General features: G+C 60.2%; 56 protein-coding genes and 1 pseudogene (2 of these 57 cut by a window edge). 29 read left to right on the plus strand and 28 right to left on the minus strand.

The window, feature by feature from the left end; genetic code table 11:
• The 3 genes in view from GOW56_RS17780 to GOW56_RS17790 are tightly spaced (at most 30 nt apart) and all read left to right on the plus strand, a layout consistent with a single transcriptional unit that may run on beyond the window.
• Positions 1-60 carry the 3' end of a GNAT family N-acetyltransferase gene (locus GOW56_RS17780; RefSeq protein WP_171206708.1) on the plus strand. It extends 651 nt beyond the left edge of the window, so only the last 60 of its 711 coding nucleotides appear in the window; the start codon falls outside the window, past its left edge; the stop codon is at positions 58-60.
• A gap of 30 nt (positions 61-90) precedes the next feature.
• On the plus strand, positions 91-648 hold the full coding sequence (locus GOW56_RS17785) for a peroxidase-related enzyme (protein ID WP_152459932.1): 558 nt from the start codon (positions 91-93) through the stop codon (positions 646-648).
• Positions 645-1,547, plus strand: a complete 903-nt coding sequence (locus tag GOW56_RS17790; protein ID WP_171206709.1) for an OmpA family protein — start codon at positions 645-647, stop codon at positions 1,545-1,547. The genes GOW56_RS17785 and GOW56_RS17790 overlap by 4 nt, the downstream gene beginning before the upstream one ends.
• On the opposite strand, the gene GOW56_RS17795 is transcribed toward GOW56_RS17790, so the two are convergent.
• Positions 1,540-2,502: a sodium-dependent bicarbonate transport family permease gene (locus GOW56_RS17795; protein WP_171117141.1), complete on the minus strand. Its 963-nt coding sequence runs from the start codon at positions 2,500-2,502 to the stop codon at positions 1,540-1,542. The genes GOW56_RS17790 and GOW56_RS17795 overlap by 8 nt on opposite strands.
• Positions 2,503-2,600: 98 nt before the next feature.
• Here GOW56_RS17795 and GOW56_RS17800 point away from each other — a divergent pair, with 98 nt between their 5' ends.
• Positions 2,601-3,518, plus strand: a complete 918-nt coding sequence (locus tag GOW56_RS17800) for a hydrogen peroxide-inducible genes activator (RefSeq protein ID WP_152459402.1) — start codon at positions 2,601-2,603, stop codon at positions 3,516-3,518.
• A gap of 52 nt (positions 3,519-3,570) precedes the next feature.
• Here GOW56_RS17800 and GOW56_RS17805 read toward each other — a convergent pair whose 3' ends face one another.
• Complete coding sequence (locus GOW56_RS17805) at positions 3,571-4,476, minus strand: LysR family transcriptional regulator (protein WP_152459401.1); 906 nt, start codon at positions 4,474-4,476, stop codon at positions 3,571-3,573.
• A 227-nt stretch (positions 4,477-4,703) separates the two neighbouring features.
• On the opposite strand from GOW56_RS17805, the gene GOW56_RS17810 reads away from it, so the two are divergent.
• Together GOW56_RS17810 and GOW56_RS17815 are read left to right on the plus strand one after the other, a co-directional pair.
• A complete protein-coding gene (locus GOW56_RS17810) occupies positions 4,704-5,144 on the plus strand; it encodes a DUF4399 domain-containing protein (RefSeq protein ID WP_152459400.1) in 441 nt (146 codons plus the stop codon).
• Positions 5,145-5,244: 100 nt separating this feature from the next.
• Positions 5,245-5,853 carry a LysE family translocator gene (locus GOW56_RS17815; RefSeq protein WP_171117145.1) on the plus strand — a complete coding sequence of 203 codons (609 nt, stop codon included), beginning with the start codon at positions 5,245-5,247 and terminating at the stop codon, positions 5,851-5,853.
• A 21-nt stretch (positions 5,854-5,874) separates the two neighbouring features.
• Here GOW56_RS17815 and GOW56_RS17820 read toward each other — a convergent pair whose 3' ends face one another.
• Positions 5,875-7,902 carry an NADPH-dependent 2,4-dienoyl-CoA reductase gene (locus tag GOW56_RS17820; RefSeq protein ID WP_171206710.1) on the minus strand — a complete coding sequence of 676 codons (2,028 nt, stop codon included), beginning with the start codon at positions 7,900-7,902 and terminating at the stop codon, positions 5,875-5,877.
• Between the two features lie 137 nt (positions 7,903-8,039).
• Here GOW56_RS17820 and GOW56_RS17825 point away from each other — a divergent pair, with 137 nt between their 5' ends.
• A complete protein-coding gene (locus GOW56_RS17825) occupies positions 8,040-8,525 on the plus strand; it encodes an RNA pyrophosphohydrolase (protein WP_171206711.1) in 486 nt (161 codons plus the stop codon).
• A 33-nt stretch (positions 8,526-8,558) separates the two neighbouring features.
• Here GOW56_RS17825 and GOW56_RS17830 read toward each other — a convergent pair whose 3' ends face one another.
• From GOW56_RS17830 to nth, 3 genes are all read right to left on the minus strand, one after another.
• Positions 8,559-9,257, minus strand: a complete 699-nt coding sequence (locus GOW56_RS17830) for a glutathione S-transferase family protein (protein WP_171206712.1) — start codon at positions 9,255-9,257, stop codon at positions 8,559-8,561.
• A gap of 148 nt (positions 9,258-9,405) precedes the next feature.
• On the minus strand, positions 9,406-10,395 hold the full coding sequence (locus GOW56_RS17835) for an adenosine kinase (RefSeq protein ID WP_171206713.1): 990 nt from the start codon (positions 10,393-10,395) through the stop codon (positions 9,406-9,408).
• Positions 10,392-11,036, minus strand: a complete 645-nt coding sequence (gene nth, locus GOW56_RS17840) for an endonuclease III (RefSeq protein WP_171206714.1) — start codon at positions 11,034-11,036, stop codon at positions 10,392-10,394. The genes GOW56_RS17835 and nth overlap by 4 nt, the downstream gene beginning before the upstream one ends.
• A gap of 116 nt (positions 11,037-11,152) precedes the next feature.
• Here nth and GOW56_RS17845 point away from each other — a divergent pair, with 116 nt between their 5' ends.
• Both GOW56_RS17845 and GOW56_RS17850 read left to right on the plus strand, forming a co-directional pair.
• A complete protein-coding gene (locus GOW56_RS17845; RefSeq protein WP_171206715.1) occupies positions 11,153-12,004 on the plus strand; it encodes a bifunctional helix-turn-helix domain-containing protein/methylated-DNA--[protein]-cysteine S-methyltransferase in 852 nt (283 codons plus the stop codon).
• Positions 12,005-12,181: 177 nt separating this feature from the next.
• On the plus strand, positions 12,182-12,616 hold the full coding sequence (locus tag GOW56_RS17850; RefSeq protein WP_171206716.1) for a glyoxalase superfamily protein: 435 nt from the start codon (positions 12,182-12,184) through the stop codon (positions 12,614-12,616).
• 60 nt (positions 12,617-12,676) lie between these two features.
• Here GOW56_RS17850 and GOW56_RS17855 read toward each other — a convergent pair whose 3' ends face one another.
• Entirely contained in the window at positions 12,677-14,116 is a 1,440-nt protein-coding gene (locus GOW56_RS17855; protein ID WP_171206717.1) for an aldehyde dehydrogenase family protein, read from the minus strand.
• 213 nt (positions 14,117-14,329) lie between these two features.
• Here GOW56_RS17855 and GOW56_RS17860 point away from each other — a divergent pair, with 213 nt between their 5' ends.
• The gene (locus GOW56_RS17860; RefSeq protein ID WP_171117162.1) at positions 14,330-14,980 is read left to right on the plus strand and encodes a peroxiredoxin; all 651 of its coding nucleotides are present in this window, start codon (positions 14,330-14,332) and stop codon (positions 14,978-14,980) included.
• A gap of 227 nt (positions 14,981-15,207) precedes the next feature.
• Here the strand turns inward: GOW56_RS17860 and GOW56_RS17865 are convergent, their stop codons facing one another.
• From GOW56_RS17865 to GOW56_RS17875, 3 genes are all read right to left on the minus strand, one after another.
• Positions 15,208-15,897 (minus strand): outer membrane protein, encoded by a 690-nt coding sequence (locus GOW56_RS17865; protein WP_171117164.1) that lies wholly within the window; start codon positions 15,895-15,897, stop codon positions 15,208-15,210.
• A 139-nt stretch (positions 15,898-16,036) separates the two neighbouring features.
• Positions 16,037-16,537, minus strand: a complete 501-nt coding sequence (locus GOW56_RS17870) for a helix-turn-helix transcriptional regulator (protein ID WP_171206718.1) — start codon at positions 16,535-16,537, stop codon at positions 16,037-16,039.
• A 23-nt stretch (positions 16,538-16,560) separates the two neighbouring features.
• Positions 16,561-16,833, minus strand: a complete 273-nt coding sequence (locus tag GOW56_RS17875) for a PepSY domain-containing protein (protein ID WP_171172001.1) — start codon at positions 16,831-16,833, stop codon at positions 16,561-16,563.
• Between the two features lie 235 nt (positions 16,834-17,068).
• Here GOW56_RS17875 and GOW56_RS17880 point away from each other — a divergent pair, with 235 nt between their 5' ends.
• Positions 17,069-17,704: a DUF1326 domain-containing protein gene (locus tag GOW56_RS17880; protein WP_171206719.1), complete on the plus strand. Its 636-nt coding sequence runs from the start codon at positions 17,069-17,071 to the stop codon at positions 17,702-17,704.
• Between the two features lie 214 nt (positions 17,705-17,918).
• On the opposite strand, the pseudogene GOW56_RS22125 reads toward GOW56_RS17880, so the two are convergent.
• Positions 17,919-18,719 (minus strand): annotated as a pseudogene (locus tag GOW56_RS22125) (Hint domain-containing protein); the annotation flags it as partial.
• A gap of 175 nt (positions 18,720-18,894) precedes the next feature.
• Complete coding sequence (gene pnp / locus GOW56_RS17890; RefSeq protein ID WP_171206721.1) at positions 18,895-21,045, minus strand: polyribonucleotide nucleotidyltransferase; 2,151 nt, start codon at positions 21,043-21,045, stop codon at positions 18,895-18,897.
• Positions 21,046-21,527: 482 nt separating this feature from the next.
• Here pnp and GOW56_RS17895 point away from each other — a divergent pair, with 482 nt between their 5' ends.
• Positions 21,528-23,129: a BCCT family transporter gene (locus GOW56_RS17895; RefSeq protein ID WP_152459384.1), complete on the plus strand. Its 1,602-nt coding sequence runs from the start codon at positions 21,528-21,530 to the stop codon at positions 23,127-23,129.
• Between the two features lie 344 nt (positions 23,130-23,473).
• Complete coding sequence (locus GOW56_RS17900) at positions 23,474-24,226, plus strand: class I SAM-dependent methyltransferase (RefSeq protein WP_171117175.1); 753 nt, start codon at positions 23,474-23,476, stop codon at positions 24,224-24,226.
• A gap of 163 nt (positions 24,227-24,389) precedes the next feature.
• Here GOW56_RS17900 and rpsO read toward each other — a convergent pair whose 3' ends face one another.
• From rpsO to rbfA, 6 genes are all read right to left on the minus strand, one after another.
• Entirely contained in the window at positions 24,390-24,659 is a 270-nt protein-coding gene (rpsO, locus tag GOW56_RS17905) for a 30S ribosomal protein S15 (protein WP_152459381.1), read from the minus strand.
• Between the two features lie 143 nt (positions 24,660-24,802).
• Complete coding sequence (locus GOW56_RS17910; protein WP_171206722.1) at positions 24,803-25,816, minus strand: calcium-binding protein; 1,014 nt, start codon at positions 25,814-25,816, stop codon at positions 24,803-24,805.
• A gap of 94 nt (positions 25,817-25,910) precedes the next feature.
• A complete protein-coding gene (locus tag GOW56_RS17915; protein WP_171206723.1) occupies positions 25,911-26,414 on the minus strand; it encodes a DUF1643 domain-containing protein in 504 nt (167 codons plus the stop codon).
• Between the two features lie 21 nt (positions 26,415-26,435).
• Positions 26,436-27,341, minus strand: a complete 906-nt coding sequence (gene truB / locus GOW56_RS17920) for a tRNA pseudouridine(55) synthase TruB (RefSeq protein ID WP_171206724.1) — start codon at positions 27,339-27,341, stop codon at positions 26,436-26,438.
• A 60-nt stretch (positions 27,342-27,401) separates the two neighbouring features.
• Entirely contained in the window at positions 27,402-28,139 is a 738-nt protein-coding gene (locus GOW56_RS17925; protein ID WP_171117181.1) for a phosphodiester glycosidase family protein, read from the minus strand.
• Complete coding sequence (rbfA, locus tag GOW56_RS17930; RefSeq protein ID WP_152459376.1) at positions 28,136-28,531, minus strand: 30S ribosome-binding factor RbfA; 396 nt, start codon at positions 28,529-28,531, stop codon at positions 28,136-28,138. The genes GOW56_RS17925 and rbfA overlap by 4 nt, the downstream gene beginning before the upstream one ends.
• 91 nt (positions 28,532-28,622) lie before the next feature.
• Between rbfA and dapB the strand changes: the two genes are divergently transcribed.
• Positions 28,623-29,432 (plus strand): 4-hydroxy-tetrahydrodipicolinate reductase, encoded by an 810-nt coding sequence (dapB, locus tag GOW56_RS17935; RefSeq protein ID WP_171206725.1) that lies wholly within the window; start codon positions 28,623-28,625, stop codon positions 29,430-29,432.
• A gap of 9 nt (positions 29,433-29,441) precedes the next feature.
• Here dapB and GOW56_RS17940 read toward each other — a convergent pair whose 3' ends face one another.
• A complete protein-coding gene (locus GOW56_RS17940) occupies positions 29,442-29,819 on the minus strand; it encodes a hypothetical protein (protein ID WP_171206726.1) in 378 nt (125 codons plus the stop codon).
• A gap of 207 nt (positions 29,820-30,026) precedes the next feature.
• Between GOW56_RS17940 and GOW56_RS17945 the strand changes: the two genes are divergently transcribed.
• Positions 30,027-30,710: a DUF2306 domain-containing protein gene (locus tag GOW56_RS17945; protein WP_171206727.1), complete on the plus strand. Its 684-nt coding sequence runs from the start codon at positions 30,027-30,029 to the stop codon at positions 30,708-30,710.
• Here the strand turns inward: GOW56_RS17945 and GOW56_RS17950 are convergent.
• The 3 genes from GOW56_RS17950 to GOW56_RS17960 are packed head-to-tail and all read right to left on the minus strand — an operon-like array spanning position 30,697 to position 33,085.
• Positions 30,697-31,365: an ureidoglycolate lyase gene (locus GOW56_RS17950; protein ID WP_171206728.1), complete on the minus strand. Its 669-nt coding sequence runs from the start codon at positions 31,363-31,365 to the stop codon at positions 30,697-30,699. The two genes, GOW56_RS17945 and GOW56_RS17950, sit on opposite strands and share 14 nt — an antisense overlap.
• Complete coding sequence (locus tag GOW56_RS17955) at positions 31,362-31,952, minus strand: HD domain-containing protein (protein ID WP_171117191.1); 591 nt, start codon at positions 31,950-31,952, stop codon at positions 31,362-31,364. Before GOW56_RS17955 ends, GOW56_RS17950 begins: the two co-directional genes overlap by 4 nt.
• Complete coding sequence (locus GOW56_RS17960) at positions 31,949-33,085, minus strand: TauD/TfdA family dioxygenase (protein WP_171206729.1); 1,137 nt, start codon at positions 33,083-33,085, stop codon at positions 31,949-31,951. Before GOW56_RS17960 ends, GOW56_RS17955 begins: the two co-directional genes overlap by 4 nt.
• Positions 33,086-33,184: 99 nt before the next feature.
• Here GOW56_RS17960 and GOW56_RS17965 point away from each other — a divergent pair, with 99 nt between their 5' ends.
• Entirely contained in the window at positions 33,185-34,039 is an 855-nt protein-coding gene (locus GOW56_RS17965) for a LysR family transcriptional regulator (RefSeq protein ID WP_171206730.1), read from the plus strand.
• Between the two features lie 4 nt (positions 34,040-34,043).
• On the opposite strand, the gene GOW56_RS17970 is transcribed toward GOW56_RS17965, so the two are convergent.
• Positions 34,044-34,226 (minus strand): DUF1674 domain-containing protein, encoded by a 183-nt coding sequence (locus tag GOW56_RS17970; protein ID WP_171117198.1) that lies wholly within the window; start codon positions 34,224-34,226, stop codon positions 34,044-34,046.
• An 88-nt stretch (positions 34,227-34,314) separates the two neighbouring features.
• On the opposite strand from GOW56_RS17970, the gene GOW56_RS17975 reads away from it, so the two are divergent.
• The 7 genes from GOW56_RS17975 (at position 34,315) to GOW56_RS18005 (ending at position 42,787) form a co-directional block, all read left to right on the plus strand.
• Positions 34,315-35,574, plus strand: a complete 1,260-nt coding sequence (locus GOW56_RS17975) for an RsmB/NOP family class I SAM-dependent RNA methyltransferase (RefSeq protein ID WP_171206731.1) — start codon at positions 34,315-34,317, stop codon at positions 35,572-35,574.
• Positions 35,575-35,664: 90 nt separating this feature from the next.
• Entirely contained in the window at positions 35,665-37,404 is a 1,740-nt protein-coding gene (locus GOW56_RS17980) for a heparinase II/III family protein (protein ID WP_171206732.1), read from the plus strand.
• A gap of 22 nt (positions 37,405-37,426) precedes the next feature.
• A complete protein-coding gene (gene purH, locus GOW56_RS17985) occupies positions 37,427-39,016 on the plus strand; it encodes a bifunctional phosphoribosylaminoimidazolecarboxamide formyltransferase/IMP cyclohydrolase (RefSeq protein WP_171206733.1) in 1,590 nt (529 codons plus the stop codon).
• Positions 39,016-39,492: a signal peptidase II gene (gene lspA / locus GOW56_RS17990; RefSeq protein ID WP_171171967.1), complete on the plus strand. Its 477-nt coding sequence runs from the start codon at positions 39,016-39,018 to the stop codon at positions 39,490-39,492. The genes purH and lspA overlap by 1 nt, the downstream gene beginning before the upstream one ends.
• 50 nt (positions 39,493-39,542) lie before the next feature.
• Positions 39,543-40,058: a DUF3035 domain-containing protein gene (locus tag GOW56_RS17995; protein WP_152459364.1), complete on the plus strand. Its 516-nt coding sequence runs from the start codon at positions 39,543-39,545 to the stop codon at positions 40,056-40,058.
• 81 nt (positions 40,059-40,139) lie between these two features.
• Complete coding sequence (locus tag GOW56_RS18000; protein ID WP_171171965.1) at positions 40,140-41,480, plus strand: pitrilysin family protein; 1,341 nt, start codon at positions 40,140-40,142, stop codon at positions 41,478-41,480.
• Complete coding sequence (locus tag GOW56_RS18005; RefSeq protein WP_171206734.1) at positions 41,477-42,787, plus strand: pitrilysin family protein; 1,311 nt, start codon at positions 41,477-41,479, stop codon at positions 42,785-42,787. Before GOW56_RS18000 ends, GOW56_RS18005 begins: the two co-directional genes overlap by 4 nt.
• A gap of 22 nt (positions 42,788-42,809) precedes the next feature.
• On the opposite strand, the gene GOW56_RS18010 is transcribed toward GOW56_RS18005, so the two are convergent.
• From GOW56_RS18010 to deoC, 3 genes are read right to left on the minus strand one after another with little or no spacing between them, the layout of a single operon-like run.
• On the minus strand, positions 42,810-43,619 hold the full coding sequence (locus GOW56_RS18010; protein WP_171206735.1) for an SDR family oxidoreductase: 810 nt from the start codon (positions 43,617-43,619) through the stop codon (positions 42,810-42,812).
• 24 nt (positions 43,620-43,643) lie between these two features.
• The gene (locus tag GOW56_RS18015) at positions 43,644-45,977 is read right to left on the minus strand and encodes an aldehyde dehydrogenase family protein (RefSeq protein ID WP_171206736.1); all 2,334 of its coding nucleotides are present in this window, start codon (positions 45,975-45,977) and stop codon (positions 43,644-43,646) included.
• A gap of 11 nt (positions 45,978-45,988) precedes the next feature.
• Positions 45,989-46,987 (minus strand): deoxyribose-phosphate aldolase, encoded by a 999-nt coding sequence (gene deoC, locus GOW56_RS18020; protein WP_171206737.1) that lies wholly within the window; start codon positions 46,985-46,987, stop codon positions 45,989-45,991.
• 201 nt (positions 46,988-47,188) lie between these two features.
• Here deoC and GOW56_RS18025 point away from each other — a divergent pair, with 201 nt between their 5' ends.
• The 6 genes from GOW56_RS18025 (at position 47,189) to GOW56_RS18050 (ending at position 54,501) form a co-directional block, all read left to right on the plus strand.
• The gene (locus tag GOW56_RS18025; protein WP_171206738.1) at positions 47,189-48,142 is read left to right on the plus strand and encodes a metal ABC transporter solute-binding protein, Zn/Mn family; all 954 of its coding nucleotides are present in this window, start codon (positions 47,189-47,191) and stop codon (positions 48,140-48,142) included.
• 3 nt (positions 48,143-48,145) lie between these two features.
• On the plus strand, positions 48,146-48,949 hold the full coding sequence (locus tag GOW56_RS18030; RefSeq protein WP_171206739.1) for a metal ABC transporter ATP-binding protein: 804 nt from the start codon (positions 48,146-48,148) through the stop codon (positions 48,947-48,949).
• Positions 48,950-48,952: 3 nt separating this feature from the next.
• Positions 48,953-50,158: a metal ABC transporter permease gene (locus GOW56_RS18035; RefSeq protein WP_171206740.1), complete on the plus strand. Its 1,206-nt coding sequence runs from the start codon at positions 48,953-48,955 to the stop codon at positions 50,156-50,158.
• Positions 50,155-51,084 (plus strand): metal ABC transporter permease, encoded by a 930-nt coding sequence (locus tag GOW56_RS18040; RefSeq protein WP_171206741.1) that lies wholly within the window; start codon positions 50,155-50,157, stop codon positions 51,082-51,084. The genes GOW56_RS18035 and GOW56_RS18040 overlap by 4 nt, the downstream gene beginning before the upstream one ends.
• Positions 51,085-51,347: 263 nt before the next feature.
• Complete coding sequence (mutL, locus tag GOW56_RS18045; protein ID WP_171206742.1) at positions 51,348-53,219, plus strand: DNA mismatch repair endonuclease MutL; 1,872 nt, start codon at positions 51,348-51,350, stop codon at positions 53,217-53,219.
• 52 nt (positions 53,220-53,271) lie between these two features.
• Complete coding sequence (locus GOW56_RS18050; protein WP_171117231.1) at positions 53,272-54,501, plus strand: DNA recombination protein RmuC; 1,230 nt, start codon at positions 53,272-53,274, stop codon at positions 54,499-54,501.
• Between the two features lie 3 nt (positions 54,502-54,504).
• Here the strand turns inward: GOW56_RS18050 and GOW56_RS18055 are convergent, their stop codons facing one another.
• Together GOW56_RS18055 and GOW56_RS18060 are read right to left on the minus strand one after the other, a co-directional pair.
• Positions 54,505-54,909 (minus strand): hypothetical protein, encoded by a 405-nt coding sequence (locus tag GOW56_RS18055; RefSeq protein WP_171206743.1) that lies wholly within the window; start codon positions 54,907-54,909, stop codon positions 54,505-54,507.
• A gap of 46 nt (positions 54,910-54,955) precedes the next feature.
• Positions 54,956-55,024, minus strand: partial view of a ChrR family anti-sigma-E factor gene (locus tag GOW56_RS18060; protein ID WP_171206744.1) — the 3' portion only. It continues 582 nt past the right edge of the window; 69 of the gene's 651 nt are visible here — the last part of the coding sequence; its start codon lies off the right edge, out of view; its stop codon occupies positions 54,956-54,958.

The following is a 55,024-nucleotide window of genomic DNA, read 5'->3' on the forward strand; positions in this document are numbered from 1 at the left end:
CTTTATCGTGCCCTCGGGATGGAGATCGCGGGCGAATACCATTACCGTCATCTTGTCTGAACCGAAGAGGCCGCCGTGACACAGAAAGACATGCCTACCGCGCTGAACCTGCCCATGGTCGATCCGCTGCCGCCGGAAACGCAGAAATACTTTGATATCTGTGTCGAAAAACTGGGCATGGTGCCGAATGTGCTGAAAGCCAACGCATTCGATATCGACAAGCTGAACGCCTTCACCGCGATGTATAACGACCTGATGCTGGCTGACAGCGGGCTGACCAAACTGGAACGCGAGATGATCGCGGTCGTCGTCTCGTCGATCAACAAATGCTTCTACTGTCTGGTCGCCCATGGGGCGGCTGTGCGTCAGCTTTCGGGCAATCCGCAACTGGGCGAAATGCTGGTGATGAACTATCGCGTCGCCCCGCTGGAGCCGCGTCAACGGGCGATGCTGGACTTTGCCGCAAAGATGACTACCGCCAGCGCCGAGATTGAAGAGCCCGACCGCCAGCGCCTGCGCGATGCAGGCTTTTCCGACCGCGACATCTGGGACATCGCCAATGTCGCCGGGTTTTTCAACATGTCAAACCGGGTCGCCAGCGCGACGGCGATGGTGCCCAACGAAGAATATCACGCACAGTTTCGATGATCCGCGCCGCCGCCCTTGTTGCCCTGCTAATGACAGGACCTGTTGCCGCGCAGGACCTGACCCTGCCGGCCAGTGCCCGACAGATCAGCGACCGAACATCGCCACTGGACAGCTATGACCTGCCGACGGGGTCTTATGCAAATGGCTCGGTTCCCGCAGAAACGCGCGAAGGGCGGGTGGAGCGCTATACGTGGCGGCTTCAGGCGGGGTCGAGCACGACATTGCAGCTGCTGGCACCGTTGCGGGATCAGATCGAGGCGCAGGGCTACAAGATCCTGTTCGAATGCGACGCGCGGGTTTGCGGTGGTTTCGACTTTCGCTTTGGCACCGAAGTCGTGCCAACCCCGGACATGTATGTCGCCATTCAGGATTACCGGTTTTTGTCGGCCACCAAGGGGCCGGTTGCCCTTAGCCTGCTGGTCAGCCGCAACCCGCCGGATGGCTATGTGCAGATGATCCGGGTCACACCCCAGGACGCGCCGGACCCGGACCCTGTGGTGGTAGAGCAAGCCGTGGAAGGCTCGGTCGGGGTGTTGGAGGCCTTGGCGACAACGGGCCACGTGATCTTGGATGACCTGCATTTTCCGACGGGCGAGGTTGCCCTGGGCGAAGGGCCGTTTGACTCGCTAACCTTGCTGGCCGGATACTTGACCGCCAACCCGAACACACGCCTGGCGTTGGTGGGGCACACTGACGATACCGGTGCCTTACAGGCAAATATTGCGGTCAGCAAAAGCCGGGCCGAGGCGGTGCGAACCCGCCTGATCGATGCGCATGGCGTGGCACCCGACCGGATCGAAGCGCAGGGTGTTGGCTATCTGTCTCCGCTCACATCGAATGCAACTCCGGAAGGGCGCGATCTCAACCGTCGGGTCGAAGCCGTATTGCTGGTCAACTGACCCACCACAGGTACAGCGGCAATCCGACGGTGATGTTGAACGGAAACGACACCCCCAGCGACAAGGTCAGATAGATCCCGGCCTCGGCCTTTGGAAGGGCGATCTTCATCGCGGCGGGAACCGCGATATACGAAGCCGAGGCTGACAGCACCATGAACAGGAACAAGCTGCCCTGTGGCAGGCCGATCAAGGCACCTACCGCCCAGGCCATAAATGCGCCGATCAGGGGCATCAAAACACCAAAGGCGAACAGGCCAACCGACAGCTTGTCTCGGTTGCTGATCAAGCTGCGCCCTGCCGACAAGCCCATATCCAGCAGAAACAGGCACAGAATTCCGGTGAATGGCGTCACGATGAAGGGCGCGATCATCTGCATGCCTTCACCACCGGTGATGGCTCCGATCAGGAAGGCACCCGTAAGCAGAACGATCGAGCCGTTGGCCAGCAGATCGCGCCACAGCTTGTCATCCTTGACGCCATTGCTTCCGGTCTTGTGCGCCAACCAAAGCGCCGACAGGATTGCAGGCACCTCCATCGCAGCCGCAACGGCCACCATGAATCCGTCATGGGTAAGCCCCACCAGATCCAGCAGGCTGGTGGCTGTAACAAAGGTTACGATCGAGATCGAACCATAGTGCCCTGCCACGGCCGCCGCGTTCAGCGCATCCAGCCGTGTCATCACCCTGAGCAGGCCAAAGGCCACGAAGGGGATGGCAAAGGACAAGGCGACACCGCCCAGCAGCGTCAGGAAAAGTTGCAGGTGAATGCCATGCGCGGCAAGACTGGCACCGCCTTTGAACCCGATGGCCAGCAGCAGGTAAAGCGACATGAACTTGGCCGCGCCCGCCGGAATGGACAGGTCACTGCGTACAAAGGCCGCCAGAAGCCCAAGGGCAAAAAACAGTATGGTCGGCACCAGCAGGTTGCTGGACAGTGTCTCGATCACTCCGGGCATAATTGACTCCTGATCCCTCGTTTTCGGGTTAGGTGCCTTGCAAAACTGATTTCGCCAAATACTATCTTTCTAAGTTATAAATAGTTTTAGGCTATGTAATGCGCCCGACATTACGACAGTTGGAATACATCGTTACGGTCAGTCGCCTTGGGCGATTCAGTTTGGCAGCCGAGGTGCTGAATGTCAGCCAGCCCAGCCTGTCGACGCAAATTGCGACTGTAGAACAAGAGCTTGGCGTTCGGATCTTTGAGCGTAACCGTGGTGGTATCCAGGTGACGGCGAAGGGAGAAGAGTTCATCTTGCGCGCACAGAAGATCCTGGCAGAGGTCAAGGACCTGCGCCACGCCATGTCGAACGATATGCCCGTCGGAGGACGATTGCGACTGGGGGTTTTGCCTTCGATCGGGCCTTATCTGTTGCCGCAAGCCATCAAACAGGTGCACCGGATTCGCCCCGGATTGCGCATTGTGGTGCGCGAGGAAAACACACTGGATCTGGAACAGGGTCTGAAATCCGGTCGCTTTGATCTGATATTGTCCACGCCCGAAGACCATCCGAATACCGTGCAACACCGGTTGTTCAACGAACCTCTTTGGGTCGCGGTTGCCGTTGATGACGTTCTGGCGCGGGATTTGCAGGGTGTCAGTGCCACCGATCTTCAGAACCGGATCTTCCTCACCCTGGATCAAAGCCACCGCCTGTCGCGCATCGTCTATGCATTGGCGGCGGAATGCGGTGGGGTTGTTTCGGATGAGTATGAAGGCACGACGCTTGATTCCATTGTTCTGATGGCGGCTTCGGGTGTTGGTGTTGCGGTACTGCCTGATCTTTATGCTCGCAGACAGGGGATCTACCGCGACGAGGTGCGCTTGCGACCGCTGTCCATCGCCAATGCAAATCGCGATATCGCCCTGTTGGCACGCAGTTCCGAAACCCCACCGCCGGGTCAGAATGTGCTGACGGACAGCTTGCGCACTTCCGCCCGGTCCATGGGACTGTCAGTAATCGACCCGTAAAAAAAGGCCCGCACTTTTACATGCGGGCCAAAGGTTGGTCTTCAGGGAGAAATTACCAGTCCATCGGACCCTTCCCGTGGAAGGAATCAACGAGGAAATCGATGAAGGCCCGCACTTTGGGTTGCGTAAAGCGGCCCGGCGGGTAGACAGCGTAAACGCCTTGAACTTCGTCAGGCAGGGACGGCATTGCATCGACAACCAGCCCGGCCTTTAGGGCTTCAGCGTAAAGATAGCTGGGCAGATATGCGATACCCAGGCCGGAAACCGCTGCGTTCAACAGGGATTGGCCATCATTGACACTCAACCACCCGGCGGTACGAACCTGACGTTTTTCGCCGGATGGCGCGGTCAGTTTCCAGACATTGCCCGAGGATTGGCTGGAATAATGCAGCAGCTTGTGTTCGTTCAGATCATCGATCTTCTGCGGCCGGCCGAACCTTTCGACATAACTGGGCGCGGCGACCATGCGTTTGACCGTCTCGGTCAGTTTGCGGGCGCGCAGTGTACTGTCTTCCAGCTCACCAATACGCACGGCCACGTCAAATCCTTCGGAAATCAGCTCGACATAGCGGTTGTTCAAAACCATGTTCACAGTGATGTCGGGGTAGGCTGCAAGGAACTCGGACAGAACAGGTGACAGGTGATTGACGCCGAAATCCGTGGCAACGCTGATGCGCAAAAGACCAGACGGGGCCGATTGCATTGACGTGACCAGTGAATCCGCTTCTCCGGCATCATTCAACACGCGCCGCGCGCGGTCATAATAGGCCAGCCCGATTTCCGTTGGTGAAACCCGGCGCGTGGTTCGGTTCAACAGCCGCGCTCCCAGGCGCGCCTCAAGGCTTGATACGTGTTTGGACACAGCTGATTTGGAGATGCCCATCTTTTTGGCCGCATCGGTGAAGCCACCCTGGTCCACCACATTGGCGAAGGCTTCCATTTCGGTCAGTCGGTCCATACTCGTTCCCCAGATCTTGATTTCCGTCCTGACTATGGCGCTGAATCTGGGCGGAAACGGGGCAGACATGGGATAATATCAGGGATTTGAATCGGATCGTTTGCGTATGGGAAACGTAGAAACAGTGGTTTCCAAACTCGCCTCAGGCATTGTGATGCTGTGTTTTTCAGACAATCGCGCTAAGATCTCACATTGAGAATGGCATTTTTGTGACCAGGGAGGAGATCATGAGAACCTTTTTCGCCATTGCTGCGCTTTGCCTTTCGGTGGGCTTTGCGCATGCCGGAGGAGAGACCCCATCGAATCCTGATGCAAAGGTCTATTTCGTCAACCTGTCGGATGGCGATACCGTGCAATCACCGGTCACGGTTGTCTTTGGCCTAAGCGGCATGGGCGTCGCGCCCGCCGGAACCGAGAAAGAAAACACCGGGCACCACCACCTGTTGCTTGACCGTCCCCCGCTGGGTGAAGGCGAGGATGGCGCGGATGAGTTGGCAAATGGTTTGCCCGCCGACGATAATCACATGCACTTCGGAGGCGGTCAGACCGAAGTAACGCTGGATCTGGCGCCGGGCCAACACACCCTGCAATTGGTTCTGGGCGACGCCGGGCATGTGCCGCATTCCCCGCCGATTGTATCCGAGGTTATCACGATCACCGTGGAATAGCCGCAGGTCGTTGAAACCGTCCGTTCGGTTCATGTGATGGAAAGGCATTTACATTTTCGGCGCACTTAGTGAATCTGCCTGCATTTGCAGGGGGGTAATAATGTCGCTGGAATTCTTCGTCACATCATTGATTGTTGTTTTGCTGCCGGGTACCGGCGTCATCTATACTTTGGCTGTCGGTCTTGGGCGCGGGTTTCGCGCAAGTCTCGCCGCAGCCTTCGGATGCACACTTGGGATCGTTCCGGCGGCCTTGGCCAGCATCATCGGACTTGCAGCCTTGCTGCACACCAGTGCCGTCGCGTTTCAACTCATCAAATATCTTGGCGTCTTGTACTTGTTCTACATGGCATGGGGTATCCTGAAGGACGGCGGTGCCATGGATGTCGCGGCGGAGAAATCCGCAAAAAGCGACTTTGGAATTGCCGTGACAGGAACGCTGATCAACGTTTTGAACCCAAAGTTGTCGCTATTCTTCCTGGCCTTTCTGCCTCAATTCCTGCCGGCGAATGCAGCAAATGCAGGAATAGAGCTGGCCAAACTGGCGCTGGCCTTCATGGCCATGACATTTGTTGTTTTTGTCGGGTATGGGGCATGCGCCGCACTGGCGCGGGACTATGTGATCCGGCGCCCTGCTGTGATGGCGTGGATAAAGCGGTGTTTCGCAACCGCTTTTGGTGCCTTGGGTGCAAAGCTCGCGCTGTCGGACTGAAGACACTCTGAACGAGTGGCTTCAGAACTCCGCGGCAAGGCGTGTGCCCTGATTGATTGCGCGTTTGGCGTCCAGTTCCGCGGCCACATCCGCGCCGCCGATCACATGCGGGGTGATCCCGCGTTCGATCAGCGCGTCGGCCAGCGACCGCTCGGGCACCTGTCCTGCACACAGAACGATCGTATCCGCCTTGATGACGGTCGGATCGGCGCGCTCTTCTCCGAACGAGACATGCAGCCCCTCGTCGTCGATGCGTTCATAGTTCACGCCGCCCACGAAGCTGACATCCTTCATCTTCAGCGTGGCGCGGTGGATCCAGCCGGTGGTCTTGCCCAGCCCCTTGCCATGCGCCTGCTTCTTGCGTTGCAACAGCGTGACCTGCCGCTTGGGCGCCTCGGGCTGCGGGCCTTCGGGCGCCAGGCCTGCGCGGTGCTGCTCGGGGTCGGCGACGCCCCATTCCTTCATCCACAAGGGCAGGTCGGTGGTGGGCGAATGGCCTTCCTCCAACAGGTATTCCGACACGTCGAAGCCGATGCCGCCCGCGCCGATCACGGCCACCGATTTGCCCACCGGGGCCTTGTCGCGCAGCACGTCGACGTAGTTCACGACATTGTCGCTGTCCTCGCCCGGGATCTGCGGGTCGCGCGGGTTGACGCCCGTGGCGATCACCACCTCGTCGAACCCGACCAGATCGTCGGCGCAGACTTTGCGGCCCAGTTCGACCTTGACGCCCAGATCGTTCAGCATGGTGCGGTACCAGTCCACCAAGCCCCAGAACTCTTCCTTGCCCGGCACCTGCTTGGCCATGTTCAGCTGGCCGCCGATCTCGTCGGCTTTGTCAAACACGGTCACGTCATGGCCGCGCTCCGCCGCCGTCATCGCCGTGGACAGGCCCGCCGGCCCCGCGCCCACGATGGCCACGCGCTTGGGCGTGGCGGCCTTTTCGATCACCAGCTCGGTCTCGTGGCAGGCGCGCGGGTTCACCAGGCAGGAGGTCAGCTTGCCGCTGAAGGTGTGATCCAGGCAGGCCTGGTTGCAGGCGATGCAGGGCGCGATCCTGGCCGAGTCACCTACCATCGCCTTGGCTACGAAATCCGCATCCGCCAGCATCGGCCGCGCCAGAGAGACCATGTCGGCACAGCCCTCGGCCAGCACCTGCTCGGCCACTTCGGGCGTGTTGATCCGGTTCGAGGTGATGACCGGAATCCCCACCTTGCCCATCAGTTTCTTCGTCACCCAGGCAAAGGCCCGGCGGGGCACCGATGTGGCGATAGTCGGAATCCGCGCCTCGTGCCAGCCGATGCCAGTGTTGATGATCGTGGCCCCGGCCTTTTCGACCGCTTGCGCCAGCTGCACCACTTCTTCGAAGGTCGAACCATTTGGTACAAGGTCGATCATCGACAGCCGGTAGATGATGATGAAATCGGTTCCCACCGCCGAGCGGGTGCGGCGCACGATTTCCAACGGCAGGCGCATCCGGTTCTCATAGGACCCGCCCCAGCGGTCGGTGCGCTTGTTGGTGTGGGTCACCAGAAACTGGTTGATGAAATACCCCTCGGACCCCATGATCTCGACCCCGTCATAGCCCGCCTTTTGGGCCAGCACGGCGGCGTTCACGATGTCGCTGATCTGTTTCTCGATGCCGTCCTCGTCCAGTTCGTTGGGGGGGAAGGGCGAGATCGGCGATTTCACCGGGCTGGGCGCCACGCATTTCGGCCCATAGGCATAGCGGCCCGCATGCAGGATCTGCATCGCGATCTTGCCGCCCGCCTGATGCACACGGTCGGTGACGACGGAATGGTTTGCCACATCCTTGTCGATGGTCATCATTGCAGCCCCCGGCAGGACCGAGCCTTCGAGGTTCGGCCCGATGCCGCCCGTGACCATCAGCGCCACGCCACCGCGCGCGCGGGCGGCATAGAACTCGGCCACCCGGTTCCAGTCGCCGGTTTCCTCCAGCCCGGTATGCATCGAGCCCATCAGGACCCGGTTCTTCAACGTGGTAAAGCCCAGATCCAGTGGTGCCAGCATGTTTGGGTACACAGTCATGGCAAAACTCTCCCTCCTGAATTTGCGTGATAGATTGACGTTCGCGTAAACTTTGTCACGCGAAACCCCACGTCACCCTCTTTGCTGTTGCGCCGGTGATTGCTAGAGGTGGGCGAAACAACACGATGAGGCCGCGCATGACCCCCGAAGAAATTGCCAAACTGCCCTTTCGCCCCTGCGTCGGGCTGATGCTGATGAACGATCAGGGCCAGATCTTCGTCGGCCAGCGCAACGACCGGTTCGAGGACGCCTGGCAGATGCCACAAGGCGGCGTGGACAAGGGCGAAGACCCTCGTGATGCGGCCTTGCGAGAGCTGTTGGAAGAAACCGGTGTAACCGGTGATCTTGTGGAAATCGTGGCCGAGACCGAGGGCTGGCTGCCCTATGACCTGCCGCATGACATCGTGCCCAAGATCTGGAAGGGCCGCTTCCGCGGGCAGGAGCAGAAATGGTTCCTGATGCGATTTCTAGGAACCGACGACCAGATCGACATCGAAACAGACCACCCCGAGTTTACCCGCTGGAAATGGCAGGACCCCGAGCGCCTGATCGCCGAGATCGTGCCCTTCAAACGCGAGGTCTACGAGCGCGTCATGGAGGCCTTTCGTGGGTACCTGTGCTAAATAACGCTGTCGTAATTCCGCGGGGATCCCGGCTCAGGCATTCTGTTTTTCGTAGACAGGCGTGCCGTCGGGCTCATAGCCGATGACCCACGGTTCCCACCACCAGATCGGGTTCGCCTTGAAACTGTCGCGCGCATCCAGCCGGTCGAGCAGCGCCGAAACCTGGCCGTACCGGTCCAGCTCCAGATCCAACCCAAGCGGCCTTGCCTGTACGAAACGCACATGGGCAGCCAGAAAGATATCCTGCATCGACAAGTAGCTTGGCACGAAACCGTCCTCGCCACTCAGCCGGTCCTCCAGCCAGCCCAGGATGTGGGCCAGCTTCTCGGCCGACCGCTGCAAATGCGCGTTCTGGCCCACGCTCACGCCGGACCACTTCATTTGCGAGATGGTCGTGGCCGCGTAGCCGAAGGTCTGGATGGTCGAGAACACCAGCTTGTCCTGCCACTGCGCGTCCCCGGGCCGAAAGGCAAAGGGTGCCAGTTTCGGCGCGGCCTGCGGCCTGTCCGGATAGGTCGACAGCAGGTATTCGACGATGGTGCCGTTTTCCCACAGCACAAGATCGCCGTCCCAGAATGTCGGCACCTGCAATGTCGGAGTCGCCTGCGCGCGTTGCTCGGCGCTGGGCGTGGTGATTTCCTCTCGCCTTTCGTAATCCAGCGAAAGTTCGTCCAGAACGATCCTGACCGCCCTTGCAAATGGCGATCCCGTCGTGAACAGCAGTGCTCTCATGACAGCCCCCCTTTTTTAATGCGAAAAGCACAACGCTGTCAGAGCTAGCCCTGCCAGCAAAAAAGGGCTTCGCGGCCCGGTGTTCAGGCCGCGCTCGCAGGGTCGAGCCGAATTTTTTCCCGAAGAAAGGCGCGGGAAACCCGCGTCCTCAAACCAACCCTTCTTCCCTCAGCAGCTCCAGCATGTTCGCCTCGGGGCGGGGGCCGATATGGCTGATGACCTCGCGGGCGCAGACATTGCCGATGCGGGCGCAGGTCTCGTAATCGCGTCCCGTCGCCATGCCGAACAGAAACCCGGCGGCAAACTGGTCGCCGGCACCCGTTGCATCAACGGGGACGACCTTCTCGACCGGTACGTCAATGCGAGCATCACCGTTCATAACCGTCACCCCGTCACCCGAGCGGGTGCAGACCACCAGCGGGCAGATCGCCGACGTGCGCCGCAGCGCCTCTTCCAGGTCGTCGGTCTCGAACAGGGATTTGATCTCGGCCTCGTTGCCGATCACGAAATCCAGCTCGTTTTCAATCAGCAGCAGGAAATCCACACGATGCCGTTCCACACAGAACGGGTCGGAAATGGCGATCCCGGCCTTGCCGCCACCCTTGTGACAGGCACGTGCGGCCTCAAGGAATGCCGCCTTGCCTTTTTCCTTGTCGAACAGATACCCCTCGAGGAACATGATCTGGCTGTTTCCTGCGACCTCATCCGGAACGTCCTGAGACGACAGTTCCGAGGAAATGCCCAGATAGGTGTTCATCGACCGCTCGCCATCAGGCGAGACAAAGATCATCGAGCGTGACGTGGGCAATTCGCCACCCGGAACAGGCGGGTTCACGAAGTCGACGCCATCTTCGTTCATCGCATCTGCATAGAACCGGCCCAGAGCGTCATCGTGTACCCGGCCGATAAACGCTGCATCCAGCCCAAGCGCGCCTGCGCCCGCAATTGTATTAGCTACTGAGCCGCCCGGCGTTTGAACTCGGCTTTCCATCGAGGCGTACAGCACCTCGCCGCGTTCCTGTTCGATCAACTGCATGATGCCTTTTTCGATGCCCATCAGCTCCAGAAAGTTGTCATCGGCCTGGGAAATCACGTCCACAACGGCATTTCCGATGCCGGTCAGTTGATAAGTCTTCATAGGGTTTTGTCCTCGAATTGGCAGAGATCACGGATGATGCAGGTCGGGCATTGCGGCTTGCGCGCCTTGCAGTGGTACCGGCCATGCAGGATCAGCCAGTGATGCGCATGAAGTTGAAAGTCAGCGGGAATATTGTCTTCGATGGCGCGTTCGACCGTGTCCACATCCTTGCCGGGGCAAATACCGGTGCGGTTGCCGACGCGAAAGATATGGGTGTCCACCGCCTGCGCCGGTTGCCGCCACCACATGTTCAGAACCACGTTGGCCGTCTTGCGGCCCACACCCGGAAGGGATTGCAGGGCAGCCCGGGAATTGGGAACCTCGCCACCATATTCGTCAACCAGGATACGGCTGAGCTTGATGACGTTCTTGGCCTTCTGGCGGAACAAGCCAATGGTCTTGATGTGCTCGATCAGGCCGTCCTCGCCCAGATCCAGCATCTTTTGCGGCGTGTCGGCGATCTTGAACAACTCGCGCGTCGCCTTGTTGACGCCCGCATCCGTGGCCTGCGCCGAAAGGGCCACGGCGACGACCAGAGTATAGACGTTCACATGCTCCAGCTCTCCCTTGGGTTCCGGGTCGGCCTCTTGAAAGCGCGTGAAAATCTCGCGGATCGAATGATAGTCGAGTTGCTTTGCCATCCGGGCCTTAATGCCGTCCACCGCGCCCTGACACAAGCACAAAGCCAATGCGCAAGTTCCGGGTCGCGGCAGCGTGGCCGTCGCGCTATGGTTTTGTCAGATGATGAGGTGGAACCATGAACGTCCAGACCCCAGAAAGCGGTTATCATTACAACGTCATGCGCCGGGCAATCGAGTTGATCGATCAGGGTGGTGAAAGCCTGAGCCTTGATGAACTGGCCCGCCAGATGGATATGAGCCCGGCCCATTTCCAGCGTTTGTTCTCGCGTTGGACCGGAGTGTCACCGAAACGGTATCAACAATACCTGACGCTGGGCCATGCGAAGGCATTGTTGCGTGAACGGTTTACGACATTGGAAACGGCCCACAATGTGGGCCTGTCCGGCAGCGGGCGTCTGCATGATCTGTTCCTGAAGTGGGAATCGATGAGCCCCGGCGAATATGCCCGCAAGGGCGAAGGTCTGACGATCTATTGGGGGTGGTTCGAATGCCCCTTTGGCCCTGCGCTGGTCATGGGTACCGACAAGGGCATTTGCGGCATCGCCTTCGGTGCCGAGACCGGCGAAGAGGCCGCGATGGAAAACATGATCTCGCGTTGGCCCAAGGCAACGTTTGTCGAAGATCCGATGCGCCTGCGTCCTTGGGCGCTGAGTGCTTTTGGCGCTGCCAGCGACCGGTTGGAGCCGACACCGCTTTTCCTGATCGGATCACCTTTGCAAATCAAGGTGTGGGAAGCGCTGATGCATATCCCGTCCGGGCAGGTCACGACCTATTCCGAGATCGCCCAGCGAGTCGGCTCGCCGCAAGCCGTTCGCGCCGTTGGAACGGCAGTTGGCCGCAACCCGGTTAGTTGGTTGATCCCCTGCCATCGGGCATTGCGCAAATCAGGTGGTCTGGGGGGCTATCACTGGGGCTTGCCTGTCAAGCGTGCCATGCTGGCCTATGAGGCGGCGCAGGCAGATGCCTGATTGACAGACGGCCCGGCCGCTGCCAAAAGGCACCTCAGGTTCGGGTCCCCTGCCGTTCGCGGCCATTGGCTTTGGTGAAACCCGGTTTGAAAAGCATCTGCTGCCCTTTCCCGGCGCGCGGATGGAAATGCGAACCCCGTCCTGACTTCGCGCCCGTTCAAGGAAACGAGGCACATGATGACACGATCCCGAACCGTTGCTCCGGTTGAAGAGCTGAAAGCGCAGGCGAAACGCCTGCGGGAAGAATTGAAGACGAAGGGCGTTTCGCTGTCGCACAGCGCGGCATTGGAACTGCTGGCCCATCAGCATGGTGTTCGAGACTGGAACACCTTGCATGCAATGGCCGGAAACCGGATGCATCTGCGTGTGGGTGATCGGGTTGAAGGGCGCTATCTGGGTCAGGCGTTCACGGCCGAAATTCGCGGTCTGACCATGCTTGGCGATGGCGCGCGTCGCCGAGTGACCCTGCATTTCGATACGCCGGTAGATGTGGTGCGCTTTGAAAGCTTTTCTGCATTTCGACAGCGCGTCACCGGCGAGATTGGGTGGGACGGTCAATCCCGGCGCCGCACGTCCGATGGCGTACCCCAGCTTGTGGTACGGCCCCTATAGGGGGTTGTGGGCAGGGCCAACCGCGTTGCCCCGCCCGATCTGTCTGCTTTGCAGGTATAGTTACTCTGCCGCCCAACCACCGACAGCTTTGACCTCGAGGAAGTCCTCAAGCCCAAAGACGCCGCCTTCACGCCCGTTGCCGGATTGCTTCATGCCGCCGAACGGTGAGCCCGCGCTGCGCGATTGCCCGTTCATTTCGACCATGCCCGACCGCAGCGCCCGCGCCATGCGATTGGCACGCGCGCCGTCCTGCGTCTGAACATAGTTGGTCAGGCCATAGGGTGTATCATTGGCGATTTCGACAGCCTCTTCTTCGGTGTCGAAGGGGATCATGGTCAGAACCGGGCCAAAGATTTCTTCGCGGGCGATGGTCATCTGGTTGTTTGCATCGGCAAAGACCGTGGGGCGGACATAGTAGCCCTTGTTCAGCCCCTCTGGCCGTCCGGTGCCACCTGCGACCAGCCGCGCCCCTTCATCGATGCCTTTCTGGATCAGGTCCTGAATCTTGGTCCACTGAACTTCATTCACCACCGGGCCGATATGGCGGCCTTCCTCTGAGGCAGGGCCAACCTTGACCATGTTTGCGACCTCGGCCGCGGTTTCCACAGCCTTGTCATAGATCGGGCGTTGCACCAGCATCCGGCTGGGGGCGTTGCAGCTCTGGCCGGTGTTTTGCATCATGTGCAGCACCCCACGCTTGACCGCCTTATCGTCCGCGTCCTCAAAGATGACGTTGGCCCCTTTGCCTCCAAGCTCAAGATGTACTTTCTTGAGGGTATCAGCCGCATTTTTGGAAATCGCGGTGCCTGCGCGGGTCGAGCCGGTGAAGCTGACCATGTCCACATCCGGATGGCCCGAAAGTTGCGAACCAACACCCGCGCCGTCGCCGTTGACCAGATTGAACACACCGGGCGGGAAGCCTGCCTCGTCCATCATCTCGGCAAAGATCATCGCGTTCAGCGGGCTTTGTTCCGACGGTTTCAGCACCATGGTGCAGCCCGCAATCGCAGCAGCCCCAACCTTGAGCGTGATCTGGTTCATCGGCCAGTTCCACGGCGTGATCAAAGCGGCAACGCCAACCGCCTCGTAAATGATGCGATCATTCGGCGCATGATCCCCCAGCGGGCGTTCAAATTCAAACGACCTGGCGGCGCGGATGAAGTTCTTCAGGTGATAGATGCCGGCACCCGCCTGCGCCGAGCGCGCCAGATCGATCGGGGCGCCCATTTCCAGCGACATCGCCTGCGCCAGATCCTCTGCCCGGGCTGCATAGAGTTCGACCAGTTTTTCCACCAGCGCGATGCGGGTTTCCACTGGCGTGGCCATCCAGCCCGGCAGGGCGGCCTTGGCTGCGGCAACGGCCGCATTCGTGTCGGCTTCGGCGCCAAGCGAGATCACGGCGCAGGGGTCCTCGGTCGAGGGGTTGATGACCTCGAAGTCATTGGGCTGCGATGGGGCCACCCACTGACCATTAATATAGAAATCCCGCTTTTCGATCATCCTGAGCCCTCCTGAAGGTCTGCCTGAAACCGGCTGTTCGGGGCCACTCTGTCACCCATGCACAGGCTGAGCAATAGTGAATTTGATCAAATTATTTTTGGGCAATGCCCACGAAATCCGTATCGCCAGGCGCGATGGACGGTTTAACCTGCACACAAAGTGATTAGGTTCCAAACAACCGATTCAGGTTTTTCACAGAGAAGGAGATGCCCCATGGGTTTGCGTATCAACGACACCGTTCCGAATTTCACGGCAGAAACGGATCAGGGCACCATTCAGTTTCACGACTGGATTGGCGACAGCTGGGCCATTCTGTTCTCGCACCCAAAGGATTTTACACCTGTTTGCACCACCGAGTTTTCGGCCGTTGCGCAGTTGAATGACGAATGGGCCGCGCGCAACACCAAGGTGATCGGCGTATCGGTCGATGGTGTCGAAGACCACAAAAAGTGGAAGAAGGACATCGAGGAATATGGCAAGGCCAAACCCGGCTTTCCGATCATCGCCGATGACGGTCTGGCTGTGTCCAAGGCTTTCGACATGCTGCCTGCCGAAGCATATCTGCCCGACGGCCGTACACCGGCTGACAGTGCCACGGTGCGTTCCGTCTTTATCATCGGCCCGGACAAGCAGCTGAAGCTGTCGATGACCTACCCGATGACCGTGGGCCGGAACTTTGCCGAAATTCTGCGTGCGCTTGACGGTTTGCAGATGTCGGCCAAGGGCGTTGCGACACCTGCCAACTGGGTGCCGGGTGAAGACGTGATCATCCCGCCAACCGTGTCGAACGAAGACGCCAAGGCCAAGTTTGGCGAGTTCGAAACGATCTTCCCCTATCTGCGCAAGACCAAAGCGCCGTCGTAAGCCGGTTGCCGGGTCAGGGGGGCTGTCTGCCCCCCATCGTGCCCGCTGGCACGATTCCCCCCGAGGATATTTTTTCGCCAGATGAAGCAGGCGGTTGTTGCAGTTCGGGCGACCACCGAAATGTCCTACCCGTGCTGTATTTTCGGGGTTTTCCGGGTGCCCCCGCGCCTGAGGCGCGAAGGCAAAGAGGGGCAGGAAACCGGAGAGAAACCTGACACCCGAAGCAATCAGAAATTATGGCGAATTCCGAAATTGATGCTGAAAGTATCCAGATCGTCCTCTACGTTGCCGGTCAAAGCTCCGTTGGGGGCCAGGCGCTGCGACGAAACATCAAAGGCACGGGCGTAACGGGCATCAACGGTGAACGCTGTCGACGCGTTGATGTCATATGCCACGCCGGCGATCAGCTGGGCGGCCAAGGTGGTGTCGGAATCGTCCAGCGCCACACCCGGCCCGTAAGAAAAATCCAGATCCGAATAGGTGGCCCCCAGACCAAACCCGGCAAACGGTGTCAGCGCGCCGGCCTGTTTGAAATCGAACAGCAGATTGGCAAATAACGAGGTTTGCGTGACGTCGCCCGAGATATTGCCCTCGGGCCCCGGACCATTGCCGGTAAAGTTCACACCATCCACGTCACTTTCGCTGTAAGACAGTTCCAGCTCGATCCGCGTTCCGATGATATCGTTGGACCATTGCGGGATTTCCTTACCTATCGCGAGGCCCAGTCCGAAACCTGCGTCGAATTCGGTATCGACCGATTGCGTCGCGCCACCGATCGTCCCGGTGAAATCGCTGTCCTGTAGCTGGCTGTAGCCGATGAAGCCGTGAATATAGGTGCCGTCGCCCAGGCTCTGCGCGGCAAGCGCCGTTGCGCTGATCGCCAGAGCCGAAGAGGCGAGAATGAGGCGCGTGAACATAACCATCTCCAGTGTTCCAAAGTCCGCATGCCATGGATGTGGACGAGGCTTGCCCAAAAAGAAAGGCGCCGGGCCTTCACTTCGTTTCACAGGTTTTTAGGAATGTGTGAGTGAATAGACACGAGGCTCTGCCACTGTTTCAGGGCACATCCCTGACCAACGGTTCTGACAGGAGTTCGTCGACAAAGAAACTGAGCAACTGCACCCTGCTGGAAACGCCCGCCTTTCGATAGACCGCAGCGCTTTGGGCCTTGATCGTCCCTTCTTTCGTCTGTCGCATTCCGGCAATTTCCGCGATGGAAAGACCCTTGATCGTCAGCATGGCGACGTCACGCTCAGCATCACTGAGCTGCCACTCGCTGAACTGGGTTTCGATGACCTGGGCAAAGGCCCCTTGCGCCACTTGCAGTTGCCGCTGCATGTCGCGCACCCGTCTGGACTGGGAACGGATCAGGGCGATCGTGGCGCTCAGGCCGCCGACAAGCGCCAGCGACAGAAACAGTTCGAACGAATGAAGGTGACGAAACCCTGCGCCGTCACCGCCTGTCCAATCCAGCACCGCATCCGTCATGAAAAAGGCGGCGCAGAGGGCCTGCACCACCAGAAGGAGCCAGAGCAAAGACGTTTGAGGTACTTTCATGCGGCCCCTTGGACGTTGCAGGTTCAGTCGTCGTCCTCTTCGAGCTCGATGGCTGTCACCACCCCGTCCGTGTCAGACAGAACCAGTTCAGTTTCCACGCCATCCTTGGTGAGTTCAACCTCGATCTTCCCACCTTCGAATTCGATCTCTTCGATCTGGTACCCCTGGGCTTCAAGCGCCGTGCGGATATCGGCTTCGCTTGTGCCCAGTTTGTCGCCCAGTCCGACATTGGCCAAAGCAAGAACCGGTGCGGTTGCGATCAATCCCGTCAGTGTCAGCAGTTTCAAGGTTTCCATATCGCATCTCCTTTTTTCGTTGTGGCGATGCGGTCGAACTGGGGATGGCAGCGGACACCTGCGATTGGTTTTTGGTTGAAACAGGGCGAATGGAACCAAGGTTTATGCCATTTGCGGCCGTTTGCGCGCGTCAGGTTCAGATTGCAATCAAGTTGTGATAGTTTGTTTTGCGGAAACATACGGGCATGTGACCAACGATGTCGGGCTTTCTGACTGTCCTGAACAGGAGAAAACCATGGCTTTTACAGATTGGTACGTCGAGGGAGAAAGCTTCGGAAACTGCAACTGCGGCTATGCCTGCCCCTGCCAGTTCGAGGAATTGCCGACGCATGGCGATTGCCGCGGCTTCGAGGTGCTTGAAATATCCTCCGGATATTTTGGCGAAACGGATCTGAGTGGAACCAAGGCTGCGTTGATCTATGCATGGCCCGGGCCAATATTCGAAGGTGGCGGCGAAATGCAGGTGATCGTCGACCCCGCGGCCTCACCGGCGCAGCGCGATGCGTTGGAAAAAGTCTTTCACGGCGAAGAAACCGAAGAGATGGCAACCCATTGGTACGTGTTCCGGGCCATGTGTGAGACGGTGCACGACACGCTGTACCTGCCGATCGAGCTTGAGATGGATATCGAAGGACGAACGGCCAGTGTTACTGTTGGCGACGTTCTAAAGTCGACCGGGCGCCCGATTCAGGCCCCGCATGGTGGCGGCGAACACCGTGTACGTATCGATATTCCCGGTGGGATCGAATTCACCATTGCCGAGATCGGCAGCGCCTCGACCCGAGCCGATGCGGCGATCAAACTGGATCTGAAAGACAGCTACGGCCAGTGGCACCTGTTGAAACATGGCCCCGGTGGTGTCGCGCACTGACCTGCGGTCAGGCGGCTTTCGCGGATTCATTGGGGCGGACTTTCCAGCCCGGAACCGCCAGATCCGCCGACAGCACCCGGACTTCGAAAGGTTTGAGGACCGGCAATGCGGTCGAACCGTAACTGCCTTCACCATTGGCGAGTTCCGGGAACAGTTTGAACAGCTCGCTTCGGGTGGCGGGTGCCATTGCCCCAAGGCTGGTGTCGCCGGGGTAAAAGGACTCGGACCAGATTCCTTCGACATTCACCAACTCATGCTGATCAAAGAGGATATGAATGTACTCCACCCCATGTGCGGGCGTTTCCTGAACGATGGTATGCCCATTGATCAGCCCCTTTGCGTGGGCCAGCATCGCCGCTTCGCAAAGCATAAGCTCCATCATGGTCGAGGTCACGGCAATCCGGTGCTGTGGGGAAATGACGAGATCGCGGCTTGGGCTGTTCGACCCGAAACAGCCCGCCTTGATCCGTACAGGGGACAGGTGCGTGTTTCGCCGCAACTCAGCCGCGGACAACCGGCGCTTGCCGATCCAGCGGACCGGGCGGGCATGGCCGCCGGCGGTGATGACCGGGTCGCCGGGCTCCAGCGCCTCGACCCGGCGCAGCCCAGTTGGTGTCTGGATCAGAGATCCTGAGGTGAAACACACGAAAGAAGGCAAAGTGTCATACGCGGATGGCGGCGCGGTGCCGGCAAAACTGGTATCTGAAATCGTGTCATTCAGTTCGGCCTGACCCGAAGTGACTATGATGTAACGCGGGTTTGAAAACTGGATCAGGATGAACGTGACCGGCGCGCCATCGACCGTTCCTGTGTAGTTTTCGTAAGTACTGAAATTCTGGGTCGAGCCGGAAAAGCCGGGAAGAGACCCGAGGTCAAGTTGCGAGCTGCCATCCGGGTCGGGATCTTGCAGCAGAGCGTCATTATCCGTGACGTCGACCGAATACGCAGCAGTAATATCAACAATGCGGTTGCTGAACGGGTCTGCGCTGATTTCATAAACAGTAATCGATGCCACGGTCGAACAGCTTCCTTGAAAACGGCAATATCCCCCTTAAGGTTGAGCTAATACACGCAATAAGTGTTAATAATTGATTTACCAAAGTTGCGGCGCAGTTAACCGTCCTGCTGCCGCGCAAACAAAAAGGCCCCGGATGAAACCGGGGCCTTCCGCTGTGGGTCAGAGGGGCAGATTACTCTGCGTTTTCCTCTTTCTTTTCTTTCTTTTCCGGAACGATCTCTTCGCCGGTCTCCTGATCGACGACTTTCATCGACAGGCGCACCTTACCGCGATCGTCAAAGCCCAGAAGTTTGACTTTGACTTCCTGACCTTCTTTCAGAACATCCGACGGATGGTTCAGGCGGCGGTTTTCGATCTGGGACACGTGGACCAGACCGTCGCGCTTGCCAAAGAAGTTCACGAAGGCACCGAAGTCGACGATCTTGACCACTTTACCGGTGTAGATCTGACCTTCTTCCGGCTCGGCCACGATCGAATAGATCATGTCATAGGCCTTCTGGATCGATTCACCATCGGGCGAGGCGATCTTGATGACACCGTCGTCGTTGATGTCGACCTTGGCACCCGAAACCTCGACGATCTCGCGGATGACCTTACCGCCCGAGCCGATCACTTCGCGGATCTTGTCGGTCGGGATGTTCATGGTCTCGATGCGCGGGGCGTGGACCGAGAAATCGTTGGTCTCGGACAGGGCTTTGCCCATCTCGCCCAGAATGTGCATCCGGCCTTCCTTGGCCTGTGCCAGGGCGGTTTCCATGATCTGCGGCGTGATACCGGCAACCTTGATATCCATCTGGAGCGAGGTGATGCCGTTTTCGGTGCCCGCAACCTTGAAGTCCATGTCGCCCAGGTGGTCTTCGTCACCCAGGATGTCGGTCAGAACAGCGTACTCACCGTCATCTTCCAGGATCAGACCCATGGCCACACCGGCAACTGGCGCTTTCAGCGGAACACCTGCATCCATCATCGACAGCGAACCGCCGCAGACCGACGCCATCGAGGACGAGCCATTGGATTCAGTGATCTCCGACACCACGCGGATGGTGTAGGGGAAGTCGGTCGGTGCAGGCAGAACAGCCTGCAGCGCGCGCCATGCCAGCTTGCCGTGACCGATTTCACGACGGCCGGGCGAACCCACGCGGCCCACTTCACCCACCGAATACGGAGGGAAGTTGTAGTGCAGCAGGAAGTTCGATTTGAAGTTGCCATGCAGCGCGTCGATGAACTGCTCATCGTCACCGGTGCCCAGCGTGGTTACAGCCAGCGCCTGTGTTTCACCACGGGTGAACAGGGCAGAACCGTGGGTCCGGGGCAGAATCGAGGTTTCCGCAACGATCGAGCGGACATCGGTGGTCGAACGACCGTCGATCCGCTTGCCGCCCCTGACGACGTCGCCGCGCAGAATGCCGGCTTCCAGCTTTTTCATCGCGGAACCGAGGTTGCCGTCTTCCAGCTGCTCTTCGGTCAGCGCCTCTTTGATCGCTTCGCGGGCGGCGGCAACGGCGGCGGTGCGCTCTTGCTTGTCGGTGATCGCGAAGGCGGCGCGCATCTGCTCTTCACCGGCGGCCTTAACGGCGGCATAAAGCTCGGAATAATCCGGCGCCTGGAAGTCAAACGGCTCTTTCGCGGCTTCTTCCGCCAGCGAGATGATCAGGTCGATGACCGGTTGGATCTGCTCATGCGCAAAGTTCACCGCACCCAGCATTTCCGCTTCGGACAGTTCGTACGCTTCCGATTCCACCATCATCACGGCGTCTTTGGTGCCGGCCACAACCAGGTCCAGACGCTGTTCGGGGTTCAGGCGCAGGTCCTGCATGTCGTCCACGGTCGGGTTCAGGACATATTCACCGTCGGTGTATCCCACGCGGCAGCCCGCGATCGGGCCCATGAACGGTGCGCCCGAGATGGTCAGAGCAGCCGAAGCAGCAATCATCGCAACGATGTCGGGATCGTTGACCAGATCGTGGCTCAGCACGGTACACATCACCAGGACTTCGTTTTTGAAGCCGTCAACGAACAACGGACGGATCGGACGGTCGATCAGACGCGCGGTCAGCGTCTCTTTCTCGGTCGGGCGCGCTTCGCGCTTGAAGAAGCCACCCGGAACCTTGCCGGCGGCATAGTATTTCTCTTGGTAATGCACGGTCAGCGGGAAAAAGTCCTGACCGGGCTTCTGTTCCTTGGCGAAGGTCACGTTGGCCATGACGCTGGTTTCGCCCAGGGTGGCAATCACGCTGCCGTCAGCCTGACGGGCAACCTTGCCGGTTTCCAGTGTAAGCGTTTCCTCGCCCCACTGCATCGATTTCTTCGTTACATCAAACATATGCGTATCCTAGATGGGAGCACTCCCGCCCCTGCGGGTCTCCCGTTTTGCGTGGCGGCCCCATTGCCGCCGACCCCAATTTATCTTCCATTCGAGTGCCGGGGTCAGGGCACAACGTCTCAGATACCGCGCGCATACATGAGAATGCGTTGGAAGGAAAGCGAAACTGCATCGGATGGCCGTTTCATGCCGGGACTGGCTTGTGCTGCCACCGGGCGCAAAAGATTCAAGCCCGAACAACGATCAACTTATCAAGTCGCTGTTGGTTCTTCAGGTCCGGGGTTACGGGAACCCGGAACAGCATGTAGCGCTAACATATCCGCAATCGAATGCATTTTGTAAAAATATGAAGGCAGTATAAGCTCTTATCACTAAGCCTGCGGTCGAAATGACGGAAGCGCGCCAAGGGGGTTAACTAACTCATTCCCGTCCGCCGACCGAATACCTTGGCGTTTGCAGACAGCGAACAGAAGGGCAATCGAATGGCACAAACAAAGAAGATGCTGGATCCGGACCCCCGGATTTACGACTTCGAAACGGAATATGAACTGGGGCAGGATAACGTCCGGCCGTTTGGCTTGGACATTCACAACCCGGTCTTTCTGATCTCGAGTATCATGATCTTTGCGTTCGTTCTGATCGCATTGGCCAACCAAGAGGCCGCAGCTACGTTTTTCGGCTGGCTCCGGCCTTGGCTGACCAGCACGTTCGATTGGTTTCTGGTCCTTTCGGTAGATGCAATCACCCTGTTTTGCCTCGTTCTGATCATCCTGCCCGTCGGCAGTGTGCGGATCGGCGGCAAGGACGCCAAGCCTGATTATTCCTACGCCGGATGGATTGCGATGATGTTCGCCGCCGGTATTGGTATCGGTCTTTTGTTTTTCGGTGTGATGGAGCCGGTCTACTACAACTTTGCCGAAGACGGGAATGCGCGCCCACTGGGTATCGATATCGCTGTTCCGGGCAATGAGTATATCGGCGTTGTTGGAACCATTCACCATTGGGGGCTGGAAGGCTGGGCGGTTTACGCCGCAGTCGGCCTGAGCCTGGCGATTTTCAGCTACAATCTGAACCTGCCCCTGACTTTGCGTTCGGCCTTCTATCCAATTCTGGGTGAACGGGTCTGGGGCTGGTGGGGCCATATCATCGACACGTTGGCGGTTTTTGCCACGTTGTTCGGATTGACCACATCGCTCGGTCTGGGTGCTCAGCAGGTTGCCGCTGGCCTATACGAGGTCTTCGGCATCGAACCCAGCCCCACCGTCGTGGTTCTGCTGATCATTGGTATTACATTGATCGCGCTGGGCTCGGTTTTGCTGGGCATGGATGCGGGCGTCAAACGGCTGAGTGAGATCAATATGATCATGGCCGTGGGGCTGTTCCTTTTCGTCATCGCTGTAACGGGCATTGGCACCGCCATCGCGCGGTATTTCAACGTGATGACTGATTACGTGCTGCACCTGCCCGCGCTGTCGAACCCGTTCGGACGGGAAGACACCAGCTATTTCCACGGTTGGACGACCTTCTACTGGGCGTGGTGGATCGCATGGTCACCGTTTGTTGGCATGTTCATTGCCCGCATTTCAAAGGGCCGTACGGTGCGCGAGTTCGTAATCTGTGCGCTGCTGGCGCCAACAGCCGTCTGTGCCCTGTGGATGTCGACCTTCGGTGGCGCAGCCATCGACATGTTGAACGCAGGCGGAGCAGAAGGTGTGCGCGCGACCGTGATCGACAGCTACGCCCCCGAGGGAGCGCTGTTCGGTTTCCTGAAGGAGCTGCCGCTTTACGGCATCGTAGCCCCGATCGCCCTTGTCCTGATCGTGATCTTCTTCGTCACCTCGTCTGATTCCGGATCTTTGGTGATCGACACGATCACCGCAGGCGGCAAGATGGACGCACCCGTGGTTCAGCGCGTGTTCTGGTGCACTTTGGAAGGCCTGGTTGCCATCGCATTGCTGTTGGGAGGCGGTCTTTCCGCATTGCAGGGCGCGGCGGTTTCAACCGGCATCCCCTTTACGCTGGTGGTTCTGATAATGTGCTACTGCCTGTGGCTGGCGTTGAAATCAGAGAAGGCGAAAATGTAGAGCCGAAGATTTTTCCCATGAACGAGGCGCCCGCCGATTGGTGGGCGTCTTCGGTTTTGTGGAGCCTGCATAAAGTGAAGAGATCTGCGCGGTGTCTTGACCGGAATTTCATACCCGTCAGCGCGAAGAAAACCGCACAGGTCGGGCTCTGCGCTTGATGCCGGATGCCGAACACCCGGGCGCAGGATGTCAGCAAAGCAGGGAAGCTGCCAACTTTACGCTGGCCAGGAAACTTGCCCGCTTTGCCGCATGTTCCGGAACATTGCTATTGCGTTGACATTGAATCCTCAGAATAGGACGTTCACGCGAAGAAAACCGCTTTGGACCACCCTTCGGAGGAATGAGTGTCAATTGTTGATGTCCTGGCTGCGCGCCTGATCGAAGATGTCAAATCCAATGACCTTTCAGGAAGCTTTCTGATGCTTGGGCGGCAGGATTGGATCGGTGCGCGCCGGTCTACGTCCGCCGCATTGTTCAGGGAAACCTTGCAGAAATACTTGCCCGGAGTGGCCGAAGCTGACCTTTGCAACCCGGATGATGGATATTCGGAAACGTTCTTTCGGAAACTTGGGTTCTTGGAAGTGGATTCGCTGGATTTTTCGGATTTCGAAGGTGCGAGCATCGTTCAGGATCTCGCGGGGGACTTGCCTGAAAATCTGGTTGGTCGGTTTGACGTTATCTATGACGGTGGAACATGCGAGCACGTGTTCGACTTGCCGACGGCCTACAGAAACATCGACAAGATGCTGAAGCCCGGGGGTGTGTTTATCGCACATTCGCCATCGAACAACTGGATCAATCACGGCTTCTATCAGATCTGCCCAGAGATCGTGTACGGCTTTTGGGTCAACGCCATGAACTATGAGGCTCTGAAATGCGTGTGGCAGCCATTGAGGCCATACGCCGCCCGTGACGTGGTGAAGATGACGGATCCCAACAAGACAAAGAAACGTCCGCGACCGCTGGGAACTTTTGGTCCGGGATTGCCTGTTCTTCTGGATTATGTGGTTCGAAAACCTGTTGCCGGCACCAAGACAAGTGCAAGTGTGTCGCAAAGTGACTATGCCACGCGCTGGGAAAACACGCAGAAAGCTTAGAACCAAGTGCCGCAACGGACATTCCCTGACGGCCACGGAATGCTCAGCTGCTCTGGCAAGTTAAGAGGGATGTATCGCTTGCGGCGGATCCAACGGAAAACGCCCGCCGGTTGGCGGGCGTTGAACCGGAAAACCCGGTTTCAGGTCATTTGCAAAAAAGCGCTTAGCGGCGGATGCCCAGCTTTTTGATCAGGTCCTGGTAACGTGCTTCTTCTTTGCCTTTCAGGTAGTCCAGCAGTTTGCGGCGCTGGGCAACCATCTTCAGCAGACCGCGACGACCGTGGTTGTCTTTCTTGTGGGTCTTGAAGTGCTCGGTCAAAGTGGTGATGCGCGAGGTCAGGATGGCAACCTGTACTTCAGGCGAACCGGTGTCGCCCTCTTTGGTTGCGAATTCTTTCATGACGCGTGCTTTTTCTTCAGCAGTGATCGACATCTGGGTCTCCTTCAAAGGTTAGAGTTGATGGCGCAGGCCGGGATGTCGTCCAGCACAGGCCCATGGAGAAAACCGCACCGATTCCGATGCGGATGGGCGCGTATAGGCGCATTTTCACCAAATGGCAAAGGGAATTTGCGGGATCAGATCACCTGCCCGTACTGGGCCAGTTGCGCTTCGGTGATCAATTGAATGTCGGCCACCGACATACCTTCGGCCCCGTATACCTGCGCCACTTCCTGACCGTTGATCATGACCCGCGTCAGGTTGGCATTTTCCGCATCGGGTTCCACCTCAATCTCCGGGTCGGCCTCATCCTCCCAGGTGACAAGCAGCTTGTCCTCGCCGGGTTGGAAGCCCATGACGGTGACGTCTTCGTCTCCCGGGCTCAGCACGATGTCATCGGCGCCCTGCCCACCGGTCACCACATCCCCGACGCCTGCCACAATGGTGTCGTCACCGTCGCCGCCGTTCAGGAAATCCTTTTCGGCTGCGCCCTCTTCGATGCCAAAGACAAAGTCGTCGCCGTCGCCGCCAAAGACCGTATCTTCACCTGCGCCACCGTTCAGCGCATCGTCTCCGAACCCGCCCAGCAACGCGTCATCATCGGCCCCGCCCGTCAGAGTATCGTCACCCTGACCGCCGTAAAGCTCGTCTTCGCCTTCGCCGCCATCCAGGGTGTCGTCCCCGAAATGGCCGAACAGGGCGTCGTCCCCCTGATTGCCGAACAGAAAGTCGTCATCCGCCTCTCCGTGCAGAACATCATCACCCTGACCGCCCGAAATCGTGTCCGTACCTTCGCCCCCGTGCAGAACGTCATCGCCCTTGCCGCCGTCGATGGTATCATCGCCGCCAAACCCGTTGATCTGGTCGACACCGTCCTGCCCGGTGATCTGGTCAGGGCCATCGCTGCCGGCAATCACGAGATCTCCTTCGAATTCAGAGATTACCGTGCCAGTGGACTGGGTTTCGATGTCGGGATTCACCGGGTCCTCGACGTTTTCGCCAATCTCAAGAAACTCTCCGGTGTCGGGTTCCGTTTCCGGGTCCTCGTTGGGCCCGTCCTCTGAAACGTCCTCGTCTTCGATCAGCATGTCGCTCATCGCGTATGCGGCACCGCCGATGGCGGCGAGTCCGATCAATCCGGCCAGAAACATGACACCTCTCCGATCGCAGAATGCTCCGAGGGTGAACATCCCATGCAATTGGCAATCGGGTCAAAGTCAAGTTATTGAAATGGTTAATACTTTATCACCATTGCTCGGGCTGTTGGCTGTAGGCGATATAAAGCGGGTGCTTGGGGTGGCCGTCTTTGGTCAAGCCCAGATGGAACAGCGGCTGGCCGGTCCGGCGCAGCAGGGTTTCCACCGCCGGGCCCCGGTCCAGATGCGCACCATGGGTGCCCCACGCGGCGATGACCTGATCGGCCCACCGAACACCTTCCAGAATGGCGGCGTCATTTTCCGGGCCTACCGGATCGGCAGCGACACGCATCTTGCGCGGATCGGTGTCGCGCCAGGCAAAGATGTTGGTCACCTGAAACGCGCCGAACCCCAGCGCCCGGGCACGGCGTTCGCAGCGTTCCACCGTCGGGTCGTTCTGTACTTCGGTCGCGGTAGACGGGTTCAACATGACAAACAGCGCCTTGCGCCCTGCCGGGTCCCACACGCGGGTCAGGCTATAGCGGTATTTCTCGCAGTCGGAGTAGATGGCGGTCGAGGGCGCATCGCCCTTGGTGTGCGTTCGGGTGATCATGCCTTTCGCCTAACACGCGGTTCAGGCGGCGAACACCCGGCTGGGATGCAATTCGCCTGATTTGTAAACCCCCACGGCCACGGCCTTGCCATCCAGCGAGGCCCATGCCTCGTCGCCGTATTCAACATCCGCGGCCAACACCATGCCCGGGTTGCCATTGCGCAGGCGGGTTGCGCCTTCGGGGGTGCATTTAAGCTCTGGCAGGTCGGACAGGCCGGCTTCCAGCGGGTGCAGATAGTCGTCCAGCGTCGTGGTCTTTGCCATTTCGTCGATCTGTTCGATGCTCAACCCGTCTTCGGCCTCGAACGGTCCGGACCAGATCCGGCGCAGTTCCCGGACGTGGCCGTGGCATCCCAGCGCTTCACCCAGATCGCGGGCGATCGAGCGGACATAACCGCCCTTGCCGCAGGTCATCTCCAACACCACGTGATCCGGGTCGGGGCGATCGACAAGGATCAGTTCCTCGACCCAAAGGGGCCGGGCTGTCAGTTCCACGTCTTCGCCGTCGCGGGCCAGTTTGTAGGCGCGCTGGCCGTCGATTTTCACGGCGGAAAACTTGGGCGGAACCTGCATGATGTCGCCCAGAAACGGGGTCAACGCCCGCTTGATGTCTTCGTCTGACGGGCGGGCATCGCTTTCGGCAATCACTTCGCCCTCGGCATCGTCAGTGTTGGTGGCCTGGCCCAGACGGACAGTGAAGGTGTAAGCCTTCAAAGCATCCGTGATGTAGGGAACGGTCTTGGTCGCCTCACCCAGGGCCACGGCCAGAACGCCGGTCGCTTCGGGGTCAAGCGTGCCCGCATGGCCCGCCTTCTTGGCATCCATGGCCCAGCGCACCTTGTTGACCACAGCGGTCGACGTCATGCCCGCGGGCTTGTCCACCACCAGCCAGCCGGAAATGTCGCGACCCTTGCGTTTGCGTCCCATAAAGCACCTTCAATCTTGCTGAGGCGCGCGACCTAGCGGATCGCCATCGCCCTGTCAATTTCAAGGTGCGTCTTCGACCACACCCACGATCGGCCCCAGCGAAAACCCGACATCGGACCGATTGTTCGCGCGGTCATACATGCGAGAGATATTGCCATCGAAGAACAGCGCATTCGGAGTTTCCAGCACGTCGCGGAACAGACGGCCGAATTCGTGGAATGTGACGTAATCTTCGGAAATCACGAACACCGCACGGGTGCCATCGGTGCTGGTGCCCACCCCGTTGCGCACATAGAGCGAGGTCGAATCGGGCAGGAACCGGGGGTGCAATTCACCATCGATCACCAGCATCGGGCCGGATTGGCTGGCGAACCGGCAGTCGGGGGCCCGGTCGATGAAATCCAGCGTCTCGAACACGTCAGCGCGGCCCGCGCGGATGCAGAACACGCCGTTGGGCAGCAGGCCGAAATTGCCGGGGCCGGGGTTGGAGATCACCCGCATGACCTCTTTGCCGTTCTCGACATAATGGCCGACGGGCGAACGGTCATCGTGGTACATGCCCGCGTTCATGGCAAAGGCCAAACGCTTGCCGCCGGGGACCAGCGCCTCGTTCACCGACGAGAAATGCCCCAGCAGATCCCCGTTTTCGTCGTTGAGAAACAGGCGCAGGTCTTCGTTCGCCGCGTCGACTTCGCAGACGGTGTAACGCTTGTCATCATGGGTCAGCTTTTCGCAAGTAACCGCAGAGGCTTGCACGGCCCAGACAACCGCGCCCAATGTGACAAGTGCCCGGATCACTCGTCCAGATCGCGGCGCACCGCGTCCTGTTCGAACATGCGGCGGGTGTCGTCCAGACGGTCGAACGTGTCATCAAGGCGGAACCGCAGATCGGGCGAAAATTTCAGACCGACCTTCTTGCCAACCATGCGCCGAAGTTCACTTTTGTTGCGGGCGAGCAGATCGATCACGTCCTCCTGCCCCTTGCCGCCCAAGGGCAGCACATAGGCGGTGGCGATCTTCAGATCGGGCGAGGTGCGTACCTCACCCACTGTGATCGACATGCGGTTCAGGTCGGGGTCGTGGACATCTCCGCGCGCCAGAACCTCGGACAGGGTGCGGCGGATCAGTTCGCCGACGCGCAGCTGTCGTTGGGACGGGCCGGGGCCATCGTGGAATTTGTTCTTTGCCATAATCCCCGATCTAAGCGCAAACCGGGGCTTTGCCAAGCGGGCGCGAACGGGGTAGGAGGCTTTGAGCAGTTTGCAGCAAGGGAATACCGCCATGACCCATATTCCGGGGATCGTCATCACAGGGGCTTCGGGCCGTATGGGGCAGATGCTGATCAACACCGTAACCGACAGTGATCAGGCGCGTCTGGTCGGCGTGGTCGAGCGCAAAGGGCATGACTGGGTCGGTCAGGATGTGGGCGAAGCCATGGGTGGCCAGGCGCTGGGCGTCAAAGTTACCGATGACCCGCTGGAAGCCTTCGCGCAGGCACAGGCGGTGATCGACTTTACCGCGCCCGAGGCGACGCTGGGCTTTGCCGCTTTGGCCGCGCAGGCGCGTTGCGTGCATGTAATCGGGACAACCGGCATGACGGATGAGCAGATCGCCGCTCTGGAACCGGCCTCGCGCCACGCGGTGATCGTGCGGGCAGGGAACATGAGCCTTGGCGTCAATCTGCTGGTGCAACTGACCAAGAAAGTCGCGGCTGCACTGGATGAGGATTTTGATATCGAAATCATCGAAGGGCATCACCATCACAAGGTGGACGCACCATCCGGCACCGCTCTGATGTTGGGCGAGGCCGCCGCCGAGGGGCGCGGCGTCAAACTGTCGGATGTGGCCGACCGGGGGCGGGATGGCATCACCGGTGCGCGCAAGCGTGGTGACATTGGCTTCCACGCCATTCGCGGCGGCGACATCGTTGGTGAACATGACGTCCTGTTCGCCGCGCCCGGCGAGCGCATCGTTCTGCGCCATCTGGCCAGCGACCGCGCGATTTTTGCCCGCGGCGCGCTGAAGGCGGCGCTGTGGGGGCAAGGGAAGGCACCCGGCCAATATGACATGGTGGATGTGCTGGGGTTGTAGGCGCTTCCGTCAGATGTAGACGCGCACAAGGACATAGGTTAAGAAAACGGCGACCCAAAAGAGCACTGCGACAAGAATCGATGCGAAACCTAGCATAAATGATTGTAGTAAATTGGCATTGGGGACGATCCTTATGCCATTGGGCACATTTAAGTCGTGGCACTTTTCAGCCATGAAAAAATAGTTGGCCGCCCCATAGGCGTTCAGAATCAGCCTTCTGCGTGATGGCGGAGAGCCGCGCGTTCTGATCCAGAACTCAATAAATTCATCTTTGAAGTTGAATATCGGGAAAACCGAAGCGAGCAAAATTGCTGCTGCCCAACTTGTAAGTGTCATGATTGTCACGAAACCAAACATGAACATGAACATGAACATGAACATGAACATGAACAGGAGTCCCAAATTGAGTTCCTTTCGCAGTGCAACAGTTGCGTTTTGACAAGAGCAAAAACAGGCTTTCCCGAGGTACTTTTTTACCCTGTTCCAATTTAGTCCACTCGAATCTGGCGGTTTTAAGATGATTCCATCTACGTTCAGAGGATTTGCTGGGTTTTACGCGGTAGACGCTTTGTCTTGGGGCGCTAAGGTCCAAGTATGCAAACCCTGAATTCTCGTGTGGCTATCGGGCTATTGCTGGCAGCGTTCTATCTGACTCTGCTGCCCTTTGTGATGCACGGGTTCGACACGATCGGCGTTGGGTTTTCGCAGGACGCCGCCCGGCACAGCTATTTGTTCGCTGATGGCGCGAATTTCGGCAATGCCGCGATGTTGGTGCACATTCTGGCAGGAACTTTTTTGGTCGCACTCGTCCCGCTTCAACTGTTGAAGGGGTTGCGGCTCAAGTACAATCGATTTCACCGCATGATGGGAGCCTGTCTGGTAGTGCTGGCATGGATCACCGGGCTGGCGGGCATGAGCTATATTCCCCTGCGCGGAACCATCGGTGGGCCGCTGATGTCTGCCGCCTTTTTTCTGTACGGGCTGTGTCTTTTCACGGCTGCGCTGATGGTGGCGCGCAGGGCTTTGGAAGGGGATCGCGCAGGCCATTGGGCATGGGGATTGCGGCTGTTCTGGCTGGCGTTGGGGTCGTGGCTTTACCGCGTCCACTATACGCTTTGGTATCTGCTGACCGGAGGGGTGGGGTCAGAGCCCGATTTCTCGGGCCCTTTTGATCTGGTGCAGAATTTCGCGTTCTTTGTGCCTTATCTGCTGGCCTTGCAGATCTGGATTGCACACCGGCGCCCGAGGCATCAGGGGGCGTTGGTCACAAATCCCTGACTTTGTCCGCCCGCAGCGGGCAGGCCAGATAAACGCCGAACTCTTTGCCGATATCGGCGCTGACCCGCGCGTGGACCCGGCCCTGACGATCCAGAAAACGCTGGTTGTCTTCAACCGGGAAAATCCCTTCATGCCAGATGCCGGGATGGATATAGAGCCCCTTTGACCCGTCGCACCAGAATGCCACCACTTTCTCAGGGGTCAGGTCGTCGCCGGGCAGGGCAGCAGGCACGATGAAGGGCTTGTTGTCCAGCGGCCAGAACATCTGGCCGCCATCGGGGTGATAGTTCATATGCCACAGCAACACCTGATTCCGCGGGGCCGTTTGTCGGTCGGTTTGCGCCTGCTGAGGGTCGGCGGACCAACCCAGCACGTAATGGCCTTTGACCGCCTCGTTCTCACCGTAAAGCACGTCACCCTGCCAATCGCATTTGAACGTGCCTTCAACCCAGCCGCCTTCGTCACCCGTGCCGTCGTCAATCGGTCGCCAGCCCTGCTGCGGCCAGCGTACGATCTCGATTTCAAAGGTTTCGGGGTCGCCGACCAAACAGCCGTACCCCCTGACCGTGCTGTCCGTCGCCCGGATCAGGGGAACCTCGTGCCACGGCAGGGATGGCTTGGAACTGGCCTCGAAGATGTACTCGGGTGCAGTCATGATGCCCCCAGGTGCTTGTCGACCATGCGCTGCACCATAGGTGCGAAATGGGCGAAATCCGGTGTCTCCATGTCCGCCCGTTTGCCGGCCTCATCCAGATACCGGACCTGAATGATCTCTTTCAGGTTCGGATTGGACTCGAAGGCGGCGACTTCTTCGGCGCTCATCGGGCCGCCTTGCAGTTCCAGGGTATGGACCGAGGCGGCAGAGAGGCGGTTGAAATATTCGGGCTTGGTGGCGCAGAGATACCGTTTGGCGGCCACGTGATATCGACAGCAATCGGTGATGACCGAAGGGAAGAACTGTTCCAGCACCTCAGCACCCGCATCTTCGTGGTGGCGATCTTCGGTATCATCGGGGTGGTAGGTCCCGAACTCGGATGTGAAATGGCCGATATCATGCAACAAGGCGCCGACGATGATCTCTTCAGGCTGGCCGTTCTGTTCGGCGATGGTGGCGCCTTGCAGCATGTGCTGGGCCATGGTGACGGGTTCTCCAAGATATTCCTCACCGCCGCGGCGTTCGAAGATATCCCCGATGAAGGCGACGATATTGTCCCGGTTCAGGGTCGAGAAATCGGGCTTCATTCCGCCGCCTCCGGCTGCGTCATCTCCATCGCCGCCAGTGTGGACAGCAACCCGTCCTTGTCGGCATAGCATCCCTGCAACCAGCGTGACCCCGTGCCGGAATAGCCCAGCCGTGCATGCAGGACACGGGTGTTGTCGACGATGAAGCTTTCGCCCGGCTCCAGTTTGAACGACACGCCCATGGCCGGGTCGTCGATGATCTCGCCCAGTTGGCGGTAAGCCGCGTAATAGGCTTCCATCCTGTCGAAAGGCACGTCCACGAATGGCGCTGAGGAACGGTTGTTGAAGCGGATGCCAACCAGTTCGCCATCCGGCGACAATTCGATCATCGGACGGCGGGACCGCAGGCAGACTCCGTCTGACCCCTTGTATTCAAACCGCGCCGGGTAGCCTGCCAGCAGCGCAAAACCTTCGGGGTTCTGCGCACGCAGCTTTTCGGCAGCGCGAAAGCCGTCGACCACGATCGAGTCGCCCCCTTCGGCGCTGTTTTCCAGACAATAGAGGATTTGCAGCGTCGGCACAGGGTCGCGATAGGGGTTGTCGGTGTGGGCCTGCAAGCCAAGCCCGGTATAGGCGAGGTTGGTCGGGTTCACTTCCGTCCGAACCTCGAAATAAGGGCCATAGTTGGTTTCGCGGACATAGCCGAACAGGTCGGCCACTTTCAAAAGCGACTCTGGTTCGGTTGGCCCGCCCGTCAGCTTGGCAAAGCCGTAACTTGCTACAGACACCAACCAGTTGCGTTTGGCCGCAGGGCTGGCATGAACCTCGTTCCAGTCGCCAGAGGGTGCGGCGATCCCGCCTTCCCAGGTGATGATGCCGGGGCCGGTGCGGCCCAGCGTATCGTCCCGTTCGCAATCATAGTTGTGTTCGGCCAGCCATTCGGCCGGGAAGGTAACGGTTTTGTCTTCGGGCTGGAACGTGACCTGAAGGCCGCCCGCGACAACCTCGGCTGAACTGACCGAGATGTCAGCAGGTATATCGCCGATGGTGATCAGCCGCTGGCCGTTGCCCGGGGCGCGGGTTTCCGGGTCCAGCGCGTTGTCGCGCAACCAGACGGCGTGAAAGCGGGCTTGCGTTCCTGTGTCGAACGCGACGGTGACGACCGAAGTGTCATGGGTGGCGGTGCGCAGCATTTGGGGTCTCCTGTTCGGCGCGAGCTTTGGTTGAGCAGATACGCTTTTCATGGCATTACGACAATTAATCCTTATTTCGGCTGAGGCTTGGAAAATCTAATGGCTAAGAAAAGGATCGGGCTACCGCCACTGGACTGGCTGCGCGTGTTCGAGGCCGCTGGGCGTCTTGGTGGGTTCTCGGCAGCAGCCAAGGAGTTCGGGCTGACGCAGGCCGCTGTCAGCCAGCGGATCGGCAACCTCGAAGCCTGGCTGGGCCGATCCTTGTTCGTGCGCGAGGCGCGGGGCGTGTCACTGACGGTCGAAGGTGAAAGCTATCTGCCCTTGGTGCAGGACAGCCTTCGCGCGCTGGAGCGCAATACCGAGGACCTGTTTGGCAAATCCCCGCGCGAGCTGCGCGTGGCCGGCTTGTCGTCGAACATCCACGCACTGGTTCTGCCTGCGCTGACCCGGTTTCACGAGATGCAGCCAGAGGTTCGGGTGATGACCGACTCGGTCGCGCGCCGGTCGTCTTTGGACGAAGAACGAACCTGGCTGCAAATCCGATATGGTCGGGGCATCTGGGCCGGGCGTGATGCCGACCTGATCGCGCCTGAGGTCCTTGCCCCCATGGCGCCGCCGGGTGTCGACTGGGGCGCTCCATTGATTGACCTGCGCGGAGAACGCCCCGGCTGGAGAGAATGGAGCCAGAAAAACGGCCAGCTGGACCTGCCGCAATCAAAAATCAGCTTTGATTCGATGGAACATGCGATTTCGGCTGCGCGGCGCGGCATGGGTGTGGTGTTGGGATCGGTTCCGTTGGCCCTTGCCGACCTGCAAGAGGGGCGGTTGCGACGGCTGGATTTACCCGTATTGCACACCAAAGACGGGTACTGGCTGACCTGGCCTGAAGACCGGGCGCAGTCCAGAAAACAGCGTGCCCTGATCGAGGATTTCCTGAATGCGCTGCGTGGTTGACCGTTCAGAAATCGATGGCGATGCCCTTCTTTTCCCAGTCACCGTAACGGGCCGGGTCCGGTCCGTCCCGGCCACCCAGTTCTTTCGGCAATTCCCGGGCCTGGGCTTTGGCTTTGCGGCGGCGTTCTTCCGCTTCGGCCAGGGCGCGCTGGGCGGCGGGGGGCAAGTCTTTGCGGTCGTCACTCATGACATCGGGTTCCTTTCCGTGCGCAGTCTTGATATACGCCCGCGTCCGCCATTGGCAATGCGGACGCAGGTCACATGAAGGCGGTACCATGTCTAACAGCGCGACAGCAGCACGGCGCAGCGCAATCTATCTTCTGGATCAGGTTCTGGGTGAAGGTCGCCTGCTGGCCGAGTGTCTGGCGGCGGGCGCAGTGGATCGCTTGGAACCCGAGGATCGCGCGCGTGCCCAGCGACTGGCGTTGGAAACACTGCGTGGGCTGGAACGGGCCGACCGCCTGCTGGCCAACCACCTGAACCGAACACCCGCTCTGACGGTCCACAACGCGCTGAGACTGGGTGCGGTCGAGCTTTGCAACGGCGAAGCCGCCCATGGCGTCGTCAATTCCATGGTCGAGATCGTCAGCCGTTCGCGCAAGCATGGTCGCCTCAAGGGGTTGGTGAATGCCGTTCTGCGCAAGGTTGCGGTAGAAGGCCCCGAGGCGTGGCCGAAGATGCGCGTTCCGCGTTTGCCGGACTGGTTGCGTGAACCGCTGATCGCAGCGTGGGGCACGGATGCCGTAACCGGAATCGAGCAGGCACATTTCGCGGGTGCGCCACTGGACCTTACCTTGAAACCCGGGGCGGAAGGCCCTTCAGGCGAGATCCTTCCGACCGGGTCGGTGCGGTTGCACGATGCGGGTCAGGTCTCGACCCTGCCGGGGTACAAGGCCGGAGACTGGTGGGTGCAGGATGCGGCAGCCGCATTGCCGGTTCGCATTCTGGCCCCGAAGGCGGGCCAGAAAGTTCTGGATCTGTGTGCGGCGCCGGGTGGGAAAACGATGCAGCTTGCGGCCGCAGGGGCTGATGTCACGGCACTAGACGTATCGGACTCACGGATGGAACGGGTGCGCGAGAACCTTGCAAGGACCGGCCTTAGGGCGAAGGTCATCGTGGGCGATGCGCTGGAACACGAAGACCGGTACGACGCGATCCTGCTGGACGCGCCGTGCTCGGCCACGGGTACGATTCGCAGGCATCCTGACTTGCCGTTTGCCAAGGACGGTTCGGAATTCGGCGGCCTGATCGAGCTCCAGTCGCGCATGTTGGCCCATGCGTGGGGCTTGCTCAAACCCGGTGGGCGCCTGGTCTATTGCACCTGTTCCCTGCTGCCGGACGAGGGGGAAGTTCAGGTGGAAGAGGCGCTTGACATGTATTCGGACATGAGCGTGGATCGCGACGCGCTGAACGTACCCGGTGTCGAAACGGATTGGATCACCGAGGAAGGCGGCTTGCGATTGCGACCGGATTATTGGCCGGATCGGGGTGGTATGGACGGGTTCTATATCGCGTGTCTGACCAAAACCGTCTGAACGCACGCTTTTCGATGACTTGACGATCGGCGCGGTCTATCGTTGGGTCTCAAGCGCCAGCAGAGCGCAAGGGGCAGAGTAACACGCGTCATGTCGAAATCAGACACCATGGCCAGTCGGTGGATGCGGTTTCAGAACCGTTTCTACGCGCGCCTGAGCCAGCGGCAAAAGGCGGTCACAGGGTTTGTTGCGCAACCGGATCCGCGCTCGGTGGGTTCGTTCGCACGTGGCCGGCAACTGGTTGCCGGAAATCTGTTGTTCGCCGGCTATCTGGTCGAGGCCGAAGATACCGGGCTTTGGGACGTCACCGCCCCCAGTGCCGGCTTTGACGAAGAACGTCACGGCTTTGCGTGGCTGGATGATCTGGCCGCGGTCGGAGACATGCGTGCGCGGGAAAAGGCGCAGCGCTGGGTCTGGGGATGGATCGAATCTCATGGCCGCGGGCAAGGGCCCGGCTGGGCGCCTGATCTGACCGGACGTCGGGTGATGCGCTGGATCAACCATGCGCTTTTTCTGCTGCGAGGGGCGGATGAAAAACAAAGCAAATTGTTTTTCCGCTCGCTGGCCCAGCAAACATGGTTCCTGTCCAAACGCTGGTATGCCGCAACCCCGGGACTGCCCCGGTTCGAGGCGCTGGCCGGACTGGTACAGGCCGGGCTGGCGCTGGAGGGGCTGGAGCGGATGGCCGACCCGGCCCTGCGCGCCCTGGCCGGGGAATGCGACCGTCAGGTGGATGCGCAGGGCGGAATTCCAACCCGCAACCCGGAAGAATTGCTCGAGGTGTTCACGCTGCTCAGCTGGACTTCGGCGGCGCTGAATGATCTTGGTCGCGGGACGCCTGCCGCCCAGGCCAATGCGATCAAACGGATCGCGCCGACCTTGCGCAGCCTGCGCCACGCGGATGGGGCGTTGGCGCGGTTTCATGGTGGCGGGCGCGGTGTCGAGGGGCGACTGGAACAGGCCCTTGCCCAAAGCGGCGTCAAACACAAGGCGGCCACCGAATTGCCGATGGGCTATGCCCGTCTGTCGGCTGCACGCACCACGGTGATCGTGGATGCCAGCATACCGCCGTCGGGGGCGGCCTCTTACAATGCGCATGCTTCTACTCTGGCGTTCGAGTTGACCTCGGGGCGGCGGCCGCTGATCGTGAATTGCGGGTCGGGGGCCAGTTTCGGGCTGGAATGGCGCCGCGCAGGACGGGCGACGCCGTCGCACTCGACGCTTTGCCTGGATGGATTCTCAAGCGCCCGGCTGGCCAACCCGGTGCCGGGGCGTGAAGCGCAGGCGCTGGTGGACGCACCACAGGAGGTGCCCGTTGATTTCGAGGATGCGTTCGAGGGGATCCGCTTTATGGCGGGGCACGATGGATACGCAAAGGTCTTTGGTCTGACCCATGCGCGGACCTTTGAGTTGCGATTTGACGGGCGCGAGCTGACGGTCGAGGATATTCTGCTGACTGCGACCGACAAGGCAAAGCGTCAATTTGACAAGGCGATGGACGCTTCGGGCCTCAAAGGCATTGGCTATGACATCCGGTTTCACCTGCATCCGGATGTCGATGCGGCGCTGGATTTGGGCGGTGCGGCGGTATCGATGGCGCTCAAAAGCGGTGAAATCTGGGTTTTCCGCCATGACGGCGTTGGAAAATTGTCCGTCGAGCCAAGCGTTTACCTTGAAAAAGGGCGTTTGAAGCCACGCGCGACAAAACAGATCGTTCTATCCGGGCGCGCAATGGAGTATGCGACGCGCACCCGGTGGACTCTGAGCAAGGCACAGGACACAGCCTATGCCGTGCGCGATACGCATCGGGACGAGCCCGAGTTAGACTGACGCCAAAAGGACCTTTGGACCCATGACCGATCTTCACCCCGTGCGCCGCGCGTTGCTTTCCGTATCCGACAAAACCGGGCTGATCGAGCTGGGCAAGGCGCTGGCCGAGCGCGGGGTCGAACTGCTGTCGACCGGCGGCACGGCCAAGGCGCTGCGCGATGCAGGGCTTGTGGTGAAGGATGTCAGCGAGATCACCGGTTTCCCCGAGATGATGGATGGCCGGGTCAAGACCCTGCACCCGATGGTGCATGGCGGGCTGCTGGCCCTGCGCGACAACGACACCCATGTTGCAGCCATGAACGAACACGGCATCGGTGCAATCGATCTGTTGGTTGTGAACCTGTATCCGTTTGAAGCAACCGTGGCCAAAGGCGCAGGTTACGATGAGTGCGTCGAGAATATCGACATCGGCGGTCCGGCGATGATCCGCGCGGCGGCCAAGAACCATGCGTTCGTAAATGTGGTCGTGGATGTTGAAGATTACGAAAAACTGCTGGGCGATATGGATCAGCACGACGGCGCGACCTGTCCGAAATTCCGCCGCAAGCTGGCGCAGAAAGCCTATGCCCGTACGGCTGCCTATGACACGGCAGTGTCCAACTGGCTGGCCGATGCGCTGGAGCTTGAAGCCCCGAAGCGCCGCGCCTTTGCCGGTGAATTGAAACAAACCTTGCGCTATGGCGAGAACAGCCATCAGCAGGCTGCGTTCTACACCGACGGCACCAATCGGCCCGGTGTAGCGACCGCGATCCAGCATCAGGGCAAGGAACTGAGCTACAACAACATCAATGACACGGATGCGGCCTTTGAACTGGTGGCCGAGTTTGACCCCACCGAGGGCGCCGCCTGTGCCATCATCAAGCACGCCAACCCCTGCGGTGTGGCCAAGGGTGCAACCCTGCTTGAGGCCTACAAGGCTGCCTTCGACTGCGACCGCACCTCGGCCTTTGGCGGGATCGTGGCGTTGAATCAGCCCCTGGACGCCGAGACCGCGCAGGAGATCACCGGGATTTTCACCGAAGTCGTGATCGCTCCGGGCGCATCGGATGAGGCCAAGGCAATCTTTGCCGCCAAGAAAAACCTGCGCCTGCTGACAACCGACGCTCTGCCGGATGTGACCGCCGGCGGGAAAACCGTGCGTCAGGTGGCCGGCGGGTTGCTGGTGCAGGACAAGGACAATGGCATTGTCGGCTTGGATGATCTGAAAGTCGTGACCAAGAAGGCCCCGACCGACGAACAGATGCGTGACCTTTTGTTTGCCTGGAAAGTGGCAAAGCACGTCAAGTCCAACGCCATCGTCTATGTCAAAGACGGCGCCACCGTCGGCGTTGGCGCGGGCCAGATGAGCCGTGTGGACTCGGCCCTGATCGCTGCCAAGAAAGCCGAACGCATGGCTGACGCGCTGGGCTTGGCCCAACCGCTGACCATCGGTTCGGCGGTTGCGTCGGACGCGTTTTTCCCCTTCCCTGACGGCCTGATGGAAGCGGCCGAGGCTGGCGCAACCTGTGTGATCCAACCGGGTGGGTCCATGCGGGATGACGAAGTCATCGCCGCCGCGGATGAGGCCGGCCTGGCCATGGTCTTTACCGGCATGCGCCATTTCCGTCACTGATGCGGTCACGCCTGCTTCTCTGGGCGGCGCTGGCCGCCTTTGCGATCGACCAGATCAGTAAATATCTGGTCGTTCATGTCATGCGCGTGGCCGATCAACCCGGCGGCATTGATGTTGTACCGCCGCTGCTGGTGTTCAAATACGGCGAGAACCGGGGCATCAATTTCGGCCTTTTCCAAGGAAATTCGGAGGCTGCGCGCTGGATTCTGATCGGTGTTTCCGTGGCGATCTGTGTCGGCGTGCTTGTCTGGCTCAGCCGTTCAGCCCATTCAGGTCTGATGCTGTTTTGTGGCGGCCTGCTGATCGGCGGTGCGCTGGCGAATGTGGTGGATCGGGTTCTTTACGGCTTTGTTCTGGATTTCCTGAACATGTCCTGTTGCGGTATCAACAATCCGTTTGTTTTCAACCTCGCAGATGTCTTCATATTTGCAGGAGCCATCGGGCTGGTGCTGTTTGACGGCAAAAAGGCCTCGTGACGCGCGGAATGATATGCGATAAAAGCGCCTGAAACAGGCTGGAGACACCAATGCGGATGCCGCGCGCCCTATTTGTTTTGACTGTTGCCGCTGCGGTTGCGGCGTGTTCGAATCCCGGCCTGCGGGATCTGGAGGCTCCGGGCCCGGGGCCGGATGAGTTTTCGGTGCTGCCGGTCAAGCCGCTGACCCAACCTCAGGACTATGCCTTCTTGCCTGCACCCACGCCGGGTGGCGCGAATCTGACGGATCCGAACCCAAATGCCGATGCGGTGGCTGCGCTGGGCGGAAATGCTGCTGCGCTGAACCCGAACGCGGCTGTGCCATCCTCGGATGCAGCGCTTGTCACGGCCTCCAGCCGCTATGGTGTTTCCCCCGATGCGCGGCAGGTGGTCGAGGCTGATGACGCCGCGTTCCGCAAGCGCCGGGGGCGCTGGACCGGTCTGCGTCTGTTCCCGGTCGACCGCTATGGTCAGGTTTACGAAAAACAATCGATCGATCCGTTCGCGGAAACAGAAGCCGCCCGTCGGGCCGGCATCGAAACTCCTTCTTCGCCGCCGGGTGAATAATTCTTAACTTTCCGTCATCGGGCTTGAACCCGGGCCGCGTCACCGTAGTTTGAATACCAGAAACGAAACGGAGGATGCCCTATGGTTCGGGCCCTGGCCTTGTCGGCTGCCCTGATCGCGGCCGCCCCGGTATTTGCCGAGGACGGGAAAGAAGCGGTCACCACATTCACATTGGACAACGGCATGGATGTCGTCGTGGTCGAAGACCACCGTGCCCCGGTCGTGCAGCATATGGTCTGGTACCGGGCCGGATCCGCTGATGAGCCGATCGGATCATCCGGCGTGGCGCATTTCCTGGAACACCTGCTGTTCAAAGGCACCGACACGCTGGCCCCGGGAGAGTTCTCTGCCACCGTCGCTGCCAATGGAGGTAACGACAACGCCTTCACTTCGTATGACTATACAGCCTATTTTCAGCGTGTCGCCGCCGACAGGCTAGAGCTGATGATGCGGATGGAATCCGACCGGATGCGGAACCTTCGGCTGAGCGAAGAGGACATTCTGACCGAACGGGACGTGATTCTCGAGGAACGCAACCAGCGCACCGAAAACAACCCGCGCGCCCTGTTCGGCGAACAGATGAGTGCGGCCCAGTATCTGAACCACCGCTACGGCGTGCCGATCATCGGCTGGATGCACGAGATGGAGGATCTGGACATGGAGGACGCGCTGTCGTTCTACCAGACCCATTATGCGCCCAACAACGCCATTCTGGTGGTCACAGGTGATGTCGATGCCGCTGAAGTCCGCGCGCTTGCCGATCAGTATTACGGTGTGATTCCCGCCAACCCGGACCTGCCCGAGCGGGTTCGGTCCCAAGAGCCGCCGCAAACGGCCGAACGTCGCCTGACCTTCAAGGACCCGCGCGTCGCCCAGCCTTACGTTCAGCGCAGCTATCTGGCCCCGGAACGCGATCCGGGCGAACAGGAAAAAGCGGCGGCTCTGTTTCTGCTGGCCGAGTTGCTGGGCGGCAGCACGACGTCTTACCTGAACGAAAAGTTGCAGTTTGATCAGCGAAAGGCCGTCTATGCAGGTGCGTTCTATCGCGGTGTTTCGTTGGATGACACGACCTTTGATCTGATCGTCGTTCCGGCCGAGGGTGTTTCCCTGCAAGAGGCCGAAGACGCCATGGACCAGGCCGTGGCCGACTTCATCGCCGAAGGTGTGAACGAAGACGATCTTGAGCGCATCAAGATGCAGCTGCGCGCCGCCCAGACCTATGCGCGCGACAACGTGGACGGCATCGGTAACCGATATGGCCGGGCCCTGACCAGCGGCCTGACGGTCGAAGATGTACAGGCCTGGCCCGAGATCCTTCAGGCCGTGACCGGGGATGAGATCATCGCCGCGGCCCGCGAAGTTCTGCAACCCGAGGCGTCGGTCACCGGCTGGCTGATGCGCGATGACGAGGTGACGCAATGAAACGGTTTATTGCTACGCTGATTGCCTGTCTGGTCGCCCTGCCGGTTTTGGCCGAGATTCAGATCGAAGAAGTGACCTCGCCCGGTGGCATCAAAGCCTGGCTGGTCGAGGATCATTCCATACCGTTCACCGCGTTGGAGTTGCGGTTCCGTGGTGGTACGTCACTGGACGACCCCGACAAACGCGGCGCGGTCAACTTGATGAGCGGGCTGATCGAAGAAGGCGCGGGCGACCTGGATGCGCGGACCTATGCCCGCGAGCTGGAGGCTCTGGCGGCTTCGTTCCGATACAATGCCGGCGACGATTCAGTTTCGATTTCCGCGCGTTTCCTGTCTGAAAACCGGGATGAAGTGGTCGATTTGCTGCGCACGACGATCCACGAACCGCGTTTTGATCAGGATGCGGTTGACCGGGTGCGCGCGCAGGTTCTGTCAGGCCTGCGCTCGGACCAGACTGACCCGAACGAAATCGCAGGCCTCACCTTTGCGCAGATGGCCTACGGCGATCACCCCTATGGATCCGAAGGGAAAGGCACCATCGAAAGTGTCTCGGCCCTGACCCGCGATGACGTGGTCGCGGCTTACGAAGGCGTGTTCGCCAAGGATCGTCTGTACGTGGGGGCCGTCGGCGATATCACGGCAGAGGAGCTGGGTATCCTGCTTGATAACCTGCTTGGCGACTTGCCGGACACCGGCAAGCCCATCCCGGGCAAGGCCGAGGTGAACATTCCCGGCGGCGTCAGCGTTGTCGAATTCGACACACCACAGTCCGTGGCCTTGTTCGGTCAGGCCGGGATTGATCGGGATGACCCGGATTTCTTTGCGGCCTTTGTTCTGAACCATATTCTTGGCGGTGGTGGGTTTGAGAGCCGGCTGATGCAGGAGGTGCGCGAAAAGCGTGGCCTGACCTATGGGGTCGGGACCTATCTGGTGCCCAAGGATCTGGCTTCGGTCTATCTTGGGTCCGTGTCCTCGGCCAATGACCGTATCGCCGAAGCCATCGACGTAATTCGCGATGAATGGGCGCGCGCGGCCACCGAGGGTGTGACGCAAGAGGAACTTGACGACGCCAAGACCTATCTGACCGGCGCCTATCCGCTGCGGTTCGATGGCAATGGTCAGATTGCCTCGATCATGGTCGGAATGCAGATGGAAGGCCTGCCGATTGACTATATCGCCACCCGCAATGACAAGGTGAACGCGGTGACATTGGAAGATGTGAACCGCGTTGCTGCCGAACTGCTTGACCCGGACGGTCTGCACTTTGTCGTCGTTGGCAAGCCGGTGGGCCTGGAAACAACGAACTGAACCTTTTGGGGTAAGCTGCGGCTTACCCCTTTTTCATGCTGCGCAGCATGTCTCCCATCATCTGGCCGAACTGGCCCGAGCCGCGCTGATACAACGCCCCGTCCACTGCCAGAACCGTACCGCTGATATAGCTGGCCATGTCCGAGGCCAGAAACAGGCAGGCATTGGCCACGTCTTGCGGCGTACCCCAGCGGCCCAGCGGCACGTCCCTGCGCAGCTGCTCGCCCGCGTCGGGGGCGGGGGCCAGCCGTTTCGCGCCTTCGGTGCCCTCGATGAAGCCCGGCACCACCGAGTTCACCCGGATGCCTTCCACACCCCATTCCATCGACAGGGTACGAGTGATCTGATCGACGCCCGCCTTGGCGGCACAGACATGGGCCTGGCCCTCGTAGGGCAGATAGGATTGCGGGGCCGAGATGTTGATGATGTTGCCGCCGGGCCGTTTCAGATAGGGATAGGCGCCTTTCAGAACATGCACGGTGCCCATCAGGTCGATTTCGACAACGGTGCGGAAGGCGTTGGCCGACATCTCGGCCATCAGCGCCGGGAAGTTGCCCGCCGCCCCCGAAACCAGCACGTCGAAATCGCCGAGCGCCGCTTGGAACTGTTTCAGCCCCTCGGCGACCGCATCGGCGTCGCGCACGTCAAAGGCCGCGCCGATCGCCTCGGCCGCGCCTGCCGCCTTCAGCGCAGCGACGGTGTCATCCACCTTGTCCTGCGAGCGGCTGGCCACGGCCAGTTTCGCGCCCGAGGCCGCGAAGGCCTCGGCGATGCCCCGGTTGATGCCACTGGTGCCACCGATGACGATGACGGTTTTTCCCGAAAAATCCATGTAGGCCTCCCTTGAAGGGGAGCCCTACTCGCCGTAGGGCACCCAGATGTTTTTCACTTCGGTCGAAGCCTGAAGGAAGCGGCGGGAATGGTCCATGCCCCAATCGAATGCCGTCGCGTTATTCACCCAGGTCCGTTTCAGGTTCCCGGCCGAGACGACCTCGATCTGCGCCGACAGGTCCGTCGATGAGAACGACCAGACCGCGTCCACGTTCAGGTGCGAGGCCAGCGGTTTGGCCAGTTCCGCGTGGCTGCCGGTCAGGATGTTGACCACGCCTGCGGGCACGTCCGAGGTGTCCAGCACCTGATAGAAATCGGTGGCCGCCAGCGGATAGGGCTCGGACGCCACCAGAACTGTCCGGTTGCCCATCGCGATCGCCGGCGCCATGGCCGAGACCAGACCCAGCAGCGGCGCCTCATCCGCGCAAAGCGCGCCGATCACGCCCACCGGTTCCTTCATCGCAATCGCCACGCCCCGGATCGGAACGCCATGCACCTGGCCGTCATACTTGTCGGCCCAGGCGGCGGCGGTGAACAGGCGCTGGATTGCGGCGTCGACCTCTTTCGCGCCGTCCTTGCGGCCGGTCATCGCGTCGATGCGATGCGCGAACTCGTCGGAACGGGCCGAGAGGTTCTCGCCGATATAGTACAGGATCTGCGCCCGCAGATGGCCGGTGGTCTTGGACCAGCCCTTGGCCCCCGCCGCGGCCTCGACAGCGTTGCGCACGTCCTTGCGGTTGGCGAGACCCACATGGCCCAGCAGCCCCGCCTTGCCCCAGACCGCGCGGGAATAGCCGCCATCGGGCCGTGCCTGCTTGCCGCCGACATACAACTTGGCGGTGCGGTCGATCGGGTCGACCGGGCCACCTTCGCCCGCGACAGGTTCGATTTTCGCCAGCGGCTTGGCCTTGCCCTTGGGTTTTGTATAGGCGCTCAGCCCTTCCCAGCCGCCTTCACGGCCAAAGCCGCTTTCGCGCACGCCGCCAAAGCCCGCGGCCGCGTCGAACAGGTTGGTGGCATTGACCCAGACCACGCCCGCGACCAGCTTGGGCGCGATGTCCAGCGCAAGGTTGACGTTTTCGGTCCAGACCGTGGCCGCCAGCCCATAGCGGGTGTTGTTGGCCAGCTCGATCGCCTCGGCCGGGGTGCGGAAGGTCGACGAGACCAGAACCGGGCCGAATATCTCCTCTTGCATCAGCGGGTCCGAGGTTTCGAGCCCGGTGATCAGCGTCGGGGGGTAGTAGCAGCCATTTGCGGGCAATTCGCAGGCAGCCTGATGCACATGACCCACCGTATTGCTGTCGACCATGGAAGTGATCGTCTGCAACTGAACCGGATCCACCACGGCACCTACGTCGATGCATTTGTCCAGCGGGTTGCCGATGCGCAGCGTGTCCATGCGGGCGCGCAGCTTGGCATAGAACCGTTCGGCGATGCCTTCCTGCACCAACAGGCGCGAGCCCGCGCAGCAGACCTGGCCCTGGTTGAACCAGATCGCATCGACCAGACCTTCGATGGCTGAATCGATGTCGGCGTCATCAAAGACGATATAGGGCGACTTGCCGCCCAGCTCGAGCGTCAGGGCCTTGCCAGACCCGGCGGTGGCCTCGCGGATGCGGCGGCCCACTACGGTCGAGCCGGTAAAGGCGATCTTGTCCACGTCCGAGGCCACGATCATCTCACCCACTGCACCGTCGCCGGTGACGATGTTGACCACGCCCTTGGGCAGACCGGCCTGCATGCAGATATCGGCAAACAGCAGCGCCGTCAGCGAGGTGTATTCGGCGGGCTTCAGAACCACCGTGTTGCCCATGGCCAGCGCCGGGGCCACCTTCCACGCCAGCATCAGCAGCGGGAAGTTCCACGGGATGATCTGGCCGCAGACCCCCAGCGCCTGTGCGTCGGGCAGCTCGGTTTCCATCAGCTGGGCCATGCCCGCGTGATAGTAGAAATGCCGCTGCACCAGCGGAATGTCGATGTCGCGCGATTCCCGGATCGGCTTGCCGTTGTCCAGCGTTTCCAGCACCGCGAACAGGCGGGCATGCTTCTGGATCAGCCGCGCGATGGCATAGAGGTATCGGGCGCGGGCGGGGCCGCCCAGCTTTTCCCATTTGGGCTGGGCCTTGCGGGCGGCGGCAACGGCGGCGTCCACATCGGCCTGTGTGGCTTGGGTCAGCTTGGCCAGAACCTCGCCCGTGGCCGGGTTGCGGCTTTCAAACCCTTGGCCGGGCTTGGTGAAGGCCCCGTCGATGAAATGGCCGAACTTGTCGCCCTGATCGACCAGCCATGCCAGGGCTTCGGCGGCACTTTCCGGGGCGGGTCCGTATTCCATGGTCTCGAAAATCTCTTTGACTGTCATTGTTCCTGTCCTCAGCCCATCGGGTGCCGGTATCCGGCCGAGTATGCCCCGGTGACGAAATGTTCCAACTGCCGTTCGATATCGCCCAGCAACGACGACGCGCCGAACCGGAACAGGTCGGGTTGCAGCCAGCGGTCGCCCAGCTCATCCTTGATCAGCGACAGGTAGACCAGCGCATCCTTGGCCTTGGAAATCCCGCCCGCGGGCTTGTAGCCCACGCGATAGCCGGTGCGGTCGAAATAGTCACGGATCGCCCGGATCATCACCAGCGACACGGGCAGGGTGGCGTTGACGCTTTCCTTGCCGGTCGAGGTCTTGATGAAATCCGCCCCCGCCATCATGCAGACCAGCGAGGCGCGCGCCACGTTGCGCAGGCTGCCCAGCTCGCCGGTGGCGAGGATGGCCTTTACATGCGCATCGCCGCAGGCGGCGCGAAACGCCTTCATCTCGTCATAGAGCGCCTGCCAGTCGCCCTTCAGCACATGGCGGCGCGAGATCACGATGTCGATCTCCTCGGCCCCGGCCTTTACGCTTTCCTCGATCTCGGCCACGCGCAGGTGAAAGGGCGACAGACCCGCCGGAAAGCCGGTGGACACGGCCGCGACCGGAATGCCGGTGCCTGTCAGCGCATCCACCGCCGTTTCGATCATGTCGTGATAGACACAGACCGCGCCGGTGGTAATCGGCGGCATGTCCAGCGCTTTCAGCAGGTCAGGTGACACGGGCTGGCGGGCCTTGGCGCACAGGCGGCGCACGCGGCCCTCGGTATCATCGCCCGAAAGGGTGGTCAGGTCGATCATGGTGATCGCCTTCAGCAGCCACGCGGCCTGATGCTCTTTCTTGACCGACCGGCGCCCGGGCAGGGTCGCGGCGCGGCGTTCAATGGCCGAGGTGTTGGCCTGCACGGCGCGCACCCAGTCCAGGTCCAGATCCATGCCTGGATTTCGGGGCTCGGTCACTTGCGGCAGATGCGCGGTGCGCACGGGGCTTTCTGAGCTCTGCGTATCCATTGTCACGTCCTTTGGGAGGTTTGCGCCAAAATCGCACGGGAGACCGGGGAATGGAAGATGCAGGTGGGCAATGTTTGGATAATTTTTGACCAAATGGACAAAATGTAACCGCTTTCTTGCGAATAATTCGCATTAGCGTTGACTTACTTGCGAATGGTTCTCATATTCAGTTCGAACGAGAAGCAAAAACTGAGGTAGAAGATGATTCGCCGGAATTTTCTTGCGGTATTGGTGCTGGCCTTTTCCCTGCCGGTCACGGCCTGGGCCGATGCACCCCTCAAGGTTGTGGCCACGACGGGCATGATTGCTGACGCGGCCCGTCAGGTCGGTGGTGATCAGGTGGACGTCAAGGGGCTGATGGGGCCGGGCGTCGACCCGCATGCCTATCGTCAGACCCGCAGCGATATCGTGGCGATGACGCGTGCGGATCTGATCCTGTGGCATGGTTTGTACCTCGAAGCGCAGATGGAAGATTTCTTCCATGACCTTGAACGCAAGCGGACCGTGGTTGCAGTTGCCGAAGGTATCGACACGTCGACGCTGCGCGCGCATGACGATTACGCCGACAAATATGATCCGCATGTTTGGATGACGCCCGAATTGTGGCGGGACGTGGTGCTTGAAGTGCAGGCAGCCCTCACCGAGGTGCGTCCTGAGGCGGCCGAAGTTTTTGCAGCGAATGCGCAGGCACATCTGGCAGATATCGATCGCCTGACAGCCTATGCAGATCAAGTTCTGGCGTCTGTTCCGGACAACAACAAGGTTCTTGTGACCGCCCATGATGCCTTTGGTTATTTTGGTGAAAGCTTCGGGTTCGAGGTTCTGGGAATTCAGGGCATCTCGACCCAGTCCGAGGCGGGACTGAACCGGATAGGCGAATTGGTAGATCTGCTGGTTGACCGCAAGATCACGGCTGTTTTCGTCGAAAGCTCGGTCTCGGATCGTTCGATCCGCGCGCTGATCGAGGGCGCGGCCGCCAAGGGTCATGAGGTGCACGTGGGGGGCGAGTTGTTCTCGGACGCCATGGGTGAAGAAGGAACCTATGAAGGCACCTATCTTGGTATGCTGGACCATAACATCACGGTCATTGCCAGTGCTTTGGGTGGCGATGTGCCAGATCGTGGCATGGATGGAAAACTGTCGGCGGGGTTTTGATCGATGCTGGGCCTGATCAGCAATGAAGGCGTAACCGTCGGTGAGACGGGGTTGGCCGACAGCCCCCTTGCCCTGCGCGGCCTGACGGTTTCCTACGGGCAGAAACCTGCGGTGTTTTCAGTCGACATGACCGTACAGCCCGGGGCGATGACCGCGATCATCGGGCCGAACGGGGCCGGGAAATCCACATTGCTCAAGGCGGCGCTTGGCATCGTTTCCCCTTTGTCAGGTCAAGTGACCGTGTTTGACCAGCCATTGGACACGCAGCGCGCGCGCATTGCCTATGTTCCTCAGCGTGCCAGCGTGGATTGGGATTTTCCCACGCGCGTCATCGACGTGGTTCTGATGGGCCTGTCGCGCGAACTTGGCTTGCTGGGCCGTGTGCGTGCCCGCCACAAGGCGTGCGCGATAGATTGTTTGCACCGCGTGGGAATGCGGGATTTCGCGGATCGCCAGATCGGGCAGCTGTCCGGCGGGCAGCAGCAACGTGTCTTTCTGGCGCGCGCGCTGGCGCAGGGCGCGGATCTGTATCTTCTGGACGAACCTTTTGCAGGCGTCGATGCCGCCACCGAGAAAGCCATCATCTCGGTGCTGAAATCCCTGAAAGAGGCGGGCAAGACGGTTGTCGTTGTGCATCACGACCTTGCGACCGTGACCGATTATTTCGACCATGTCTTCCTGATCAACACCCGCAAGGTGGCCGAGGGACCAGTGGCCGAGGCCTTCACGGCGGAAACGTTGCAATCAGCATATGGCGGTCGACTGGCAACCGCGCAGATCGACCAGATATCGCGCGCGCTGGGGTAACGCATGCTTTGGGATGCTTTGACCCTGCAACTTGGCTACAACGCCACGCTGGTCGCCATCGGTGCAACCTTGCTGGGTGTGTCTGCCGGTGTGACGGGGACGTTTCTGTTTCTGCGCAAGCGCGCCTTGGTCAGTGACGCAATCAGCCACGCAACCCTGCCGGGCGTCTGTCTGGCTTTCATGGTATTGGTCGCACTGGGAGGAGACGGGCGCAACCTGCTGGGCCTGTTGGCAGGATCGGCCGTCTCGGCCTGGATCGGCCTTCTCTGCATGAACTGGCTGACGCGTCACACGCGTTTGGCCGAAGATGCCGCCATCGGAGCGGTCCTGTCGGTCTTCTTCGGCTTTGGCATCGTGTTGCTGACGGTCATACAGACGATGGGCGTAGGCCGTCAGGCCGGGCTGGAAGGCTTCCTTTTGGGGTCCACTGCCGGGATGCTCTGGGCTGATGCGATGATCATTGCGGTCGGCGGCGCTGCGACGCTGCTGCTGGTCATGATCATTCGTCGCCCGATGATTCTTGTGGCCTTCGATCCTGAATATGCTGCGGCCCGCGGTTTGCCGGTGCACAGGATTGATCTGGCCATGATGGGTTTGGTCATGGCCGTGACCGTGGTTGGCCTGAAAATCGTGGGTCTGATTCTGATCGTGGCTTTGCTGATCATTCCCGCCGTGACCGCGCGGTTCTGGTCCGAACGCTCGGACCATGTGGTTCTGCTTGCGGGATTGGCCGGCGGGTTGGCGGGGTACATTGGCGCGGCCATTTCGGCCTCGGCGCCAAACCTTCCGACGGGGCCGATTATCGTTCTGGTCAGCTTTGCCTTTTTTGTCGTGTCTTTGTTTCTGGCGCCGATACGTGGCGTTTTGGCGGCGGTGCTGCGCCATTTGCGCTTTCAGCGTCGGGTGCATATTCGTCAGGGTCTCTTGGCCTTGGCGCAGGGGCAAAAGATCTATGAGCCCCTGACCCTGCGCTTGCTGCGCCGCGCTGGGCTGGTGCGCGCGGACGGCGTCGCGACCGACATCGGCAAAGCCCGCGCGGCCAAGGCGTTGCGGGACGAAAAGCGCTGGGAAATCGTGCGCGCAGATCAGGCGCATGAGGCAACGGCTGCGCTTTATGACGGGTTGCGGGACATCGAAACCGTCCTGACCCGCGATCAGATCGCCGAGATAGACCGTCGCATCGGCGGGCCAATGGGGGTGGCGTTATGAGTGGTGAAGAATTTGTCCCCCTGTCTCTGACACCGTTGCTGATCGGTACATTCGCGGCCATTGCCTGCGCGTTGCCGGGTAATTTTCTGGTGTTGCGCAAACAGGCATTGATCGGAGACGCGATCAGCCATGTGGTGCTGCCGGGAATCGTCGTGGCATTTCTGATCACCGGGGCGATATCGACCTGGCCCATGATGCTGGGCGCGGCGGGCGCTGCCGTTGTGGCCGTGGTGCTGATCGAAGCCATTCGCCGATTGGGTCAGATCGAACCCGGGGCCGCCATGGGCGTGGTCTTTACCACCATGTTCGCCGCGGGCGTCCTGCTGCTTGAGCAGACGGATACGTCGACGGTGCATCTGGATGTGGAACATGCGCTTTACGGCAATCTCGAAAGCCTGATCTGGCTGGACGCCACCGGATGGTCGTCCTTGCTGGACACAGAGGCGCTGTCCGGGTTGCCTCCGGAATTACCCCGCATAGCGCTGACACTGGTCGGTGTGTCTTTGTTCACCTGGCTTTTCTGGCGGCCGCTGAAGATCTCTACCTTCGACGAAGGCTTTGCCCGGACCATTGGCATTCGCACCGGCGTTCTCGGCTTGGCACTGGTCATCACCGCGGCAATTGCGGCGGTGGCGGCCTTTGACGCGGTGGGCTCGATCATCGTGATCGCCATGTTCATCTGCCCGCCTGCCGCGGCGCGGATGTTGACCAACCGGCTGGAAGCGCAGATTGCCTGGAGCGTTGTGTTCGCCATCGCCTCGGCGGTTTCGGGCTATGTGCTGGCAGGTTATGGCCCTCTGTGGCTGGGCGGCGCGGATGCCGTCAGCGCGGCGGGTATGATCGCCACGATGTCAGGCCTGATTCTTGCGGCGGCAGCGATGTTCGGACCCTGCCGGGGCAGGATCGGCGCGCGCATATCTGCCTGATCAGGCATTTTCCCGCCACACATGCCCACACGTCATCGGCCAATCTCTGCCAAGAAACTGAGCCTGAGAATCTTAAGCAGATTTTCCGACAGGTGCGTGATACATGCGGTCTCATAAATTAGCTGAAACACACCACTCACTTGGCACGTCCGGGTGATCCTGAATGAGTTCTTGTTCGCGGATACCCGGGCGCCCCCTCTCCTTTAGAATGTGCGGTTCAAACCGGTGGCAGAATCGTGCGCGACTATGCTAGGTGTAGGGGTATGGCGCAGGCAAACCCCAATATCGGCGAAGAACGCCCCGTAATTAGGCAGCTCGACGATGCCGCAATCAACCGCATCGCGGCTGGTGAGGTGGTGGAACGACCGGCCTCGGCGGTCAAGGAACTGGTCGAGAATGCAATCGATGCCGGGGCCACGCGGATCGCCATCGATATCGCGGATGGCGGCAAGACCCTGATCCGGGTCACGGATGATGGCTGCGGTATCGCGGCGGAAGATCTGCCGCTGGCGCTGTCCCGCCATGCCACGTCAAAGATTGACGGTTCTGACCTGCTGAACATCCACACTTTCGGCTTTCGGGGCGAGGCGCTGCCATCCTTGGGTGCTGTTGGGCGTCTGACCATAACCAGCCGTGTTCCCGGCGCGGATGCGGCGCAGGTTCACGTCGCGGGTGGCAAGATGGATACGGTCAAACCCGCCGCCCTGCGCGCGGGGACTGTGGTCGAGCTGCGCGATCTGTTCTACGCCACACCGGCCCGCCTGAAATTCATGCGCACGGATCGGGCCGAGGGGCAGGCGATCACCGATATTGTGAAACGGCTGGCCATGGCCGAACCTTCCGTGACATTCGCCCTGCGGGATGTATCCGGCGGCGGCGAGGGTCGCGTGACCTTCCGTGCGGATCGCGAGAACGGAGATCTGTTTGATGCGCTCCACGCCCGACTGGCCCGCGTGATCGGGCGCGAATTCGCAGAAAACGCTTTGCAGATTGATGCCTCGCGTGATGGCATCCGGCTTTACGGCTATGGCGCCCTGCCGACCTACTCGCGGGGGGCCGCCGTGGCACAGTATCTTTTCGTCAATGGACGCCCCGTGCGCGACAAGATGCTGACCGGCGCGCTGCGGGCGGCCTATTTCGATTTCCTGAGCCGCGACCGCCACCCGGCTGCGGCGTTGTTCATCGACTGCGACCCCACGCTGGTTGACGTGAACGTCCACCCCGCGAAATCCGAGGTTCGGTTCCGGGATCCCGGTGTCGCGCGGGGGCTGATCGTGTCCAGTCTGCGCCATGCTTTGGCGGAAGCCGGGCACAGGGCATCCTCGACCGTGGCGAATGCGACGCTGGGCGCGATGCGGCCGGAACCCGCACCGTCTGCTCCGGCACGGGTTTACCAGATGGATCGCCCGTCGCCTGCCGCGCGCACGGCGGCGTATCGCGCGCAGGCTCCGGGTTTTGCCGAGCTGGCCAACGACTACAGCGGCAGCATTGTCGAGCCGACCCCGGTTGCGCAGGTCGCCGAGGTGCAGGTGCAGGAGCAGCCTCAGGCGCAGGATCTGCCGCTTGGTGCAGCCCGCGGACAGGTGCACGAGAATTACATCATTTCCCAGACCGCCGATGGCATGGTGATCGTAGATCAACATGCTGCACATGAACGGCTGGTTTATGAAAAGCTGAAAACGCAGATGGCCGAGAATGGCGTCGCGGCGCAGGCCCTGCTGATTCCGGAAATCGTGGAATTGTCCGACGGGGATTGCGCCCGCCTGATGGCCGTCGCAGATGACTTGACGCGCCTTGGCCTGACCATCGAGCCCTTCGGCGGAAGCGCCATTGCCGTACGCGAAACCCCCGCCATTCTGGGTGAAGTCGATGCGCGCGCGATGATCCTCGACATCCTGGATGAACTCGCCGATCAAGGGGAAAGCCAGATGGTGCAGGCAAGGATCGAGGCGATCCTCAGCCGGGTGGCCTGCCATGGGTCGATCCGATCCGGTCGTCGGATGCGCGCCGAAGAGATGAATGCCCTGCTGCGTGAAATGGAGGCGACGCCGCATTCCGGCCAGTGCAACCATGGGCGGCCCACCTATGTGGAACTGAAACTCAGCGACATCGAACGCCTGTTCGGGCGCAGTTGATCCTGCGGCCCGGCGGGGCTATGAAGAATAAAACAAGAACACGCGAGTTATGATGATCGAGATTGCAGGCACCCAATATGCATTGAATGACCCTGTCATACTGGTCGGGGGTGGCGTGGTGGCGTTGATTCTGCTGCTGCTGTTTCTGTCGTTGCGGGCGGCCAACCGCTCGGCCCGGATGGCGGAACCTTTGGCGCGGCAGATGGCGCATCTGGGTCAGCATGTTCAGCAACTGGGCCAGGGGCAGGAACAGTTGCGCGGCGGTCTTCAGCATGTCTCGGACACTCAGGCCAACGCGCAGATGCAGGTGATTCAGACGGTCGAGGCGCGTTTGGCTTCAGTCCAGCAACAGATGAATGACCGGCTGGCGGATAATGCGATGAAATCGGCGCGTGCGCTGGCCGAGATGCAGGAACGGATGAAAGAAACGTTGCATGGCTCGTCGAAACAGACGGCGACCTCGCTGACCCAATTGCAGGAACGTCTGGCCGCCATCGACAAGGCACAGGACAATATCACCAAACTGTCAGGCGATGTGCTGTCTTTGCAGGATATCCTGTCAAACAAGCAAAGGCGCGGGATGTTCGGTGAAATCCAGCTGAACGATATCGTGTCCAAGGCGCTGCCCGCTGACAGTTATTCGTTGCAGGCCACGTTGTCGAACGGCAGGCGGGCGGATTGCCTGATTCACTTGCCGAACCCGCCGGGACCGATTGTGATCGACGCAAAGTTCCCTTTGGAGGATTTCGAGGCGCTGGCCGCTGCGCAGACGAAGGCGGATGTCGAGAGATGCTTGCGGGCCTTCGGCGCTGCGGTGAAAGTGCATATAAAGGCGATTTCCGAAAAGTACATTCTGGACGGGGAAACCGCGGACGGTGCCTTGATGTTCGTACCTTCCGAGGCGATTTACGCCGAGCTGCACGCGCGTCTGCCCGACGTCGTGCGTGAAGGGTTCGCCGCGCGGGTCTGGATCGTGTCCCCGACGACGTGCATGGCCACGTTGAATACCATGCGGGCTATCCTGAAAGACGCGCGTATGCGCGAACAGGCCGGAGCGATCCGCAAAGAGTTGGGGTTGCTGCACAAGGATGTGGACCGCCTGGGTGATCGCGTCTCGAACCTGGACCGTCATTTCGGGCAGGCGGCCAAGGATATCTCGGAAATCAAGATCAGCGCCGAAAAGGCTGGCCGACGTGCGCAGCGTTTGGACAATTTCGACTTTGAAGAAATCGAGACCAAGGCCGAAAACGGCGTTGTACCTCTTGCTCGACACGAAGGTTGAAATCTACTGGATGGACAGATCCAAGTTGTACCCCACGGTTTTTCCGGTATCCCTGTCATTGCCCATCAGATAGACGCGGATCGTATAGTCTCCATCGTCGGGCAAGGTGATCCGGGCCGTATTGCCGTCAATCGACCCGTTATAGATCGCCACACCGTCGCTGCCCGGCGGCAGAATGTTGAAATAGACTACACCATTACCATTGGTGTCGCTGACCTGAAGATCGGCAAACATCTCCTGTCCGGCTTTGGCGCCCAGCGAATAGTCGAAGTACTCATCTCCTGAGATGGTTCCGCTGACCATGGTGCCAAAATTGCCGGGCTGAAACTGAACCTCGGCCGACATTTGGGCTGATGCGACGGGCGCGATTGCAACGAGAAGGACGCACACAGCAAGTCTTGCGAACATGATCATTCCTGTCAAAACACGCCGTACGCGGCGCTCGCCGGCAAATTCAGATGCGCAGGAAGGGTTGGAACAGGCGTGGCATCAACTTGGTGAATTTCAACGGTGCATCCGTAAC

Source organism: Ruegeria sp. HKCCA0235A (genome assembly GCF_013033235.1).
GTDB lineage: Bacteria > Pseudomonadota > Alphaproteobacteria > Rhodobacterales > Rhodobacteraceae > Ruegeria.

Bases quoted from the DNA above. Each gene is read 5' to 3' on its own strand.
- GOW56_RS17800 (WP_152459402.1), top strand. From the start codon at position 2,601: ATGCGCCCGACATTACGACAGTTGGAATACATCGTTACGGTCAGTCGC.
- GOW56_RS18010 (WP_171206735.1), bottom strand. From the start codon at position 43,619: ATGGATTTTTCGGGAAAAACCGTCATCGTCATCGGTGGCACCAGTGGC.
- GOW56_RS17945 (WP_171206727.1), top strand. From the start codon at position 30,027: ATGCAAACCCTGAATTCTCGTGTGGCTATCGGGCTATTGCTGGCAGCG.
- purH (WP_171206733.1), top strand. From the start codon at position 37,427: ATGACCGATCTTCACCCCGTGCGCCGCGCGTTGCTTTCCGTATCCGAC.
- nth (WP_171206714.1), bottom strand. From the start codon at position 11,036: ATGGCAAAGCAACTCGACTATCATTCGATCCGCGAGATTTTCACGCGC.
- GOW56_RS17845 (WP_171206715.1), top strand. From the start codon at position 11,153: ATGAACGTCCAGACCCCAGAAAGCGGTTATCATTACAACGTCATGCGC.
- dapB (WP_171206725.1), top strand. From the start codon at position 28,623: ATGACCCATATTCCGGGGATCGTCATCACAGGGGCTTCGGGCCGTATG.
- GOW56_RS18040 (WP_171206741.1), top strand. From the start codon at position 50,155: ATGAGTGGTGAAGAATTTGTCCCCCTGTCTCTGACACCGTTGCTGATC.
- GOW56_RS17825 (WP_171206711.1), top strand. From the start codon at position 8,040: ATGACCCCCGAAGAAATTGCCAAACTGCCCTTTCGCCCCTGCGTCGGG.
- rbfA (WP_152459376.1), bottom strand. From the start codon at position 28,531: ATGGCAAAGAACAAATTCCACGATGGCCCCGGCCCGTCCCAACGACAG.
- GOW56_RS18055 (WP_171206743.1), bottom strand. From the start codon at position 54,909: ATGTTCGCAAGACTTGCTGTGTGCGTCCTTCTCGTTGCAATCGCGCCC.
- mutL (WP_171206742.1), top strand. From the start codon at position 51,348: ATGGCGCAGGCAAACCCCAATATCGGCGAAGAACGCCCCGTAATTAGG.
- GOW56_RS17820 (WP_171206710.1), bottom strand. From the start codon at position 7,902: ATGACTGTGTACCCAAACATGCTGGCACCACTGGATCTGGGCTTTACC.
- GOW56_RS18005 (WP_171206734.1), top strand. From the start codon at position 41,477: ATGAAACGGTTTATTGCTACGCTGATTGCCTGTCTGGTCGCCCTGCCG.
- GOW56_RS17865 (WP_171117164.1), bottom strand. From the start codon at position 15,897: ATGTTCACGCGCCTCATTCTCGCCTCTTCGGCTCTGGCGATCAGCGCA.
- GOW56_RS17955 (WP_171117191.1), bottom strand. From the start codon at position 31,952: ATGAAGCCCGATTTCTCGACCCTGAACCGGGACAATATCGTCGCCTTC.
- GOW56_RS17880 (WP_171206719.1), top strand. From the start codon at position 17,069: ATGGCTTTTACAGATTGGTACGTCGAGGGAGAAAGCTTCGGAAACTGC.
- GOW56_RS17805 (WP_152459401.1), bottom strand. From the start codon at position 4,476: ATGGACCGACTGACCGAAATGGAAGCCTTCGCCAATGTGGTGGACCAG.
- GOW56_RS17915 (WP_171206723.1), bottom strand. From the start codon at position 26,414: ATGATCACCCGAACGCACACCAAGGGCGATGCGCCCTCGACCGCCATC.
- GOW56_RS17795 (WP_171117141.1), bottom strand. From the start codon at position 2,502: ATGCCCGGAGTGATCGAGACACTGTCCAGCAACCTGCTGGTGCCGACC.
- GOW56_RS17910 (WP_171206722.1), bottom strand. From the start codon at position 25,816: ATGTTTCTGGCCGGATTGATCGGACTCGCCGCCATCGGCGGTGCCGCA.
- truB (WP_171206724.1), bottom strand. From the start codon at position 27,341: ATGGGACGCAAACGCAAGGGTCGCGACATTTCCGGCTGGCTGGTGGTG.
- GOW56_RS17860 (WP_171117162.1), top strand. From the start codon at position 14,330: ATGGGTTTGCGTATCAACGACACCGTTCCGAATTTCACGGCAGAAACG.
- GOW56_RS17835 (WP_171206713.1), bottom strand. From the start codon at position 10,395: ATGAAGACTTATCAACTGACCGGCATCGGAAATGCCGTTGTGGACGTG.
- GOW56_RS17940 (WP_171206726.1), bottom strand. From the start codon at position 29,819: ATGTTCATGTTCATGTTCATGTTCATGTTCATGTTTGGTTTCGTGACA.
- lspA (WP_171171967.1), top strand. From the start codon at position 39,016: ATGCGGTCACGCCTGCTTCTCTGGGCGGCGCTGGCCGCCTTTGCGATC.
- GOW56_RS17895 (WP_152459384.1), top strand. From the start codon at position 21,528: ATGGCACAAACAAAGAAGATGCTGGATCCGGACCCCCGGATTTACGAC.
- GOW56_RS17975 (WP_171206731.1), top strand. From the start codon at position 34,315: ATGTCTAACAGCGCGACAGCAGCACGGCGCAGCGCAATCTATCTTCTG.
- deoC (WP_171206737.1), bottom strand. From the start codon at position 46,987: ATGGATACGCAGAGCTCAGAAAGCCCCGTGCGCACCGCGCATCTGCCG.
- GOW56_RS17950 (WP_171206728.1), bottom strand. From the start codon at position 31,365: ATGACTGCACCCGAGTACATCTTCGAGGCCAGTTCCAAGCCATCCCTG.
- GOW56_RS18030 (WP_171206739.1), top strand. From the start codon at position 48,146: ATGCTGGGCCTGATCAGCAATGAAGGCGTAACCGTCGGTGAGACGGGG.
- GOW56_RS17970 (WP_171117198.1), bottom strand. From the start codon at position 34,226: ATGAGTGACGACCGCAAAGACTTGCCCCCCGCCGCCCAGCGCGCCCTG.
- GOW56_RS17790 (WP_171206709.1), top strand. From the start codon at position 645: ATGATCCGCGCCGCCGCCCTTGTTGCCCTGCTAATGACAGGACCTGTT.
- GOW56_RS17855 (WP_171206717.1), bottom strand. From the start codon at position 14,116: ATGATCGAAAAGCGGGATTTCTATATTAATGGTCAGTGGGTGGCCCCA.
- GOW56_RS17850 (WP_171206716.1), top strand. From the start codon at position 12,182: ATGACACGATCCCGAACCGTTGCTCCGGTTGAAGAGCTGAAAGCGCAG.
- GOW56_RS17810 (WP_152459400.1), top strand. From the start codon at position 4,704: ATGAGAACCTTTTTCGCCATTGCTGCGCTTTGCCTTTCGGTGGGCTTT.
- GOW56_RS17995 (WP_152459364.1), top strand. From the start codon at position 39,543: ATGCGGATGCCGCGCGCCCTATTTGTTTTGACTGTTGCCGCTGCGGTT.
- GOW56_RS18050 (WP_171117231.1), top strand. From the start codon at position 53,272: ATGATCGAGATTGCAGGCACCCAATATGCATTGAATGACCCTGTCATA.
- GOW56_RS18015 (WP_171206736.1), bottom strand. From the start codon at position 45,977: ATGACAGTCAAAGAGATTTTCGAGACCATGGAATACGGACCCGCCCCG.
- rpsO (WP_152459381.1), bottom strand. From the start codon at position 24,659: ATGTCGATCACTGCTGAAGAAAAAGCACGCGTCATGAAAGAATTCGCA.
- GOW56_RS17965 (WP_171206730.1), top strand. From the start codon at position 33,185: ATGGCTAAGAAAAGGATCGGGCTACCGCCACTGGACTGGCTGCGCGTG.
- GOW56_RS17980 (WP_171206732.1), top strand. From the start codon at position 35,665: ATGTCGAAATCAGACACCATGGCCAGTCGGTGGATGCGGTTTCAGAAC.
- GOW56_RS18025 (WP_171206738.1), top strand. From the start codon at position 47,189: ATGATTCGCCGGAATTTTCTTGCGGTATTGGTGCTGGCCTTTTCCCTG.
- GOW56_RS18000 (WP_171171965.1), top strand. From the start codon at position 40,140: ATGGTTCGGGCCCTGGCCTTGTCGGCTGCCCTGATCGCGGCCGCCCCG.
- GOW56_RS18035 (WP_171206740.1), top strand. From the start codon at position 48,953: ATGCTTTGGGATGCTTTGACCCTGCAACTTGGCTACAACGCCACGCTG.
- GOW56_RS17830 (WP_171206712.1), bottom strand. From the start codon at position 9,257: ATGAGAGCACTGCTGTTCACGACGGGATCGCCATTTGCAAGGGCGGTC.
- pnp (WP_171206721.1), bottom strand. From the start codon at position 21,045: ATGTTTGATGTAACGAAGAAATCGATGCAGTGGGGCGAGGAAACGCTT.
- GOW56_RS17875 (WP_171172001.1), bottom strand. From the start codon at position 16,833: ATGGAAACCTTGAAACTGCTGACACTGACGGGATTGATCGCAACCGCA.
- GOW56_RS17870 (WP_171206718.1), bottom strand. From the start codon at position 16,537: ATGAAAGTACCTCAAACGTCTTTGCTCTGGCTCCTTCTGGTGGTGCAG.
- GOW56_RS17960 (WP_171206729.1), bottom strand. From the start codon at position 33,085: ATGCTGCGCACCGCCACCCATGACACTTCGGTCGTCACCGTCGCGTTC.
- GOW56_RS17815 (WP_171117145.1), top strand. From the start codon at position 5,245: ATGTCGCTGGAATTCTTCGTCACATCATTGATTGTTGTTTTGCTGCCG.
- GOW56_RS17785 (WP_152459932.1), top strand. From the start codon at position 91: ATGCCTACCGCGCTGAACCTGCCCATGGTCGATCCGCTGCCGCCGGAA.